Origin of the sequence: Streptomyces sp. NBC_00012 (assembly GCF_045040875.1) — a bacterium.
In the GTDB taxonomy this organism is placed as follows: Bacteria; Actinomycetota; Actinomycetes; order Streptomycetales; family Streptomycetaceae; genus Streptomyces.
The window spans coordinates 1,769,792-1,827,462 of record NZ_CP108309.1 but is presented as its reverse complement, the minus strand read 5'-3'; the positions used below and the strand labels follow the sequence as shown (position 1 = coordinate 1,827,462).

Here is a 57,671-nt window from a genome sequence, read left to right as displayed (position 1 = left end):
CCCGCCGGGAGGGTGCCCCGGGCGCGCCGATGGGCGCGCATGGCCGCCGCGGTGTGGCGTCGCAGTGCCTCGGCCTCCACCGGGCCGAGACGGGCCGGCCCGTCCGGTCCGGTCAGCTCCCAGGGCGCCGGTTGTCCATGGGCGCCGGACCCGCAGTCGTGCGGGGGCGGCCCCGGCGGCAGACGGGGGAGATACGCCTCGAAGAGCTGTCCGGTCGGCAGGCCGAAGAGCCGCGGCTCCATCCGCCCGGCGGGCAGGGGCAGGCCGTCGGCGATGAGGTCGTCGTTGATCTCGCAGTCCTGGGCGACATTGACGCGGTGCGGGTCGCGCTGGTCGGCGGCGGGCAGCCGTGCGGCCCGCCCGTGATGGTCGCGCAGCAGGTGCGCCACCTCGTGCAGCCACACCGCCGCGAGTTCCGTCACCGGTGTCGCGTCGACGAAGGCGGGTGACACGTAGCAGCGCCAGTGCCGGTCCACGCCCATCGTCGGTACCCCGGTGCTCGCCACCACCGAGAGCGCGTACAGCGCCGAGGCCAGATAGGGCCGGTCGGTCGCCGCCCGGTAGCGGGCGGCGAGCAGCTTCGTCAGGTCCAACTGGGGCCGCCCCGGGGCGGTTTCCGGTTCCGGCACCGGCGTACCCGCCTCAGCCGCTCTGCGGGAGGGCGCCGGACAGTTGCAGCAGTTCCACGAAGGCGTCGATGCCTTCCGGAACCGGCCAGTCGGTGTCCCGCATCGTTGCCAGATCCACCGCAGCCCTGGCCGCCACATCGGGCACACCCGCGTCGACGGCCTTCGCCAGCACCGCCCAGCCCGCTTCCCATCGACGCCGGGTGAGATCGCCCTGGACGGCCGCCACGACCGCGATGAGGAAGGCCAGCTGCCGGTCGCCGCGCTCGGGCAGCGCGAAGGCGTCCGGGTTCGCCAGTACGCGGTCGGGGTCGGGCAGGTCGAGGTTCTCCAGATAGGACAGCAGCTCGATGCCCGCACCGTCCCCGACGGCCCCGGTCAGCGCGGCGGCCACCGCCTCCCGTCCGGCGCCCGTCGCGTACCCGGTGGCGAGCAGCCGCAGCGCCATGTCCCAGGTCCGCGGGGACGGCCAGGCCCGGCCCCGGCTCTCCGCCTCGGCCGGAATGTGGTGGACGAGGCCCGGCCGTGCGGTCAGGAAGCCGGAGATCGCGCCGCGGGCCCGCGCCGCCGCCCCCGGAACCCTGGCGGCGTCGACGACCGGCACGGCCACCTCGGGCCATGTACCGGCCATGCCCCGCGCGACAGTGCGCGGATCGTGCGTCCACTGGAGGTGCACGAAACGGTTGGCGAGCGGTGGGCTGAGGTGCCAGCCGTCCGCAGCGCTCGACGGCGGGTTCGCCGCCGCCACGATGCGTACGGACTCCGGCAACGTCAGGCTGCCCACCCGTCGTTCGAGCACCACGCGCAGCAGCGCCGCCTGCACGGCCGGGGGAGCGGAGGACAACTCGTCGAAGAACAGCAGTCCCTGGCCCGTGCGCGCGAGCCGGACCGCCCAGTCCGGTGGGGCCATCGGGACCCCCGTCACGGCCGGATCGTCACCGACGACCGGCAGCCCGGCGAAGTCGGACGGTTCGTGCACACTGGCGATGACCGTCTCCAGCGCGAGGCCGAGCCCGGCGGCGAGCTGCTCCATGCCGGCCGACTTGCCGATGCCCGGCTCGCCCCAGAGCAGCACCGGCTGATTGGCCGTCACCGCCAGTGCCAGCGCCTCCAGTTGTGGGCTGTCGGCGGCTTCGGTCCGCGAGGTCCGCAGTCTGCGGTTCAGCTCGTCGGCGGCGTCCAGCGGTCCCGGCGCGGCGGCCGGGCGCGGTGGTGCGGGGGGCTGTCCCGGTCTGCCGGGGGCGATGGTGTTCACCCGTCCTCGTCCTCTTCGTCCTCGTCGTCCTTCTCTTCTTCCCACTCCTCCCACCAGTCGGCCCCGAGGTCCGGATGCTCGTTCTCCACCCGTTCCCTGAGGAAGGCCAGGTCCGTCCGCCGGTACTTGCGGATCAGCTGGTCCAGCGAGAGTTCCGTCTGATCGACGACGTCGATCCGTGCCCCGGCCTCGATCAGCGCCGTCACGAGCTCCGCCGAACCGCCGTCGGCGACCGCCACGCAGAGCGGGGTGCGCTCCCGGTGGTCCTGGGCCTCCAGATCGAGACCGGCCGCCAGGAGCCGGGGCAGCAGGGGCTCGTGGTCGAGGAGGTGCAGCACATGGAGCAGGCTCCGCTGTCCGCCGTCCCGCACGCGCGGGTCCACCCCGGCGTCCAGGAGCTCCAGGACCCCCGGGGTGTCCCCGTGCTGGGCGCGCAGAAAGAGATCCCGGCGTTGCGCCCGCAGGCCCTTGGGCAGCCGGCCGATGCCGGAGGTGCAGGAGTGCTCCACGGCGAAGCAGCCGGTGACCGCGCCGCCGAAGGCCCGCAGCGCGTTCTCGCGCTGTCGCTCCTGGGGGCTGTGCGGGGAGTCGAGCCGCCCGTCGCGGAAGACGACCTCGTGCCACTCGCCGCGGCACCTGACCCGTACCGGCGCGGGCGGCGTCGGTCCCGGCGGCCCCACCGCCGTGTCGAGGCCCGGAAACAGCGATCCGGCGACCAGCGGGTGCAACTGCCCGGGAGTCACATCACCGGCCCGCAGCAGGTCGAGGTCCGGCAGCCGCTGCCGGAGCGACCGGGGAAAGACGGGAGCGCCCGCGGCCGCCTCCCGCTCGACGAGCCCGATCCGCAGCTTGTTGCCGTTGCCGTTGCCGTTGCCCGTGAACTCCAGCAGGACGCAGGCCCGCCAGTCCTCGCCGATCTGAAGGCGCGACGTCGCGTAGAGCTCCGCGAACCGTCCGGCCTCCGACTCCAGCCGGGGAACATCGAGCGCCAGCCGGGCCAGGATCGTCTCCGGCGTCGCCCGGTACCACGACGGCGTTTCCGGCGAGTTCGCATCGAGGCCGATGCCGACCGCCGCCAGGGACTCCGCCACCTGACCCCGCTCGTACAGCAGGGTCACCCACTCGGCACGGGCCACCGGGTCACCGGCGCCCGGGTCCGCGTCCGGCAGTTCGTCCGCCCCGAGCGGTGTGCCGTCGGTGTGGAGGAACGGCAACCGGTCGGCGCCGCCGAAGCGTTCGCGCAGTTCGTCGGTACAGCGCGCGTCCCACAGGTACCGGCAGGCCCGCCAGTCCGTCACGCCCGGGGGGAAGGTACCGGGTGCCGCGCGGCGTCGCACCGCCCCGAACCGGAGCGAGATCCGCTGCGGCCCCTCGACCATCGAGGGCGTGCTCAGATACAGATACGGAGCCGTCGCCCCGGGCACGTCCGCCGTGACGCCGTAGCCCGCCAGGACCACGGTCAGGTCGGTGGCGAGCGTCGAGCGCCCGCTCAGTATCCGCGGCAGGTGCCAGCGCACCAGGTCCGGCACCAGATGGAGGAGATCGGCGCGGAGCGCCACGGCCACATCCGGACCGTAGCGCGCGGAGACCTGTGACAGGTCGAATGTCACATCGAACCGGGCCGCCGTGCAGGCTCCCTGCCAGTCCCCGGCCGCACGCCGTTCGGCGGACGCCTCGATCATCCACCGGGGCACCGCGTACCGGTGGACCTGTCGTCGGCTCGCCCTTTCCTCCGGGTCGAGGAAGGCCGCCACCTTGTCCTGGCTCACCGGTAGACGCTCCTGACCGCACGCAGGTCCGCGTGCGCGCCGCGGTCCGGGCGCAGCCGCGCGGCGAAGGACCGCTTCACCTTGCGGGGCAGGCCGGGGCCCAACCCCACGTATTCCAGACGGGAGTCGGCGTCGACGGCGGCCAGCAGGGTCTTCGCCCCACGCCCGGTGAGCCCGGTGTGGCGCAGTTCCAGCCGCCGCAGGGGGCTGCCGCGCAGCGCACCGGCCAGCGCGTCGGCTCCCGTGTCACCGGTGACATTCGACGGGGCCCCGAGGGTGCGTCCGGAGGGCGGCCGGCCCAGGTCGAGCCCTTCGATCCCGTCGAGCGCGTCGGCCAGCGCGCACGCTCCGGCGGGCCCGATCCCGTTGGCGCCGAGACCGAGCCGGACCGGACGGGCGGGGTCGGCGGCGGCCGCGAGCAGGGCGGCCCCAGCGTCCCCGAGGTGGTTGGCCGGCAGGTACAGCTCCCGCACACCCGCGTCCCGGATCAGCGCGGCCAGCAGGGGCGCGGCCTCGGCGCCGAGGCCATTGCCACCGAGGAACAGCCGCTCGACGGGCCGGGACCGCTGACTCAGTACGGCCAGCAGCGCCGCGAGGCCGTCCGCGGTGAGCCCGCTGTTCACCAGGTCGAGGGTGCGCAGCACGGTGTTGCGGCGAAGCATCGGGACGAGTGCCCGGACGCCCGCGTCACCCACGGGATTGCGCTTCAGCCACAGCGCCCTGACGGTGTCGTCCTCGCTCAGCGCCCCGGCGAGCGCCGTGACACCGTCGACTCCGATGCGATTGCAGCCGAGATAGACCGTCCGCAGCCCGTGGCCGCCCCGGCCCAGTGAGTCGGCGACGGCGCGCGCCCCCTCGTCCCCCAGCGAGTTGGTGCCGAGCAGCACATGCGTGGCGTGCGGGGAGCGCGCCGCGACGGGCATCACCCGGACCGCACCCGCCGCCCCCAGCCCTTGCTTACAGAGGTCGACCCGTCCGTCCGCGCACAGCGCCCCGAGCGCGAAGGTCTCGTCGACCTCGACGGGGCGCTCCGCCGCCAGCCGCTCCAGCAGCGGATCCAGCAGGGCCGCGTCGGCAAGCGGAATGTCCGGGTGCTCGATCGCGGGACAGCGCACAGGCATCGGCTGCAACATCACCACTCCACAGGTCCCCCGCCGGCACCCGGCCAGGAGAGGGCGACCGTGTCCTCCGCCCGCCCGGGACGAACCGACGCCATCGACTCTCCTCCACGAAAAGGTGGCAAGACCGGCCGGATTCGAACCGGCGTCCTCCAGCCTGCTGCTAGGGCGCGACGACCTCTGCGCTACAGCCTTGCCGTGAGTGATCCTAGCCGCGGCGACCCCAAAATCGCACACCAGTGCCGCAGTCGAAGAATGGTCTGAACCTCTTGACGAGTTGGTCCAGACCATTTAGTTTCCCCTGTGCTCCATGGCACCAAGGAATCCGCTCCCCATCAGGACCGCCTCACCGGTCCCTGCCTCAAGGGAGAACCCCATGTTCGAGCACCTGACACTCAGACGGAGAACGGCGACCGCCCTCGTCGCCGTTCTCGGACTGCCTGGACGGCCGCGACGGACAACCAGCGCGTCGCCGCGTACGACATCTACCGGGGCGGGGAGCCGGCCGCCACGGTCTCGGGCACCACCACCACCACCACCGCCACCATCGGCGGCCTGTCGCCCTCGACCTCGTACACCTTCACCGTCAAGGCGCGTGACGCGGCGGACAACGCCTCCCCGGCCGGCAACGCGCTCACGGCGAAGACCGACGACATCGTCGGCGCGGGCAACTACGCCAAGGTCGGCTACTTCGTCCAGTGGGGCATCTACGGCCGCCAGTACTTCGTCAAGAACCTCCATGACTCGGGGGCCGCCGACAAGCTGGACATCGTCAACTACGCCTTCGCCAATATCGATCCCGACAACCTCACCTGCCTGAACGGTGTCACCAAGGGCACCACCGCCGACCCCCAGGACCCCGAGCAGGGCACCGGCGCGGGTGACGCCGACGCCGACTACGGACGGCCGTTCAGCGCCGCCCAGTCCGTCGACGGCGTCGCGGACGACGGCTGGGGCAAACTGCGCGGAAACTTCAACCAGTTGAAGAAGCTGAAGAAGCTCCACCCCGACCTGAAGATCGTGGTCTCGCTCGGCGGCTGGACGTACTCGAAGTACTTCTCCGACGTGGCGGCGACCGGTGCCTCCCGCAAGAAGTTCGTCTCCTCCTGCATCGACATGTACATCAAGGGCAACCTGCCCGAGTACAACGGCGCGGGCGGCCCCGGTACCGCCGCCGGAATCTTCGACGGCTTCGACGTCGACTGGGAATGGCCGGGTACCGGCACCGGGCACCCCGGCAACCACTACTCACCCGACGACAAGGACAACCTGACCCTGCTGCTCGCCGAGTTCCGCAAGCAGATGGATGCGCTCGGCGGCGGACACCGTCTGCTCACCGCCTTCACCCCCGCCGACCCGCAGAAGGTCGGCGAGGGCTGGGACCTGGGCAAGGTCTTCGACTCCCTCGACGTGGCGAACGTCCAGGGCTACGACTTCCACGGCTCGGGCAGCGACAACTCCTGGGAGCCGAACCGCACCGGCCACCAGGCCAACCTCTACACCGACGACCAGGATCCGTACGGCTTCCACTTCAGCGCCGACGCCGCCGTCAAGGCCTACACCGAAGCGGGCGTCGAGCCCCGCAAGCTGACCCGCGGCATCCCGTTCTACGGCCGGGGCTGGCAGAACGTCGCCGACGGCGGAGCCGCCGGTGAATGGCAGGGCGCGGGCGGCGCCGCACCGGGACAGTTCGCGGAGGAGGCCGGAACCCGCGGTTACTCCAACCTCATCGGCGCCTACCCGACGATGACGGTCCATCACGACGAGCAGTCGGTGTCGACGTTCGGCTACACCGGCAGTCAGTGGTGGTCCTTCGACGACGCGTGGTCCATCGGGAAGAAGACCGACTACGTGAAGTCGAAGGGGCTCCTGGGGGTGATGATCTGGGAAATGTCCGGGGACACGTCACAGGGCACATTGATGAACGCGCTGGACACCGGCCTGAAGTAGCCGGAACGGCAAGCCGGTTCGCGGAGCCCCGGCGGGTTTCGCGGGCCGGATCCGCCGCGACCGGGGTCAGGGGCTCCTCAGCGCGCTCTCGGCAGCGGTCAGACAGCGTTCGGCAAGCGCCGCGGGGCCCTGCGGTCCGGCGGCCGGGGCGTCGCCGGCCGCCCAGGTCTCCACCGCTGCCCGCACCGCCGCGCCGGCGACCCCGGCCGTCAGCCGGACGTCCAGCGAGCCGGTCCGGTCCGGGAGACCGGCGCGGGCCGATAGGACCTCTGCCAGGGTGACGTCGGAGTCGTGGCAGGCGTCGTTCCACACCGACCGGAGCGCCGGGCTGTCCGCCGCCATCCTCAGCAGCGACCGCACCCACTCCAGCGACTCGGCGGCCGCCGTGTCACCGGGGGCCGGAGCCAGCGCGTGCACCGCCGCGTGCCGCAGTGCGTCCGGCACCGACAGGCCGGCCGGGGCGTCCCGGACCGCCTCCACCCACTGGCGGGCCCCGGCGGCGAGCAGCGGTGTGATGGCCTCCTCCTTGGTCGCGAAATAGCGGTAGAAGGTGCGCGGGGCGACACCCGCGGCGCGTGCGATGTCCTCGGCGCGCGTGCTCCGCAGGCCGTGTTCCACGAAGAGCGTCGCGGCGGTGCGGGCGATATCCAGTCGGGTCGCGGCCTTGCGCCGCTCCGTCAGTGAGCCACCTTGCATGCGGATCAGGTTAGACGGCCGGTCCCATGCCCTGGAGGCACTTCGCCTGTCGGACAAGCCAAGGGCAGCAACTGCCCTTGTGGCAGAATCTGCCATAAGTGCATGTGCTGGACTAGCAAGAGGTGGCAAGAGCGGTGCGTCGGCGGCAGTTCCTTCTTCAGACGGCCGGCCTCGCCGGCACCACGGCCGCCCTCGGGCTCACCGGCTGCTCGGCGAGCAATGACGTGAAGCTCCACCTGCTCGTGGCCAGTTACGACAAGAGCATCGGCGCTTCGCTCGGCGACCAGTGGGACGACGTCGTCGCCGCTTTCGAGAAGCAGCACGCCGGGATCAGGATCGAGCTGGAGCGGGTTTCCTACACCAAGATCGACAAGACGCTGGCCAAGCGGGTCGAGGAGGGCAGGGCGCCCGACATCGCGCAGTCGAACGTCTTCGCGCCGTACGCCGAGGACGGCCGTCTCTACAACATGACCCAGCTCTTCGACATCGCCACCCAGGCCGACTTCATCCGGTCCTTCACCGAGGCGGGCACGGTCGACGACGCCACCTACGGCGTTCCGTTCCTGGCCAGCACGCCCCGGCTCTTCTGCAACAAGGAGCTCTTCCGGCGGGCCCGCGTCAGCGGTGTCCCCACGTCGTGGGACGAGTTGCGGGCGGCCGCCCAGGCGCTGAAGGCGATCGGCGTGAAGACGCCGTACGGGCTCCAGCTCGGCCCCGAGGCAGCCGAGGACGAGGCCCTGTCCTGGATGCTCGCGGCCGGCGGCGGCTACACGGGGGAGCTCTCGGAGTACGACTTCGTGAGGCCGGAGAACGCCGAGGCCCTGACCTGGCTGCGGGACGAGCTGGTCACCGAGGGGCTGGCGGGCGCCGACCCCACGAAGCTCAACCGGACCGGCGCGTACGCCCAGTTCCTGCGGGGCGAGATCGGCATGATGATCGCCCACCCCATGCTGATGGGTGCGGCCGACCAGGCCAAACTCCCTTATGCGCACGGCGCGTTCCCGAAGAAGGGCGGCGGGGCCGCCCCGCCGGTGGGGATCAGCGACTGGCTGATGGCGTTCCGGCGCAACGACCACCGCAAGGAATGCGGCGCCTTCCTCTCGTTCCTCTACAGCGGCAAGTCCGCCCTGACCTACGGCGGCAGCCAGTCCGCGCTGCCCGTGACGTACTCCGCCTCCGACGCGGCGACCGGGACCCCCGCCGAACAGCCGCTCTCGCCGTTCATCGAGCAGTTGTCGAACGCCCAGTTCGCACCGGTCAACATGCGCTCCTGGCCCGCCGTCCGGGGCGCGATTCGCACCGATGTGGGCCAGGCGGTGATGAAGGGCGGCGACCCCGAGATCGTTCTCGCGTCGCTGGACCAGTCCGCGGTCAAGGCGGACATGGCGGCGGTGACGGGCTGAAACTGCCGCACGCGCGGACAGACCTCCGCCCCCGGCGCTGTGCGTGCCGGGGGCGGAGCGATACGGAGAAGGGTCAGCCCAGCTGCTCGTACGCGGGCAGCGTCAGGAAGTCCGCGTAGTCCTGGTCCAGGGAGACCTGGAGCAGGAGGTCGTGGGCCTGCTGCCACTTGCCGGCGGCGAACGCCTCGTCGCCGATCTCCGCGCGGATCGCGGCCAGTTCCTCGGCGGCGACCTTGTGGGCCAGCTCCGCCGTGGCGTGCTCGCCGTTCTCGAAGACCACGTCCGCGTTGATCCACTGCCAGATCTGCGAGCGGGAGATCTCCGCGGTGGCGGCGTCCTCCATCAGGTTGAAGATGGCGACTGCGCCCATGCCGCGCAGCCAGGCCTCGATGTAGCGGATGCCGACCGCGACGGCGTTGCGCAGGCCCTCGTAGGTGGGCCTGGCGTCCAGGGTGTCGATGGCGATCAGGTCACCGGCGGCCACCGCGACGTCCTCGCGCAGGCGCTCCTTCTGGTTCGGCTTCTCGCCGAGGACCGCGTCGAAGGAGGCCATGGCGATCGGCACCAGGTCCGGGTGGGCGACCCAGGAGCCGTCGAAGCCGTCGTTCGCCTCGCGGTCCTTGTCGGCCTTGACCTTCTCGAACGCGACCTTGTTGACCTCGGCGTCACGGCGGGACGGGATGAAGGCGGCCATGCCGCCGATGGCGTGCGCGCCGCGCTTGTGGCAGGTGCGGACGAGGAGTTCGGTGTACGCGCGCATGAACGGCGCGGTCATCGTCACCGCGTTGCGGTCCGGCAGGACGAACTTGGAGCCGCCGTCGCGGAAGTTCTTGACGATGGAGAAGAGGTAGTCCCAGCGTCCCGCGTTCAGCCCGGAGGCGTGGTCGCGGAGCTCGTAGAGGATCTCCTCCATCTCGTACGCGGCGGTGATCGTCTCGATCAGGACGGTCGCGCGGACGGTGCCCTGCGGGACGCCGACGTAGTCCTGGGCGAAGACGAAGATGTCGTTCCAGAGGCGGGCCTCCAGGTGCGACTCCGTCTTCGGGAGGTAGAAGTACGGGCCCTTGCCGAGGTCGATGAGGCGCTGGGCGTTGTGGAAGAAGTACAGGCCGAAGTCGACCAGCGCGCCGGGCACCGGGGTGCCGTCGAGCTGGAGGTGGCGCTCGTTCAGGTGCCAGCCGCGGGGGCGCATGACGACCGTGGCGAGCTCGTCGGCGGGCTTGAGGGCGTACGACTTGCCGGACCTCGGGTCCGTGAAGTCGATCTCGCGGCGGTACGCGTCGATCAGGTTGAGCTGGCCGAGGACGACGTTCTCCCACGTGGGGGCGGAGGCGTCCTCGAAGTCGGCGAGCCAGACCTTCGCGCCCGAGTTCAGGGCGTTGATGGTCATCTTGCGGTCGGTCGGACCGGTGATCTCCACCCGGCGGTCGTTCAGTGCGGCCGGGGCCGGGGCGACCTTCCAGGAGTCGTCCGCGCGGACCGCCGCCGTCTCGGGCAGGAAGTCCAGCGTGGAGGTGCGGGCGATCTCGGCGCGGCGCTCGCCGCGGCGGGCGAGCAGCTCGTCACGGCGCGGCGTGAACTGCCGGTGCAGCTCGGCCACGAACGCGAGGGCCGCGTCGGTCAGGACCTCGTCCTGCCGGGGCAGGGGCTCGGCATCGACGATGGCCAGCGGGGACGGCGCTGGTGCGGACATGAGCTGTCACTCCTTCAGCGGGCGGTGCGGGCGGCGTCTCACGGCCGCCGGGTCGCCTGAAATGGCACGGCGTGCCAGGGCTCCGGGATACGGGCGTGGAAGCCGTCCGAGGTACAGAGGGCTTCTGACCAGTGGATAGTAGTTTCCTCATGGTGGAAGTTCAATGGTTTGTTGATGTCGAGATTCTCTGGGTCGACAGAAGTGGCCCGGCGATGGCGCAGCGTGCCAGTCCGGTCACCCGAGGTGTTTCAGGTCCTCCGCCGTGTCGATGTCGTACGCCTGAGCCACATCGGAACACTCGACGAGCGTGATCGCATCGCGGTGCGCCCGCAGGTACGCCCGGGCGCCCTGGTCGCCCACCGCCCCCGCCGCGATCTCCGCCCACAGGTCCGCCCCGAACAGCACCGGATGGCCGCGCTCCCCGCCGTACGCGGCGGCCGCGATCCCCGTCCGCGAGCGGTACGCCGAACGCACCCGGGCCACCGCGTCCGCGCCGATCCCCGGCTGGTCGACCAGGAGGACCAGCGCCGCGTCCGCCCCCGTGGCGGCCAGCGCCCCGAGGCCCGCGCGCAGCGAGGAGCCCATGCCCTCGGCCCACCCGGGGTTGACGGTCACCGCGCAGCCGGTCAGGTCGGCCCGGTCCCGTACCTGCTCGGCCGCCGCGCCCAGGACCACATGGACAGGGCCGCAGCCGCCGTCCCGCAGCACCCGCACCGCGTGTTCGACCAGTGGCCGGCCATGGTGTCCGAGCAGCGCCTTGGGCCGCCCGCCGAGTCGTCGTCCGCCGCCCGCGGCGAGCAGCAGCCCGGCGACCTTCGGGGTTGGTGTTGTCGCAGTCATGCGGTCTGGATACACCTGCGCGCCCCCGACGTGCACCCTTCGCGCAAGCAAGCGCGGGTGGGTGTGGACGGGAGCGGCGTCCACCGGGAGACAGACAGATCACCCTTACGGGACACCCCGAATTGCGTCCGCGGAGTGGCGCTCGATACCTGTCATGGCGTTAACTTGCGCGCACGCCCGGATACTTGACCACGGTGTGGGGACCGGTCGGAACACTGGCACAAGGATGTGCGAGGGGGAGTGCTTTGTTGCGAAGCGTGGGGCAGACGCGGGTGACCGGCAGCGGTGAGGACCCGAGGGTGACGGAGCTGCGTACGGCCGTCTCCCGGCTCCGCCGCGAGCTGGCGGGGCATCCGCGCGAATTCCCGGACCGGGGGATCGCCGAGGAGGAGCTGGCCGCCCTGGACGCGATGGCGACGGGCGGTGTGCCCGAGATTCCGCGCCTGCGCCGTTCGCTGCTGCTGATCGCGGGGGCGATCGGCTCGGTGAGTGCGCTGGCCTCCGCGCTCAGGGACGTACGGGTCGCCGTCGATCTCTTCGGCGAGCCGCCGCGCGGCTGATCCGCGGGATGACGGCGGCGCGGCGGGTCAGCGGCGGATGAGCCTGCGGGCCGTCGCCGCCGCGACCGCCGAGGTGCGGGAGTCGACACCCAGCTTGGCGTAGATGTGCACCAGGTGGGACTTCACCGTCGCCTGGCTGAGGAAGAGCCGCTTGCTGATCTGCAGGTTCGACAGCCCCTCGCCGACCAGCTGGAGAACCTCCAGCTCGCGCTTGGTGAGGGCCTCCGCGGGAGTCCGCATGCGGTCCATCAGGCGGTGGGCGACGGCCGGCGCCAGTGCCGAGCGGCCCGCCGCAGCGGTGCGTACCGCCGCGGCGAGCTCCTCCGGCGGGGCGTCCTTCAGCAGATATCCGGCGGCGCCCGCCTCGACCGCGGCCAGGATGTCGGCGTCCGAGTCGTACGTGGTGAGGATCAGGACGCGGGGCGCGTCCGGCTGCGCGGTGATGGCCGCGGTGGCCTGCGATCCGTGCATGCCCGCCCCGAACTGGAGATCCATGAGTACGACGTCGAACTCGCCGGTCGCGGCGAGCGAGACGGCCCGCTCGGCCGTGGCCGCCTCGGCGACCACCCGGAAGCCGGGTTCGGAGTCGAGCACGGCGCGCAGCCCCGCCCGTACCACCGGGTGGTCGTCGGCGAGCAGCAGCCGGATGGGGGTGGCGGCGGGGGTGGTCATGCGGCGTCCTGTCCTGTCCGGCCGTCGGGGATCGGGAGGGGAAGGGTCAGGGCGACGGCGGCGCCCTGACCGGGGGCCGACTCCACACTGAGCGTGCCGCCCAGCGAACGGGCCCGCGCACGCATCGCGGGCAGCCCGAAACCCCCGGTGTCCTGGTCCGCGCCGACCGGGCCGAGCCCCGGGGTGAACCCCCGGCCGTCGTCGACGACGTCCAGCGACACGGAGGTGTCCATGAAACTGAGGGTGATCTCCGCACGACCGGCCCCGGCGTGCCGCACCGTGTTGGCCAGGGCCGACTGGGCGGTACGCAGCAGCGCGACCTCGTACGGCGTCGGCAGCTCCACCGGCGTGCCGCTCACCGCGAACTGCACCGTGAGTCCGGGGCCCGTGGTGCGGGACGAGAGGCGTTCCAGGGCGGCCGCCAGGGAGCCGTTCTCCAGGTCCGGCGGCGACAGGGCGCGCACGAAGCGGCGGGCCTCGGCGAGGTTGTCCTGGGCGGCCTCCCGGGCCCGGCGGACGTGCGGGGTGGCGGGGGCGTCGGCGGCCAGGGTGCGTTCGGCGGCGCGCAGCAGCAGCTGGATGCTGGACAGGCCCTGGGCGAGGGTGTCGTGGATCTCGCGGGCCAGCCGCTCGCGTTCGGCCAGTGTGCCCGCGGTGCGTTCCGCCTCGGCCAGCTCCGCCCGGGTCGACATCAGCTCCTCGATGAGCTGCCGGCGCCGTTCGCTCTCCCGGAACAGTGCCTCGTACCCGAGGACCGTGGCGACCGCGACGGCCGCTCCGAGCAGCGGTCCGATGAAGGTGCCCGGTGTGACGGCCTCGCCGTGCAGCACGAAGCCGGCGATCCCGGCCGCCGCGGTGACCGCGACGGCGGGCAGGGCCCAGCGGGTCGGCAGCAGATGCAGTTCCAGGAAGTAGAGCGGGAAGGCCACCCACAGGGCCTCCGGCGACAGGACGAGCAGCGCCAGCCACACGGCGCCCAGCGCCGCCAGCCACAGCGCGGCCGCGCGGGTGTGCGGTTGCACGGCGGGGGCTAGTGCGCCGGCCGCGTACAGGGCGGCCATCACGCAGGCGACCACGACGACGGCGGTGGCATGCGGTGAGTCGTCGCTGAGGGCCCGTAGCGCCGCGAGTGCGAGCAGCCCCAGCAGCAGAGCGTGCAGACACAGCCGCAGCGCGGCGGCGACCGGGGGATGGGCGCGGGAATCCATGATTCGTCCAGCGTAGACGCGGGGTGCCGGGGGCCGGTCAATCGAAAGGTTGATGTCGGGCCCCTCCGCCGAGCGATGTTTCCGGGCGCCCGGCGGCCGAGGCTGGGAGCATGTTCGTCGCATGGAGAGATCTCCGGTTCGCCAAGGGCCGGTTCGCGCTCATGGGCACGGTCGTGGTGCTGATCACGCTGCTCGTGGGTCTGTTGTCCGGCCTCACCGCCGGTCTGGCCCGGGAGAACACCTCGGCCGTCACCGGGCTGAACGCCGACCACCTCGCGTTCGCCGCCCCGCCCGACGGCCGGTCCGTGTCCTTCACCGACTCGGTCGTGAAGGAGAGCGCCTGGCGCAGCTGGGCGGAGCGCCCCGGGGTGAGCGGCGCGGAGCCGCTCGGCATCCGCACGCTCAACGCCGTCGCCGGCAAGGGGGAGCGCACGGCCGCAGTGTCGGCGTTCGGCGTCGAGCCGGACGGGGGCCTGGCGCCCATCGGCGGTGCCCGGGTCGGCCCGGGGAAGGTGGTCCTGTCCGGGCAGGCCGCTGAGGACCTGGACGCCGGGGCCGGTGACCGGCTGCGGCTCGGCTCCACCGAGGTCACTGTCGAGGCCGTGGCGGGGGACGCCTCGTACAGCCACACCCCGGTCGTGTGGACCTCGATCGACGACTGGCAGCGGTTCGGCGCGGACGGTGCGGGCCCGGACCGGCACGCCACGGTGATCGCCCTGACCACCACCGACGGGGCCGACCTCGCCGCGGGCGACCGGGCGGCCGGCACCAGCACGTTCTCCCTCGGCGACTCCCTCACCGCCATCGGCTCCTACCAGGCCGAGAACAGCTCGCTCCAGCTGATGCGCGGCTTCCTCTTCGCCATCTCCGCCCTGGTCATCGGCGCCTTCTTCACCGTCTGGACGATCCAGCGCAGCGGCGACGTCGCCGTGCTCAAGGCGCTCGGCGCCTCCACCCGGTACCTGCTGCGCGACGCGCTCGGGCAGGCCGTCGTGATGCTCGCCATCGGTACGGGAGTGGGCACCGCACTCGCCTCCGGCATCGGCGCGCTGATCAGCGGCGGGGCCGTGCCGTTCGTCCTCGACGCGGCGACCGTCCTGGTCCCGGCGGCCGTCATGATCGTCCTCGGTGCCCTCGGGGCGGCCCTGTCCATCCGGCGGATCACCGCCGTCGATCCGCTCACCGCACTCGGGAGTGCCCGATGACCCTCACCCTCGCCGACGTCACCCTCACCTACCCCGACGGCGACGGCCGGCTCACCGCCCTCGACCGGATCTCGCTGGACGTGCCCGCGGGTTCGCTCACCGCGGTCGTGGGACCGTCCGGCTCCGGCAAGTCCAGCCTGCTCGCGGTGGCCGCGACCCTGGTCACCCCGGACAGCGGCCGGGTGGTCGTCGCCGGAACGGACACCGTCGGTCTCGGCCGTGCGGATCAGGCGCGGCTGCGCCGCGAGCACATCGGCATCGTCTTCCAGCAGCCCAATCTGCTGCCGTCGCTCACGGCGGTCGAACAGCTCCAGGCGATGACCCATCTCTCGGGCGGTTCGGTGCGCTCGGCGCGTGGCCGGGCACTGGAGCTGCTGGACGCGGTCGGCCTGGCCGACCGGGCCGGACGCAGGCCCCACCAGCTCTCGGGCGGACAGCGGCAGCGGATCAACATCGCACGGGCCCTGATGAACGACCCGGCGGTGCTGCTGGTCGACGAACCGACCAGCGCGCTCGATCACGAGCGGGGCGCGGCGGTGCTGGACCTGCTGGTCGCGCTGACCCGGGAACGGTCGACGGCGACGGTGCTGGTCACGCACGACCTGGCCCATCTGGACAGGACGGACCGCACGGTCCGGATGGACGACGGCCGTCTGACGGTGCCGGATCCGGCCTGAGAGGCGGCGGACGTACGGGAAGGGGGTGGCCGTCGGCCACCCCCTTCCCCTTCGTCGGTCTCAGCCGGTGGAACCGCTGCTGGCCAGCGCGTCGGAGAGTTCCTTGGCGGCCTGCTGGAGGATCGGCACGATCCGCTCCGTCGCCGTGTCCGTCACCCGGCCCGCAGGACCGGAGATCGAGATCGCGGCCGATGTGGGCGAGTTCGGTACGGAGACCGCCAGGCAGCGCACCCCGATCTCCTGCTCGTTGTCGTCGACCGCGTAGCCGACCCGGCGGACCTGCTCCAGCGCGTCGAGGAAGCCGTCGGGGGTGGTGATCGTCTTCTCGGTGGCGGCCGGCATCCCGGTACGGGCGAGCAGGGCCCGCACCTCCTCCGGCGGCGTGTGCGCCAGCAGCGCCTTGCCGACCCCGGTGGAGTGGGGGAGCACCCGGCGGCCCACCTCGGTGAACATGCGCATCGAGTGCTTGGACGGCACCTGTGCCACGTACACGATCTCGTCGCCGTCGAGCAGGGCCATGTTCGCGGTCTCGCCGGTCTCCTCGACCAGGCGCGCGAGATACGGGCGGGCCCAGGTGCCCAGGAGCCGGGACGCGGACTCGCCGAGCCGGATCAGCCGGGGGCCCAGCGCGTAGCGACGGTTGGGCTGCTGGCGGACGTATCCGCAGAGCACCAGCGTGCGCATCAGGCGGTGAATGGTGGGCAGCGGGAGCCCGCTGCTCGCGGAGAGTTCGCTCAGCCCGACCTCACCCCCCGCGTCCGCCATCCGCTCCAGCAGATCGAAGGCGCGCTCAAGGGACTGCACACCACCGCTGGGGGCGGCGGGCTTGGAGTCGGATGTGCTGGCGTGGGACGGCGGCACGTCAACGTTCCTTTCGAGGCGGAAGGGCGGGTGCCCCGCCCTGCGAGGCACCCAGCAGCCTACCGGGCGGTTCCCGATCGGCCCACTGCTCCGGGTACGGCGTCCTGGCCGGTCAGAGCCCGTTTGTCCCGGTGTCGGCAGTCGGCGGGGCAGCTCTTCGGGCCAGTACTGGTCCCATGTTACGTTCCGCTCTCCGAAATTGGTCTTTTACTTTGTGGAAACCTCCAGTGGTGGGTGCGGAGTGGCCCGAAGGTCGCCCGGCGAGGAGTGTGGGGTCTTGACGGGCCCGAATCCCGAGTGAAGACTCCTTCAACAGTTCGTTGAATTCATCAGCGTTCGAAAGTCCGAAATAAGGAGCACGGGTGTCCGGTGCGGACGTGAAACTGGTACTGCGCTCGACGCGTGTGGTCACCCCGGACGGGACGCGCCCCGCAGCGGTCGCCGTCGCCGACGGGAGAATCGACGCCGTCCTGCCCTGCGACGCCGAGGTGCCGGCCGGTGCCCGGCTGGAGGACTTCGGCGACGATGTCCTGCTGCCCGGAATCGTGGACACGCATGTCCATGTGAACGACCCGGGCCGCACGGAGTGGGAGGGCTTCTGGACCGCCACCCGCGCGGCGGCGGCCGGCGGCATCACCACCCTGCTCGACATGCCGCTCAACTCCCTCCCGCCGACCACCACCGTCGACCACCTGCGCACCAAGCAGCAGGTGGCCGCCCCCAAGGCGCACATCGACACCGGTTTCTGGGGCGGCGCGATCCCGTCCAACGTCAAGGACCTGCGCCCGCTGTACGAGGCCGGGGTGTTCGGCTTCAAGTGCTTCCTCTCGCCCTCCGGCGTCGAGGAGTTCCCCGAGCTCGACCAGGAGCAGCTGGCCCGGTCCATGGCGGAGATCGCCGGGTTCGGCGGGCTGCTGATCGTGCACGCCGAGGACCCGCACCACCTGGCCGACGCCCCGCAGCGCGGCGGGCCCGCGTACGCCGACTTCCTCGCCTCCCGGCCCCGCGACGCCGAGAACACCGCGATCGAGGGGCTGATCGCGCACGCCAGGCGGCTCGACGCCCGCGTCCACGTCCTGCATCTTTCCTCCAGCGACGCGCTGCCGATGATCGCCGCCGCCAAGCGTGAGGGCGTACGCGTCAGCGTGGAGTCCTGCCCGCACTTCCTCACCCTCACCGCCGAGGAGGTCCCGGACGGGGCGACGGAGTTCAAGTGCTGCCCGCCGATCCGCGAGGCGGCCAACCAGGACGCGCTGTGGGAGGGGCTGGCCGACGGGACGATCGACTGCATCGTCTCCGACCACTCGCCGTGCACCACCGACCTCAAGACGCCGGACTTCGCCTCCGCCTGGGGCGGGATCTCCTCCCTTCAGCTGGGACTGCCCGCCATCTGGACCGAGGCCCGCAGGCGCGGCCACTCGCTCGACGACGTCGTCCGCTGGATGTCGGCCGCCCCCGCCGAGCTGGCCGGACTGACCCGGAAGGGCGCCATCGAGGCCGGCCGGGACGCGGACTTCGCGGTGCTCGCCCCGGACGAGACGTTCACCGTCGACCCCGCCGAGCTCTTCCACCGCAACCAGGTCACCGCCTACGCGGGCAAGACCCTGCACGGCGTCGTGAAGTCGACCTGGCTGCGCGGCGAACGGATCGCGGCCGCAGGCACCGTGGGCGAGCCCACCGGCCGCCTCCTGGAAAGGAACCAGTGACCATGACGGCGACAGACCGCTTCACCGGTGACGCGAACCCGTACGGCGGCGGCGACCCGTACGCCGACTACCGCACCGCAGGCTTCCCCTTCACCGACCTCGTCGACCTCGCCGACCGGCGGCTCGGCGCGGGCGTGATCGCGGCCAACGACGAGTTCTTCGCCGAGCGCGAGAATCTGCTCCGGCCCGAGCCCGCCGAGTTCGACCCCGAGCGCTTCGGCCACAAGGGCAAGATCATGGACGGCTGGGAGACCCGCCGCCGCCGGGGTGCGAGCGCCGAGGTGCCGCACCCCGCGGACGCGGACCACGACTGGGCGCTGGTACGGCTCGGCGTCCCCGGAGTCGTACGCGGCATCGTCGTCGACACCGCCCACTTCCGCGGCAACTACCCGCAGGCGGTCTCCGTAGAGGCGGCCTGCGTGCCCGGCTCCCCGTCGCCCGAGGAACTGCTCGCGCCCGGAGTGAAGTGGACGACGCTCGTCCCTCGTACGGCCGTCGGCGGGCACGCCGCCAACGGCTTCGTGGTCGACGCCGGGCAGCTCGTCACCCATCTGCGGCTCAACCAGCACCCCGACGGCGGGATAGCGCGCCTGCGGGTGTACGGCGAGGTCACCCCCGACCCCGCCTGGCTTGCCGCCCTCGGCACCTTCGACCTGGTCTCCCTGGAGAACGGCGGCACGGTGGAGGACGCCTCCGACCGCTTCTACTCCCCGGCCACCAACACCGTCCAGCCCGGCCGGTCCCGCAAGATGGACGACGGCTGGGAGACCCGGCGCCGGCGCGACAAGGGCAACGACTGGATCCGCTACCGGCTCGTCGAGCAGGCCGAGATCCGTGCCGTCGAGATCGACACCGCGTATCTGAAGGGCAACTCGGCGGGCTGGGCGAGTCTCTTCGCCCGGGACGGCGGGAGCGGCGACTGGACCGAGGTGCTGCCCCGGACCCGGCTGCAGCCCGACACCAACCACCGCTTCGTCCTTCCGGAGGCGGTCCGGGCCACGCACATCAGGATCGACATCTTCCCTGACGGCGGGATCTCCCGGCTCCGGCTCTTCGGTTCACCGACCGAGGACGGTGCCGCGCGGCTGGCCGCCCGCCACCGCGAGCTGGGCGGCTGAGAGCGGTCGCGTCCGAGTCGGTCCCGAGCCGGGATTCCTCGTCCCGGCCCGGGACCGACGCCGTCCGGGTGTGCCCGATGAGTCCGCGTCCAGGGCTTATGCGACCCTTGACGCATGATCTTCATCGCCGTCAAGTTCACCGTCCGCAGCGAGGAGCGCGACAACTGGCTCCCGGCCGTCGAGCCCTTCACCCTCGCCACCCGGCAGGAGCCGGGCAATGTGTTCTTCGAGTGGTCGTACAGCGTCGAGAACCCCGACCAGTTCGTCCTGCTGGAGGCATTCGCCTCCCCCGAGGCCGGTGCGGCCCATGTGAAGTCCGAGCACTTCGCGGCCGCCATGGACCTGATGGCGGACCTCGTCGCCGAGACCCCGGAGATCATCAACGTGGAGGTGCCGGGCGAGGGCTGGTCCCGGATGGCGGAGGTCACCCCGCGCTCGCGGTGACGCCGCAGGCCTGCGCCCGCCCGCGAGGACGCGGTCAGGCCGCGTGGCCGCCGTCCACCGTCAGCTCGGTGCCGGTGATGAAGGCCGCCTCGTCGCCGGCCAGGTAGGCGACGAGGGACGCCACTTCGTCCGTCGTGCCGAAGCGGTCCAGGGCGGTGGCCGAGCGCTGGCCGTCGGCGAACGGTCCGTCGGCCGGGTTGAGATCCGTGTCGACCGGACCGGGCTGCACCAGGTTGACCGTGATGCCGCGCGGGCCGAGCTCGCGGGCGAGCGGCTTGGTGAGTCCGGCCAATGCCGACTTGCTCATCGCGTAGAGGGTGGAGCCGGGGCCGCCCGCGTGCCTGCTCAGGGCCGTGCCGATGGAGACGATGCGGCCACCGCGCTCCATCAGCCCCGCCGCCGCGCGGCAGGCCAGGAACACCGCTCGCACGTTCACCGCCAGCACCCGGTCCACATCGGCCGGGGTGAGGGTGCCGATGGGGCCGAGGACGCCGATGCCCGCGTTGTTGACCAGGATGTCCAGCCGGCCGAGCGCGTCCGCGGCACCGGTCACGGCCGCCGGGACCGCTTCCGGGTCGGCCGAGTCCACCCGCAGGGCGATGCCCCGCCGGCCGTACGAGCGGATCTTCGCCACGACCTCGTGGGCGGCCGCCTCGTCCTGTACGTAGGTCAGTGCCACGTCGACGCCCTCCCGGGCGAGCCGCAGGGCCGTCGCGGCGCCGATGCCGCGGCTGCCTCCGGTGACCAGGGCGGTGCGGGTCGTGCCGGTGGTGGTGACGGTGCTGGTCATGATGGGTTCCTCGCTGGTCGGTGATGTCTCGGCCGGTGCTTCGACAGGGACCAGGAAAGTCCTTCCGCGCGGCTTTCACCGGCGGGAATCGGACGCCGGCCCGAGGCGCCGAGCGGTATCTCGATCCACACCTGCCGGCCCGCCGGCCGGGCGCGGTTCGGCAGCTTCCCGCTCGATGCCCGAGAGGGCTGTTCCGGGCGGGGCGCCGCCGGTACGTTGATCGTTCCGCGTGTGAGCCGTCGAGGTCTCCACATCGTTCCCGCTGTGGAGAACCAGGAGAAGCAGCCAGGTGTCCTCGATCGCCGTGCCCGCCCTCGCACCGTCCCGCCGTGCCTGGCTCACCGATCTGCCCGTGCTGTCCCTCACCACGGTCCAGCGCGGCAGCGCGGTCGCCGTTTTCGCCCTGCTCGCGGCCGTGCCCGGCACCGGGCAGGCGCCGTGGACGGTGGCCGCGGGCTTCGGCGTACGGGAATGGGGCGGGATGCTGTTCCTCTCCGTCTTCTGCACACTCTTCGCGTTCTTCGTGCAGATGTGGTCGGTGCGCCGCACCTCGCCGTCCCGGGTCAGTCTGCTGCTCGGCACGGAACCGCTGTGGGCCGCCGCCGTGGGGATCGCGATCGGTGGCGAGCGGCTCGGCGTACTCGGCGCGGCGGGCGCGGTGCTCGTCCTGGCCGGTACCGCCTGGGGCCGCCGCGCGGTCACTCCGGCCGCCCCCTGAGCCGGCCGGCGGCCACCACCGTCACCGCCCCCGCTGCCCCACCCGTCCGAAAGTCTCGTCCCGCGCGACTTTGGTCGCCCTTCACGTCCGTACCGCCGGGAACACCCCCCGACCTGGGTATTTTTGTGGCATGACGCGTACGGAGTACCGCTGGCTGCTGCCCTCGGCGATGGCCGACCCCGAGCTGCCCGGCGACCGGCGCGGCCGCGCGCGACGCACCGTGCGGGACTGGGCCGTCGACGTCGCCGCCTTCCTCTGCGCGGCCCTGGTCGGCATGCTCGCGGCCGCCACGATCGAGGCCGACGGCACCACCCCCGACGGCGTCCTGTTCGCCGACATCGTGATCGGCGCCCTGGCCTGCTGTGCCCTGTGGGTGCGGCGGCGGTGGCCGCTCGGCGTCGCGGTGGGCCTGGTCCTGGTCGCCGCGGTCGAGCCGGTCGCGGCGGGGGCCATGCTCGTCGCGCTGTTCGGGATGGCCGTGCACCGCCCGTTCCGGCCCGTGGCGGCCGTCGGGGCACTCACCCTGGCACTCGCCCCCGTACAGCCGTATCTTCGCCCCGAACCGGACACCTCATTCGTCGAGGCCACGGCCATCGGGGTGCTGCTGCCCCTGCTGGTGATCAGCTGGGGCATGGTCGTACGCTCCCGGCGGCAGCTGGTCGTCACCCTGCGCGAGCGGGCCCACCGGGCCGAGACCGAGGCCGAGCTCCGCGCCGAACAGGCTCAGCGGCTCGCCCGCGAGGCCATCGCCCGCGAGATGCACGACGTCCTCGCCCACCGGCTGACCCTGCTCAGCGTCCACGCCGGAGCCCTCGAATTCCGCCCCGACGCACCGACGGCCGAGGTGGCCCGCGCGGCCGGGGTCATCAGGGACAGCGCGCACGAGGCGCTCCAGGACCTCCGCGAGATCATCGGAGTCCTGCGCAGCCCCGGAGAGAGCGACGGCGACCGGCCGCAGCCCACCCTCGCCACGCTGGACTCGCTGGTCGCCGAGTCCCGGCAGGCCGGCATGAAGGTCATCCTCGACAACCGCGTCGACGACCCCGGGGCGGCCCCCGCCGCCACCGGCCGCACCGTCTACCGGATCGCCCAGGAGGGCCTGACCAACGCCCGCAAGCACGCACCCGGCACCGAGGTCACCGTCACGGTCGCCGGATCCCCGGGCGAAGGGCTCAGCATCGAGGTGCGCAATCCGGCACCCACCGAACCCTTTGAGCAGGTCCCCGGCTCCGGCCAGGGGCTCATCGGCCTCACGGAACGCGCCACCCTGGCCGGGGGCAGCCTCGACCACGGGCCGCAGCCGGACGGCGGATTCCGGATCAGCGCATCGCTGCCGTGGCCGGCCTGACCGCCGCGGATACCCCGGTCCCCGGCACGACCGGTGTCCGGGCCTGACTACGGTGGTCCTCATGACCACCCCGACCCCGATGGACCCCGTGGCACAGCCCGTCCGGCTGATCGTCGTCGACGACGACCCGCTCGTACGGGCCGGGCTCGCCCTCATGCTCGGCGGCGCCGACGACATCGACATCGTGGGGGAGGGGACGGACGGCACGGAGGTCGCGGAACTGGTCGGCCGGCTGCGCCCCGACGTGGTGCTGATGGACATCCGGATGCCGGGCATGGACGGGCTGACCGCGACCGAGGCGCTGCGCACCCGCCCCGGTGCCCCGCAGGTCATCGTCCTGACGACGTTCCACGCCGACGAACAGGTGCTGCGGGCCATCCGCGCCGGAGCGGCCGGTTTCGTACTGAAGGACACCCCGCCCGCGCAGATCGTCGACGCGGTACGGCGGGTGGCGGCCGGTGATCCGGTGCTGTCGCCCGCGGTGACGCGCCGGCTCATGGCCCGCGCGGCCGGGACCGGCCGCGACGACCGGGCGGACCGCGCGGACCGGGCACGGGCGCGGATCGCGTCACTCGCCGAGCGGGAACGCGAGGTCGCGATCGCCGTCGCCCACGGCAGTTCCAACGCCGAGATCGCCGCGACGCTCTACCTCAGCGTGGCGACCGTGAAGACACAGGTGTCCCGGATCCTGGCCAGGTTCGGCCTCAACAACCGCGTCCAGATCGCGCTGCTGGTGCACGACGCCGGCCTGCTCGACGATGACGGCACGGAGCCGGCGACATAGGGTGAACCGGCCGGTCCGAAGCGATCGAGCCGAGCGAGTCGTCAGACCGGGAGGGGCGATCCCATGTCCGATGCCAGTGGCCGTGCCGAGGTCGATGTCGATCTGACCGGGATCGCGGACTTCACCGCGAACCCGTACCCGTACTACGAGAAGCTGCGCGCCGCGGGCCCGGTGCACACCGTCCGCACCGACGAGTTCGAGAGCGTCTGGCTGGTGGTGGGATACGACGAGGCCCGCGCCACCCTCGCCGACCCGCGGTTCGCGAAGGACTGGCGGGGGCTGCCGGGCGCTCCCACCGAGAGCGACCCCATCTCCTTCAACATGCTGGAGCTGGACGCGCCCCACCACACCCGGCTGCGCAAGCTCGTCGCCCGGGAGTTCACCGCCCGCCGGGTCGAGGCGCTGCGCCCCCGCGTCCAGCAGATCACCGACGGGCTCCTCGACGCGATGGTGCCCGCCGGACGCGCCGATCTCGTCGACGCGCTCGCCTTCCCACTGCCGATGACCGTTATCTGCGAGCTGATCGGTGTGCCGGACCTGGACCGCGAGGCATTCCGCGGACTCTCCAACGGTGTCATCACCCCCGCCTCGCCGCTCCAGGGGATCGAAGCGGCGCGCGCCATGAACGAGTACCTGTGCGAACTCATCGAGGACAAGCGGTGCTCGCCCGGCGACGACCTGATGAGCGCCCTGGTCCGGGCGCGCGACGAGGAAGGCGACACGCTGTCGCCGGACGAGCTCGTGGGGATGGCCTTCCTGTTGCTCGTCGCGGGCCACGAGACCACGGTCAACCTGATCGCCAACGGGGTACGGGCACTGCTGGGCCACCCGGACCAGCTGGCCGCCCTGCGAGCGGACCCGGAGCTGATCGGCGGCGCGGTCGAGGAGATGCTGCGTTACGACGGGCCGGTGGAGAACGCCACGTTCCGCTTTACCCGTGAGCAGGTCGAGATCGGGCGGCGGACCATCCCGGCGGGCGCCCCGGTCCTGGTGTCCCTGGCCGGCGCCGACCGGGACCGCGGCCGCTACCCGGAACCGGACACCTTCGACATCCGTCGCGACGCCCGGGGCCATCTGGCCTTCGGGCACGGCGCCCACTTCTGCGTGGGTGCGCCACTGGCCCGCATGGAGGGCCGGATCGCGATCCGTACACTGCTGGAGCGCTGCCCCGCCCTCGCGCCGGACGCGGGCGCGGAAGCGGGGGAGTTGGAGTGGATTCCCGGGATGCTGATCCGCGGGGTGCGCGGGCTGCCGGTCCGCTGGTGAGACAAGGAGACCTGAAATGAACGGACTTGACCTGGAGCTGGCGCGGAAGGTGCTCGACAGCCAGCCGTTCAGCGGCCTCGTGGGCGCGCGGGTCACCGCCTTCGGGGACGGCGCCGCCACCCTCGAAGTGGACATCCGCCAGGAACTCCAGCAGCAGAACGGCTTTCTGCACGGCGGGGTCCTGGCCTACGCGGCCGACAACGCGATCACCTTCGCCGCCGGCACCACGCTCGGCCCGGCCGTGCTGACCGGTGGCTTCTCCATCCAGTACATCCGGCCCGCCACCGGCAGCACACTCATCGCCGAGGCCGAAGTGGTGCACACCGGCCGCCGCCAGGCGGTGGTCCGCTGCGAGCTGTTCGCGGCGGGGGAGGACGGGGAGCGGACACTCTGCGCGGTCGCGCAGGGGACCGTGCTGTCGGCCGCCCCGTCCTCCTGAGCCCCGGCCCTCAGGGGGCGGGCCGCGCCGCGCCGTCGGCGACCTCCGCGATCGCCACGGGGCGCCGCTCCCGGCGGGACACCTCGCACGCCTCCGCGATCAGCAGCGCGAACCAGGCCTCCCGGCCGTCGCACGGATTGGGCAGCTCGCCCCGCACCACCCGTACGAACGCCTCCAGTTCGGCCTCGTACGCCGGAGCGAACCGCTCCAGGAATCCGGGCCAGGGGGAGGCAGGGGCCGCCGGGCCCCGGGGTTCGGCCGAGGTGAGCGGTGTGCGGTCGTCCAGGCCGACCGTGATCTGGTCCAGCTCGCCCGCCAGTTCCATCCGTACGTCGTAGCCGGCGCCGTTGCAGCGGGTGGCGGCCGCCGTGGCCAGCGTGCCGTCGTCGAGGGTCAGCAGGACCGCCGCCGTGTCCACGTCGCCCGCCGCCCGGAACATCCCGGGCCCGGCATCCGACCCGGTGGCGTACACCTCCGTCACCTCACGGCCCGTCACCCACCGCAGCATGTCGAAGTCATGGACCAGACAGTCCCGGTACAGCCCCCCGGAGAGCGGTAGATACGCGGCGGGCGGCGGGGCGGGGTCCATCGTCACCGCCCGCACGGTGTGCAGCCGGCCCAGCGCTCCGTCCCGCACCGCGGCGCGGGCCGCCCGGTACCCCGCGTCGAACCTGCGCATGAAGCCCAGTTGGAGCACGCTCCCGGCCCGGTCGACCTCGCGCAGTGCGCCCAGGGTCCCTGGCAGGTCCAGTGCGATCGGCTTCTCGCAGAACGCCGGGAGCCCGGCCCGCGCGGCCCGGCCGATCAGCTCCGCGTGCGCCGAGGTGGCCGAGGCGATCACCACGGCGTCCACCCCGGCGCCGAACACCTCATCGGCGCCCGGGGCCACCGTCGCGCCGGTGCGCCGCGCGACCTCGGCCGCCCGCGCCCCGTCGGTGTCCGTCACCACCAGGGCGTCCACCTCGGGATGGCGGGCCAGCACGCCCGCGTGGAAGGAACCGATCCGGCCAGTGCCGATGAGTCCGATACGCATGGACCCAACGTGCCGTCCACCGGCTGCGCTGTCAACCATATGTCCTGACAAGGTGCCCCTTGTTCGTTGGTCATGCTGTCCGGACAACAGGACGACCGGACTACCGGAGGTTCTGACATGAGGGATACCCTCCACGCGTGCCCAAACCCACCACCGACCCGGCCGCGCTCGAACTCGGCGTGGACCGCTCCAGCCCGATCCCGCTCTACTTCCAGCTCGCCCAGCAGCTGGAGTCCGCCGTCGAGCAGGGCAGGCTCGCCCCCGGCAGCCTCCTCGGCAACGAGATCGAGCTGGCGGCACGGCTCGGCCTGTCCCGGCCCACGGTCCGCCAGGCCATCCAGTCGCTGGTCGACAAGGGGCTGATGGTGCGCCGTCGCGGCGTCGGCACCCAGGTCGTGCACAGCAGGGTCAGGCGCCCGCTCGAACTGAGCAGCCTCTACGACGACCTGGAGGCCGCGGGCGGGCACCCCACGACCCGCGTCCTGCGCAACACCGTCGAACCCGCCGACGCGGTGGTGGCCGAAGCCCTGGCGGTCGCCGAGGGCAGTGACGTACACCTCGTCGAGCGGCTGCGTTACGCGCACGACGAGCCGCTGGCGCTCCTGCGCAACCACCTGCCGACCGGGATCGTCGACCTGGACACCGAGCGGCTGGAGGCCACCGGGCTGTACCGGCTGATGCGCGGCGCCGGAATCACCCTGCACAGCGCCCGCCAGACCGTCGGCGCCCGGCTCGCCACCGCCGACGAGGCGGCCGGGCTCGCCGAGGAGGAGGGGGCCGCCCTGCTGACGATGGAGCGCGTCACCTTCGACGACACCGGGCGGGCGGTCGAGTTCGGCTCCCACATCTACCGGGCCTCCCGCTACACCTTCGACTTCCAGCTGCTCGTACGGTGACGACGGCCGCCCCGCCCCGTTGACGTGTCGTACGACCACCGCTAGAACTCCTCCAGCCGCACTCGGGCGGCCGGGAGAGAAGGCGGACCCACCATGCGTACCTCTCGCAAGGCAGCAACCCTGATCACCGTCGCGGCCCTCGGCATCGGGCCCACCGTCACGGGCTGCAGCGGCTCCGGCGGCCGGAGCGCCGAGGAGAAGCCCGCGGCAGGGAGCGGCGGCGCGGGCACGGCCGCCGGAACGCCCCGGATGAAGATCGCGATGGTCACGCACTCGGGAGAGGGCGACACCTTCTGGGACATCGTGCAGAGCGGCGCGAAGCAGGCGGCGGCCAAGGACAACGCCGAGTTCCTCTACTCGGCGAACAAGGAGGGCAAGGAACAGGCCCAGCTCGTCCAGGCCGCCATCGACCAGAAGGTCGACGGGCTGATCGTCACCCTCGCCAAGCCGGAAGCCGTCAAGGACGTCGTGGCCAAGGCCGTGAAGGCCGGCATACCCGTCGTGACCATCAACTCGGGCGCGCAGTTCTCGACGGAGATCGGCGCGCTCGGGCACATCGGGCAGGACGAGAAGGTCGCGGGCGAGGCCGTCGGCGACGAGCTCGACGCACGGGGCCGCAAGAAGGCCCTCTGCGTCATCCACGAGCAGGGCAACGTGTCGCTGGAGGAGCGCTGCGCCGGGGTGCGCAAGACCTTCGGCGGCCAGGTCGAGAACCTCGATGTCGAGGGCACCAACATGCCCGCCGCCACCTCCTCGATCGAGGCGAAGCTCCAGGCCGACAAGGACATCGACGCGATCGTCACCCTCGGAGCCCCCTTCGCCGCCGCCTCCGTCAAGGCCAAGGACGGCTCGGGCAGCACGGCCGAGGTCGACACCTTCGATCTGAACGCCGAGGTCGTCAAACGGCTGAAGGCCGACGAGGTCGGCTTCGCCGTCGACCAGCAGCCCTACCTCCAGGGCTACCTCGCCGTCGACGAACTCTGGCTCAACCGGACCAACGGCAACGTCGTCGGCGGCGGAAAGCCGGTGCTCACCGGCCCGGCGATCGTCACCGCGAAGGACGTGCCGCAGCTGGAGAAGTACACCGCGCGCGGCACCCGGTGAACCTCCCACGCACCGCGGCGGGCGTGCGTGCCGGACCCCGCGGGCCCGGCATGATCCGGACGAGAGGCCCCGGGCGCCGACACACGCGCCCCGCCCCTGCCGGGCGGTGCCGTCGGCCGCTCGGGGATACTTGGCCAGCCGGGCCGGGAGTACGTCATCCCCGGCCCCTCCAAGCAGCACAGCGAGCAGCACAAGAAGGGCACGGCGTCGTGGCAAGGGTTCGGACAGGGGTACGTGCGATGGGCGCCGTGCTTGCGGCGGTGCTGGGGGCCTCCCTCGTGGGATGCAGCAGCACCGGTGGCAAGCGGGCGGAGGAGCGCGCGGCCCGGGCCGCCGCCGAGGGCCGGGCCGCGGTGGACACACCCCGCTGGACCTTCGCGATGGTCACCCACTCGGGCGACGGCGACACCTTCTGGGACATCGTCCAGCGCGGTGCCGAGCAGGCGGCCGTCAAGGACAACATCAAGTTCCTGTACTCGCACAACGACGAGGCCCAGCAGCAGGCCCAGCTCGTGCAGGCCGCCATCGACCAGAAGGTCGACGGGCTGATCGTCACCCTCGCCAAGCCCGACGCGATGAAGGACGTGGTGACCAAGGCCACCAAGGCCGGAATCCCGGTGATCACGGTGAACTCGGGCTCCGCGGAGTCCAAGCGGTTCGGCGCGCTCACCCACATCGGCCAGGACGAGTCCATCGCGGGCGAGGCGGTCGGCGACGAGCTCAACGCGCGGGGCCGCAAGAAGGCGCTGTGCATCCTGCACGAACAGGGCAACGTCGGCCATGAGCAGCGCTGCGCCGGAGCGAAGAAGACCTTCGACGGCCAGATGCAGAACCTCTACGTCGAGGGCACCAACATGCCCGACGTCCAGGCGTCCATCGAGGCCAAGCTCCAGGCCGACAAGAGCATCGACGCGGTCGTCACCCTCGGCGCGCCGTTCGCGGACGCCGCCGTCAAAGCGAAGAAGACCGCGGGCAGCAACGCCGAGATCGACACCTTCGACCTGAACGCCAAGGTCGCCACCGCCCTGACGGACAAGACCCTCGGCTTCGCGGTCGACCAGCAGCCCTACCTCCAGGGGTACGAGGCGGTCGACCTGCTCTGGCTCTACCGCTACAACGGCAATGTCCTCGGCGGCGGCCGCCCGGTCCTCACCGGACCGCAGATCATCACCGCCGAGGACGCCGCCGAACTCGCCCAGTACACGAAGCGGGGGACCCGATGAGCACGATCGCCGGACCGTCCGCCCCGGCCGGGGCCGACGAGCGGCTGATGCGCACCTCACCGCTGCGCAGACTGCTCGGCCGCCCCGAGCTCGGCTCGGTGGTCGGTGCCGCGGCCGTCTTCATCTTCTTCTCGATCGTCGCCGACAGCTTCCTGCGCGCCTCCAGCCTCGGCACGGTGCTGTACGCGGCCTCGACGATCGGGATCATGGCCGCGCCGGTGGCGCTGCTGATGATCGGCGGCGAGTTCGACCTCTCCGCCGGTGTGCTGGTCACCAGCTCCGCGCTGATCTCGTCGATGTTCAGCTATCAGATGACGGCCAACGTCTGGGTCGGCGTCTTCGTGTCGTTGCTGGTCACCCTGGCCATCGGGGCGTTCAACGGCTTTATGCTCACCCGCACCAAACTGCCGAGCTTCATCATCACGCTCGGTACGTTCCTGATGCTGACCGGCCTCAATCTGGGCTTCACCAAGCTGATCAGCGGGACCGTTTCCACCAAGTCCATCGGGGACATGGAGGGCTTCGACTCGGCTCGCAAGGTCTTCGCCTCGCAGTGGACCATCGGCGGCGTCGAGTTCAAGGTGACCATCCTGTGGTGGGCGGTCCTCGTGGCGATCGCCACCTGGATCCTGCTCCGCACCCGCTTCGGCAACTGGATCTTCGCGGTCGGCGGCGAGGCCGACGCGGCCCGCGCGGTCGGCGTCCCGGTGATCCGTACCAAGATCGGCCTCTACCTCGGGGTCGCCTTCGCCGCCTGGGTCTCCGGCCAGCACCTGCTGTTCTCCTTCGACGTGGTGCAGTCCGGCGAGGGCGTCGGCAACGAACTGATCTACATCATCGCGGCCGTCATCGGCGGCTGTCTGATCACCGGCGGCTACGGCTCCGCGATCGGCTCCGCGGTCGGTGCCTTCATCTTCGGCATGACCAGTAAGGGCATCGTGTACGCGGAGTGGAACCCGGACTGGTTCAAGTTCTTCCTCGGAGCCATGCTGCTCCTGGCCACCCTGCTCAACGCATGGGTACGCAAGCGCGCGGAGGCGACGAAATGACGGCCCCCAAGGCACCGGCCGACCGGGAGGCGCCCCACCGGGCGCTCGTCGAGCTGGACCACGTCAGCAAGTTCTACGGCAACATCAAGGCCCTGACGGACGTCTCGCTGGAGGTCCACGCGGGCGAGATCTCGTGTGTGCTCGGCGACAACGGCGCCGGCAAGTCCACCCTGATCAAGATCATCGCGGGGCTGCACCGGCACGATGCGGGGACCTTCCTCATCGAGGGCGAGGAAACCACCCTCGCCAACCCGCGCGACGCCCTGGACCGCGGCATCGCCACGGTCTACCAGGACCTGGCCGTCGTGCCCCTGATGCCGGTCTGGCGCAACTTCTTCCTCGGCTCCGAGCCGACCACCGGCGCGGGCCCCTTCAAACGGCTCGACGTGCGGCTGATGCGCGAGACCACCCGCTCCGAGCTGCTGCGCATGGGGATCGACCTGCGCGACGTCGACCAGCCGATCGGCACCCTCTCCGGCGGTGAGCGCCAGTGCGTCGCCATCGCACGGGCCGTCTACTTCGGTGCCAAGGTCCTCGTCCTGGACGAACCCACCGCCGCGCTCGGCGTCAAGCAGTCCGGGGTCGTGCTCAAGTACGTCGCGGCCGCCCGCGACGCGGGTCTCGGCGTGGTCCTCATCACGCACAACCCGCACCACGCGTATCTCGTCGGGGACCGTTTCGTCCTGCTGAAGCGGGGCGCCATGTCCGGCAGCCACACCAAGGAGTCCATCACCCTGGACGAGCTGACCCGCCAGATGGCGGGCGGCAGCGAGCTGGAGGAGCTCAGCCACGAGCTGGAGCGGGCCCCCGCGCCGACCCACCTCGGCGGCCACCCGGTCCCCGGCAAGTCCGAGTAGCCACCGGCCGGTACCGGCCCCGTGCTCACCGGTCCGCCAGCCCCGGTGCTCCGGCAGTGGCAGAATCGAGCCCGACGGGCGCAGTCCGCCGCCGGGAGCACCGCCCCCGGCTCCCCCAGACCCCGCAGGGACGATGAGCACGTACCGCGACTTCACACACCGCGGCTCCGCCCGCGCCACCGTTCTGCGGACCGTGGGCACCCGGGAGCGGCGCTCGCACCTCACGGCACCGCGGGTACCCACCGTCGGCATCGACATCGGCGGTACGAAGGTGATGGCGGGCGTCGTCGACGCCGACGGCAACATCCTGGAGCAGCTGCGTACCGAGACGCCGGACAAGTCCAAGAGCCCCAAGGTCGTCGAGGACACCATCGTCGAGCTGGTCCTGGACCTCTCCGACCGGCACGATGTGCACGCCGTCGGCATCGGCGCGGCCGGCTGGGTCGACGCGGACCGTTCCAAGGTGCTCTTCGCGCCGCACCTCGCCTGGCGCGACGAGCCGCTGCGCGACGCCCTCGCCTCCCGCCTCGTCGTCCCCGTCATGGTCGACAACGACGCCAACACCGCCGCCTGGGCGGAGTGGCGTTTCGGCGCGGGGCGCGGCGAGGACCACCTCGTCATGATCACGCTCGGCACCGGCATCGGGGGCGCGATCCTGGAGGACGGTCAGGTCAAGCGCGGCAAGTTCGGCGTCGCCGGTGAGTTCGGCCACATGCAGGTGGTGCCCGGCGGGCACCGCTGCCCCTGCGGGAACCGCGGCTGCTGGGAGCAGTACAGCTCCGGCAACGCCCTGGTGCGCGAGGCCAAGGAGCTGGCCGCCGCGGACTCCCCGGTGGCGCACGGGATCATCGAGCGGGTCAAGGGCAACATCCCCGACATCACCGGGCCCCTCATCACCGAACTGGCCCGCGAGGGCGACGCGATGTGCGTCGAGCTCCTCCAGGACATCGGCCAGTGGCTCGGCGTCGGCATCGCCAACCTGGCCGCCGCGCTCGACCCCTCCTGCTTCGTCATCGGGGGCGGCGTCAGCGCCGCCGACGACCTGCTCATCGGGCCCGCCAGGGACGCCTTCAAACGTCATCTCACCGGCCGCGGCTACCGGCCCGAGGCCCGGATCGCCAAGGCCCAGCTCGGCCCGGAGGCGGGTATGGTCGGCGCCGCGGACCTGGCCCGGCTGGTGGCCCGCAGATTTCGCCGTACCAACCGCCGCCGGGTCGAGCGGTACGAGCGGTACGCCCAGATCTACGACCAGGCCGCGAGCACCATCCGTAATACGCGCAACACCCGCACCTCCTAGGGATCCCCAGACACATGACCGCAGCCGAGCACCCCGTCCTGCCGCGTCAGTCCACGCCGCCCGACGACGGCCGGCCGCCGCAGGACCGGCGCCGGCTGATCCGCCGCCGGCTGATCACGGCGACCATCATCGTGCTGCTCATCGGCATCCCGGCCGGCTATCTGCTGATCTCGGCCGGGCAGAGCCGCCGCGCAGGCCAGAACAAGGAGGCCGAGGCCTCCGCGCAGGGGCTCCGGGAGGGCTGGCCGTCCCGGTTGCAGCGCCGGATCTTCGAACTGCCGATGCCCGGGAACTCCCTGGACGTGCAGTACTACGAGACCAACAACTGGAAGGCCAGCCGGCTGTACGTGGAGTTCCGCACCACGTCCGCCGGGCTCGACCGCTTCCTCGGCCGGATGGGCAGCGGCCGCTCCGACCTGGAGACCGGCAAGGTGACCATCGGCGACCGCGACCAGAAGATCTCGGGCTGGACGTTCGGCCCCGGGGTCGAGTGGGCGGGCACCACGCACACCAACAAGGACCCGCGGCCCACCCAGGACATCATGGTGAACATGACCGACCCGATGAACCCCGTCGTGTACGTCATCTCGGCGGCAACCCCCTGAGCGTAGGAACATCCCCGGTGCGCCTCGCGAACCCCGCAGCGCGCCACTGAACCGTGCCACCGAATCGGACTGCCGAACCGGATCACCGGATCCCGCCACCGGACCGGACTGCCGAACCGGATCACCGGATCCCGCCGGATCAATCCTGGGGCCACAGCGGGCCTCGGCCGGTCGACCCGGCGGCTCGTCGTTGACTTCTGCCTGGTTGACACCGGGGTCAACCGATCGGTCGACCCCGCCCGGCGTGGGCGGCAGGGGCGACACGGAAGCGTAAGGCGCGCGGCACCGCGCGGTCGCCATAGGTGTCATCGATAGGGGTCATCGATATTGAGTCTTGGACTCTATAGGGGCAGGTCGTGCATGGTGGACCACGTCAGTCCATCGGGGCCGGCAGCCACCGAAGGGAGTGACCATGTACGACCTCGCCGAAGGTGTCGGAACTTTTCAGCGCGACGTCTTCCCGGCCAAGGCGGAGCTCTTCGCCCACCTGGCCGACACCCACGGGCCGTCGACACTGTTCATCAGCTGCTCGGACGCCCGTGTGGTCCCGGAGCTGATCACCAGCAGTGAGCCGGGCGAGCTCTTCGTCGTCCGCACCGCCGGAAACCTCGTACCCGCCTACACCCCCGCGCCGGACGGCATCGCGGCCAGCATCGAGTACGCGGTCGCCGTCCTCGGCGTGCAGGACATCGTGGTGTGCGGTCATTCCGCCTGCGGCGCGATGACCGCCCTGGCCGCACACCACGACCTTTCCGGCGCACCCGCGATCGCCGACTGGCTGCGCCACGCCGACGCCTCGGTCGCCCGCACCGCCGCCGACGAGCGGGACGTGGCCGCGCTGGTGCGCGAGAACGTGCTCGCCCAACTGGCGAACCTGGCCACCCACCCCTCGGTGGCCCGCGCGAGGGCCGCGGACGCGGTCACTCTGCGCGGCTGGGTCTACGACATCCCCACCGGCACCGTCGTGGAACTCGACGCCACCGGCCGGCCCGCCGCCCTCGCGGCCTGACCACCGGGCCCGCAAGCCCGATCCCCGCCGCCCCTCGGGCGTCCGGGATCACTTCTCGACCCCTTACCCGCCGCTCCCGCCTTCCGTCTTTTCGGCGAGCGGCACGCATGAAAGGAAACACCCCATGGTGCACGCCCAGTTCGACCCCACCGCCCGTCAGCTGCTCGCCGCGGCCGCCGTCGAGGCCAAGGTCCGCAAGGACCTGTCGTGGCAGCAGATCGCGGACGCCGCCGGACTGTCGGTCGCGTTCGTCACCGCCGCCGTCCTCGGCCAGCACGCCCTCCCGGCGGCCTCCGCCGAGGCCGTCGCCGAACTCCTCGGCCTGGACGAGGACGCGGCGATGCTGCTCCGCACCATCCCGACCCGCGGATCGATCCCCGGCGGCATCCCCACCGACCCGACCATCTACCGCTTCTACGAGATGCTCCAGGTCTACGGAACCACCCTCAAGGCCCTCGTCCACGAGCAGTTCGGCGACGGAATCATCTCCGCGATCAACTTCAAGCTGGACGTGAAGAAGGTCGCCGACCCCGAGGGCGGCGAGCGTGCGGTCATCACTCTGGACGGTAAGTACCTCCCGACCAAGCCTTTCTGACGACACATCAACACCTGATCGAGCGGGCCGGCGGAATCTCTTCCGCCGGCCCGTCCGGCGTTCTGCGGGCGGACCCGATGGAGTTGCGGCCGCGTGCGTCAGGGACGGCTGGTCAGATAGCCGCCCATGGAGGTGAAGTACTCCGTCGCGGGCAGCTCCCGGCCGTCCTCGGTCCGTACGCGAGTGATGGCCAGGCCGTGGTCGCGGCCGGTGCGGGCGTCGGCTCCGGCGACGATCACCACGCCCTCGCCCTCGCGGTAGAAGATGCGGCCGGGAGTGCCGCCGTAGCGGCCCCGGGACACCACCGAGGCGAGGACTTCGAGCCGCTTGCCCCGGTGGAAGGTGAAGGCGCTGGGGTACGGCTCCGACTGGGCGCGGACCAGGCGTTCGAGGTCCTCGGCCGGCCAGGTCCAGTCGATGCGGATGTCCTCGGCGGACCGCTTGTGGAAGAAGCTCGCCCGGGAGCGGTCCTGCCGGGTGAACTCCGTCTGTCCGGCGGCGATGAGGCCGAGCGCGCCGATGGTGACCGGGGCGATGAGGCCGACGGTCTTGTGGAAGAGGTCGGTGGCGGTGTCCGTCGGTCCGACCGCAACCGCCTCCTGCCGGACGATGTCACCGGCGTCGAGCTCGTCGTCCATCATGTGCGCGGTGACGCCCACCTCGGACTCGCCGTTTATCAGGGCCCAGATCAGCGGGGAGAAGCCGGCGTACTTCGGCAGCAGCGAGTCGTGGACGTTCAGCGTGCCGTGGCGCGGCAGGCCGAAGATGCGCGGCGGGATCCAGGTGCGCCAGTTGTTGGCGACGATGATGTCCGGATCGGCCTGCTCGAGGCGCTCGAACAGCTCGTCGTCGTCGGGACGGTTGCGGATCAGCACCGGGACGCCGTGCTCCTCGGCGAGACCGGCGACCGAGTCGCTCCAGATCTTCTCGTACGCGTGCTCGCTCTTGGGGTGCGTCACGACCAGTTCCACACTGTGCTCGGAGTCCAGGAGGGCTTGCAGGGTGCGGTGCCCCCAGGTCTGGTAACCGAACATGACGACCCGCATGGGGGTTCCTCCTCAGGGCAGGGCTGGACCGGTGGCAAGTAAAGCAAGGCTTACCTTAGTTTGCAACAGGGGGATTCCGTGCGCCGATTGACGGTTCGTCGGATCGGTCGGCGGCATCGGATGCCGGTTCGCCCTATCGACAGCGCCGTGTGATTAGCTTAGGCTCACCTAAGTTCGGTTGGGCGGCCTGCTCGGCGTGCCCGCCTCTCGTATCTTCCCTACGCCTGACAGGCGGCTTTCCCGCACGATGGGAGTGACATGTCACAGGTTCTTCCTGGCGACGCACCACTGGTCCACGACCTGATCGGCATCGGCTTCGGCCCCTCCAACGTGGCGATGGCGATCGCGCTGAGTGAGCACAACACCCGCGTCGGCAGGCAGGAGCCGGTCACGGCCCACTTCTTCGAGCAGCAGCGGAGCTTCGGCTGGCACCGCGGCATGCTGATCGACGACGCCACCATGCAGGTGTCCTTCCTCAAGGACCTGGTGACGCTCCGGAACCCGGCCAGCGAGTACAGCTTCCTCTGCTACCTGCAGAGCAGGGGCCGGCTGATCGACTTCATCAACCACAAGAACCTCTTCCCGCTGCGGGTGGAGTTCCACGACTACTTCGAGTGGGCCGCGGCCAAGGTCGACGACCTGGTCTCCTACGGTCACGAGGTCGTCGCCGTCACGCCCTTCGTCCACGGCGGCGTCGTGGAGTACCTGGACGTGACCGTCCGTTCGGCGGAGGGCCTCTCGGTCCACCGGGCCCGCAACCTCGTCGTCGGAACCGGGCTGCGCCCCCTCATGCCGGAGGGTGTGGAGCGCGGCGACCGGGTCTGGCACAACTCCGATCTGCTGCGCAAGGTCGACCGGCTGGATGCCGCCTCGCCCTCGCGGTTCGTCGTCGTGGGCGCCGGCCAGAGCGCCGCCGAGAACGTCGCCTATCTGCACCGCCGCTTCCCCGAGGCCGAGGTCTGCGCTGTTTTCTCCCGCTACGGCTACAGCCCCGCCGACGACAGCAGCTTCGCCAACCGGATCTTCGATCCCGGGGCGGTCGACGACTACTTCGCCGCACCCGAGAGCGTCAAGACCCGGCTGATGGCCTATCACGGCAACACCAACTACTCCGTGGTGGACATCGACCTGATCGACGACCTGTACCGGCAGATGTACCAGGAGAAGGTCCTCGGCACCGAACGGCTGCGCTTCCTCAACGTCTCCCGGGTCACCGGGGTCCAGGAGACGCCCGACGGCGTCCGCACCACCGTGAACTCCCTCGTCACGGGCGAGGAGACGATCCTGGACGCGGATGTCGTGGTGTTCGCCACCGGCTACAGCCCCGCCGATCCGCTCGGCCTCCTCGGCGAGGTCGCCGGCCACTGCCTGCGCGACGACGAGGGCCGGGTCCGCGTCGAGCGCGACTACCGGGTCTCGACCAGCCCCGAACTGCGCTGCGGAATCTACCTCCAGGGCGGCACGGAGCACACTCACGGCATCACGACGTCCCTGCTGTCGAACACCGCGATACGGGTCGGGGAGATCCTGGACTCGCTCCTGGACCGGGGAGCCGGGTCCGCCTCCGCCGAGGCCCGCCCGGTCACCGACGGCACCGGTACGCACGCGTGAGGCGCGAGGCGGGCCGAACCGCCCCGGCGGATCACGAGGGATGACGGACAGCGACATGAGCACGATCACGGTTGAGCGCCCCGCACCCAGGGGCACGACTCAGGCCCGTCGGCGGCGGGTCGTGGGTCTGGGCGCGCTCGTGATCGTCCTGGTGGTCGCCGCGGCGGCGTCGCTGGCCGTCGGCACGCGCGCGCTGAGCCCAGCCGAGGTCTGGCACGGGCTGTTCACAGCGCCCGAGGCCGACCGGCGGCTCACCGAGATCAGGCTCATCGTGCGGACCGTGCGGGTGCCCCGGACGGTGCTCGCGATCGTGGCGGGCCTCGCCCTGGGTGTCGGCGGCGCGCTGATCCAGGGGTACACCCGCAACCCCATAGCCGACACCGGGTTGTTGGGGGTGAACGCCGGCGCCTCGTTCACCGTGGTGACGGCGGTCGCGGTCTTCGGCCTCGCGAACCCGTTCCAGTACGTCTGGTTCGCCTTTCTCGGGGCGGCGGTCGCCGGTGTCGTCGTCTTCGGCCTCGCCAGCATCGGCCGGGGAGCGGGCAATCCGCTGACACTCGCCCTGGCCGGGCAGGGGCTCACGGTCTTCCTCGCGGCGATGACCACCGCGGTCGCGCTCTCGGACCAGAAGTCGCTGAACGCGCTGCGGTTCTGGAATGCGGGCTCCGTGGCCGGAGTCGGATTCGACGTCATCCGGCCGGTCGCCGCGTTCATCGCGGTCGGACTGGTGCTGGCCCTGATCACCCTGCCCGCACTCAACCTGCTCAACCTGGGCGACGACGTGGCGCGGGGGCTGGGCGTGAACATCGCGCTGAGCCGGACCGTCGGCATCGTCGCCATCACCCTGCTGGCCGGCGCGGCCACGGCGGCGTGCGGCCCCATCGCCTTCCTCGGGCTGATGGTGGCCCATGTGGCCCGGTACCTGACCGGGCCGGACTACCGCTGGCTGGTGCCGTACGCGGGTCTGCTCGGCTCCGTCGTCCTGCTGGTCTGCGACATCGCGGGGCGCCTGGTGGTGCGGCCGGGCGAGTTGGACGCGGGTGTCGTGGTCGCCCTCCTCGGCGCCCCGTTCTTCGCGGTTCTGGTGTGGCGAGGAAAGTTCAGGAGCGCATGAACGGGACGGACTTGAACCCATCGGTGGCGCCGGGCGTGCGGCTCGGCCAGGTGTCGTTCGTATGGCGGCCCTGGCTCGTCCTGGTCACACTGCTGCTGGCGGCGGCGGCCTTCCTGGTGTTCTGCCTCTCCATCGGTGTCGGGGACTTCCCCATCGGGCTGCCCCGGGTGATCGCCACGATCCTCGGCCGGGGCGAGCAGGTCGACGAATTCGTGATCATGGACCTGCGGATGCCGCGCGCCCTGGCCGGTCTGGTCGTGGGGTTCGCCCTGGGGATGTCCGGGGCGATCACGCAGTCCGTCGCCCGCAACCCGCTCGCCAGCCCGGACATTCTGGGCATCACCGGGGGAGCCGGTGCGGTCGCGGTGTTCCTGGTGACCGTGTCGGGCGGGACGGCCGCGGCGGTCGTCGGCTCGGTGGGCCTGCCCGCGGCGGCGCTCGCGGGCGGTCTCGGCACGGGACTGCTGGTGTACTTCCTGGCCTGGCGGCGCGGGATCGACGGCTTCCGGCTCATCCTCATCGGCATCTCGGTGAGCGCCGTGATGGAGGCGGTCACCACCTGGCTGCTGGTCTCCGCCGACATCAGGGACGTGGCCAGGGCCCAGTCGTGGCTGGTCGGTTCGCTGGACGGCCGGTCGTGGGACGAGGTCCGGGTGGCGTTCTGGTGCACGCTCGTCCTCGTGGTCGTCGTGGCCGCTGCCGCGTTCCAGTTCAGACCGATGCATCTGGGCGACGAGGTGGCCGCCGGCCTGGGCGTGCGTTATTCGGGAGTGCGGGCCGTCCTGTTGCTGTGCGCGGTACTGCTGGCCGCCTTCGCGGTGAGCGCGGCGGGCCCGGTCCCGTTCGTCGCGCTGGTGGCGCCGCAGGTGGCGATGCGTCTGGCGAGGTTCCCCACGCCCCCGTTGGTGGCCTCCGGCCTGGTGGGCGCGTTGCTGCTGATCGGTTCGGACCTGGTCGCACGCACGGCGCTGCCGGTCACCCTCCCGGTCGGTGTGGTCACCGCCGCGATCGGCGGCCCGTTCCTCATCTACCTGCTGGTGCGGGCGAATCTCAGATAGGCGGCAAGAATGCACAACGGATCTGGACAAGGGGGGCTCATGGCCGCTCGGTTCACCACCGGGGCCGAGGCCGGGACCGAGGAGGTCTCACGGCTGGCGGCCAGGGGCGTCACGGTCGGGTACGGCGGCCGGACGGTCATCGACGCTCTCGACGTGGCGATTCCCCCGGGGGTGATCACCACGATCATCGGCCCCAACGGCTGTGGGAAGTCGACCCTGTTGCGCACCCTGACCCGGCTGCTGAAGCCGTCCGCGGGGACGGTCGTGCTGGATGGCGAGGACATCGGCAGGCTCCGGACCAGGGAGGTGGCCAAGAAGCTCGGTCTGCTGCCGCAGGCGCCGGTCGCGCCGGAGGGGCTGACCGTGGCCGACCTCGTCGCCAGGGGGCGCCATCCGCACCAGAGCTGGCTGCGGCAGTGGTCCTCGGACGACGCCGGCGTCGTGGAACGCGCGCTGGCCATGACCGGGGTGTCCGAGCTGGCCGACCGTCCGGTCGACTCGCTCTCCGGCGGACAGCGCCAGCGCGTCTGGATCTCGATGACCCTGGCCCAGGGGACCGACCTGCTGCTGCTGGACGAGCCGACCACCTATCTGGACCTGGCGCACGCGATCGACGTGCTCGACCTGGTGGACGACCTGCACGAGTCGGGGTGCACCGTGGTCATGGTGCTGCACGACCTCAATCTGGCGACGCGTTACAGCGACAACCTGATCGTGATGCGGGAGGGCTCCATCCTGGCGCAGGGACACCCGCGCGATGTGATCACCGCCGAGCTGCTGCGCGAGGCGTTCGGGCTGCACGCCACGGTCATCGACGACCCGGTGGGCGACCGGCCGCTCATCGTGCCGATCGGCCGTACGCACGTCCGGCTCGACCCGTAGCTCCCCGTGGGTCCCCGGTGCCGGAGGGCGTGCGCCCAAGTCGGGCCCGACGGAGGAAAGTTCAAAAGTTAGGCTAGGCTGGCCTCACTTGTGCGAGGTAAGGTTTGGCTGCCCTTGCAACGAGGTGCAGTGGACAGTGTGAAAGCAAGGGATTCCGGATGCTTCTCCATCGAACGACGCGTGTGAGGCCCTGGCGGCGGGCGGCGGCGATACTGTCCGCCGCGACCCTCGGCGTCGGCCTCCTCGCGGGGTGCGGTTCCGACTCGGCGGACAAGAAGGGCGAGGACGCCCCGGTCGCCGCCTCCGGCGCGTTCCCGGTCACCGTGGTGCACGCGTTCGGATCCACGGAGATCGCCAAGGCCCCCGAGCGCGTCGTCTCCGTGGGCTACACGGACGACCAGGCCGTCCTGGCGCTCGGCATCAAACCGGTCGGCATGGTCGACCAGTACCCGAACCCGGCGGGCAAGTCCCCCGACATCAACACCCAGTGGCCCTGGGTCAAGGACAAGTGGGGCGACACCCGCCCCGAGGTCGTGATGAACAACGGTGACTCGGGCCCCAATTACGAGAAGATCGCCTCGCTGCGGCCGGACCTGATCATCGCGGTCTACTCCGAGATCGACAAGGCCGCCTACGAGAAGCTCTCCCGGATCGCTCCGACGGTGGGCCGCACCAAGGGTGAGAAGGAGCCCTTCAGTGCGCCGTGGCAGGACAACGCGGTGCACATCGCCAAGGCGCTCGGCAAGGAGGCCGAGGGCGCCCGGCTGGTGAAGGGCATCCAGGGCAAGCTCGACACGGCCGCGAAGGCCCACCCGGAGTTCGCGAAGCAGACCGCCGTGGCGCTGTCCTGGTACAAGGACTCCGTCGCGCCGTTCACCTCCACCGACGTACGCGGCCGGCTGGTGACGGGCATCGGCTTCACGTACCGGACCGAGATCGACGAGGTCGCGGACGGCAAGTTCTTCACCGTGCTGTCGCCCGAGCGCGTCGACCTGGTGGACGCCGACCGCATCTTCGTCATCAACGACAAGGCGGACACGGACGCGCTGAAGAAGTTCGAGCTGTTCACCAACCTGCCCGCCGTCAAGAACGGCAAGGTCTCGTACCTGCTGGACAGCGAGGGCCCGGCGGTCGGTGCCGCCATGTCCCAGGGAACCCTGCTTTCCTTGCCGTACGCGATCGACGAGCTCGTCAAGTCGGTCGAGTAGCAATGCCGATCGGACCACCCCGTCCCCGGAGAGATTCGGTCTTCGTGTGAGTGCCACCGACACCCGCTCCGCCCCCGCGACCCTGTGCACGGCGACCGGGGGCGAGGCCGCCGGGTGGGTCGTCGCGCACTGCCGCCGGGCCCCGTGGCTGACGGCCTCCACCGTGCTCACCACGGTGGCCGGGGCGGCGCTCCAGGTGCTTCCCGTGCTCCTGCTGGGCCAGGTGGTCGACGCGGTGACCGAGGGCGGATCGCGCTCGGTGCTGGTCACGGTCGGGGTGCTGATGGGGGCCGCCGCGCTGCTCGGCGCGGTGGCCACCGCGCTGTCGACGTATCTGATCGGGCGGCTGGGCGCGGATCTGCTCGCCCGGCTGCGGGAAGCGGCCGTCCGCGCGGTGCTCGGGATGCCGAGCGCACGCGTCGAACAGGTCGGCCGGGGCGATGTGCTCTCCCGGGTCGGTGACGATGTGGCCGTACTGTCCAGGGGAATCCGGTCGGCCGTTCCCACGGTGTTCTCGGCCGGTGTGCTGGTCGTCATCGCCACCGTCGGCATGTTCGGACTGGACTGGCGGCTCGGCCTGGCCGGCGCCGGCGCGCTGCCCGCGTACGCGCTGGCCCTGCGGTGGTACCTGCCCCGCTCCGCACCGCTCTACCGCAAGCAGCGGGCGGCCCAGGCCGACCGCGCGCAGGCGTTGATCAGCGGTCTCGACGGGATCGACACGGTACGGGCGTACCGCCTGGAGGGCGCCGTCCGGGAGAAGGTCACCGAGGAGTCGTGGCGGGTGCGCGATCTCGGCGTCGAGGTGTTCCGCTTCTTCGGGCGGTTCGTCGGCCGGGAGAACCGCGCCGAGTTCATCGGGCTGGTCCTCATTATCGTGGTGGGGTACGCCCTGCTGGAGGCCGACGCCGCCACTCTGGGCGAGGTGTCGGCGGCCCCGCTGATGTTCCACCGGCTGTTCACCCCGCTGGGCGCCATCATGTTCACCTTCGACGAGGCGCAGAAGTCGGGCGCGAGCCTCACCCGCCTGGTCGGGGTGGTGGGGGAGCCCGCGGAGGACCGCCTGGTGGGCGACGTGTCCGTCGCTCAGGCGGACGCCGGACCGTATCCGGTGACGGTGCAGGGGCTGACCTTCAGCTATCCCGGCACCGAGGAGCCGGTCCTGCGGGATGTGGATCTGTCCATTCCGGCGGGGGGTTCGCTCGCTCTGGTGGGTGCGACGGGCGCGGGCAAGTCGACCCTGGCCGCGCTGGTCGCCGGTACCGGGACCCCGCAGGCCGGGTCGGTGCGCATCGGATCGCAGGACCTCGCCGGTCTGGACGAGGCCGGGGCGCGGGCCCTGGTGAGCATCCTGACGCAGGAGACGCACGTGTTCTCGGGCCCGCTCGCCGACGACCTGCGGCTGGCCGCGCCCGGGGCGAGCGACGACCGGCTGCTGGACGCCTTGCGCACGGTCGGCGCCGACGGGTGGGTGGAGCTGCTGCCCGACGGGCTGAACACCATGGTCGGGGAGGGCGGCGAGCGCCTCGATGCCACCAAGGTCGCCCAGATCGCCCTGGCCCGGCTGGTGTTGGGCCGCGCCCCGGTGGTGGTGCTCGACGAGTCGACCGCGGAGGCGGGCAGCGAGGGCGCCGCCGAGCTGGAACGGGCCGTGCTGGCGGCCTGCTCGGGCCGGACCACGCTGTTCGTGGCCCATCGGCTGACCCAGGCGATGGCCGCGGACCGGATCGCCGTGCTGTCCGAGGGGCGCGTGGTGGAGGAGGGGACGCACGGGGAGCTGGTGGCTCTGGGCGGGCAGTACGCGCGCCTGTGGCGCGCCTGGCGCGAGGGTAGTTAGGTGACCCTGAGTTAGGTTAGGCTAACCTGCATGCCTTGGAAGGATGCTGAGTCTTCGATGACGGAACCGAGCGCTCCTCACGTGCTGCTTTCTCCCGCCCGCCTGGTCGGCGTACGCCGGCGGACCGGCGACTACGGTGACCGGACCATCACCGGAGCGTGCGCCATCGGGCTGGCGTACTGGGCGACCGGCCTCGGTCCCGACGGCCTGGACCTCACCCCGGGCACGCGGTTCACCGACGTACTCGGCTGGGTCGACAACGGCGGTGCCGGGAGCGCGGGTTGGGAGGTCGGCCCGGACGGCCGGAGCGTCACCGTCCCCGCCGGCGTCGTGCCGGCCGACGCGCAGCTCGCACTGGACGACCTGGCCGACTTCCCGGACCGGCCCATCGGCACCATCGGCCCGTCCGGCCCTGCGGCGAGGATCGCGGCTCTGGCCGAGTGGAACGACACCAGGGCCGACCGGGCCCGCCCGACCGTCATCGAGATGTTCCAGGAGCAGGCGCGCAGCAGGCCCGACGCCGTCGCGGTCATCGATGAGCGCCGCGTGCTGACGTATCGTCAAGTCAACGAGTACTCCAGTCAGTTGGCCCACCACCTGATCGAACGCGGACTCACCACTGAACAGGTCGTCGGTATCTCGCTGGGCCGCTCGGCCGAGATGGTCGTCGGGCTTCTCGCCGTACTGCGGGCGAAGGGCGCGTTCGTGCCGCTCGATCCGCAGTGGCCCGCCGCGCGCCGGGCGGTCGTCGTCGAGGACGCCCGCGCCGTGCTCCAGCTCAACGGCTCCGGCGAGCACGGTGCGGGTGAGCCGGACGCCGTGGCCGTCGACCTCGACGACTGGCGGTTCGGCGACCTCCCCGTCGAGGGGCCGGAGGCGACCGTCCACGGCACGGCCCTGGCATACGTGATCTTCACGTCCGGTTCGACCGGACGGCCCAAGGGCGCCATGATCCGGCACGAAGCGATCAGCGAGCGCCTGCTGTGGCAGGTCGACGAGATCCTGCGCTTCGGCCACGACGACGCCTCGCTGTTCAAGGCGCCGCTGTCCTTCGACATCTCCATCAACGAGATCTTCCTGCCGCTGGTCTCCGGCGGCAGGTTGGTGATCCTGCGGCCCGGTGGCGAACGCGACCCGCACCACCTGCTGAGCGTGATCGCCGAGCACCGGGTCACCTTCACCTATCTGGTGTCGTCGATGCTGGACATGCTGCTGGAGATCGCGGGCGACTCCGGCCGCCTGGACAGCCTGCGGCACGTGTGGTGCGGCGGCGAGGTGCTGACCCCCGAGCTGTACGAGCGGTTCCGCACCCGGCTCGACATCCCGCTGTACCACGGCTACGGCCCGGCCGAGACGACCATCGGTGTCTCCCACGTCATCTACCGGGGAGAGGCCGAACGCCTGTCGACATCGATCGGGAAGGCCAACCCCAACACCCAGCTGTACGTCCTGGACGACGAGCTGCGCCCGGTCCCGGTCGGGGTCGGCGGCGAGCTGTACGCGGGCGGTTTCCTCCTGGGGCGCGGCTACGTCAACGCGCCCGGCCTGACCGCGTCCCGGTTCGTGGCGAACCCCTTCGCCGACGACGGGTCCCGGCTGTACCGGACCGGTGACCTGGCCCGGTTCGCCCCGGACGGGTCGCTGGACTTCCTCGGCCGGGCCGACAACCAGATCAAGATCCGCGGCATGCGGCTGGAGACCGAGGACGTCGAGGCCGGCCTCGCGGAGCATCCCGGGGTACGGCACAGCTGCGTCGTCGCGAAGAAGAACGCGGCGGGCGGCACCTACCTGGTGGGGTACGTGATCCCGGCCGCCGGCCACGAGGACCTGCGGGCGGACGACGTCAGGGCGTGGGCCGCCGGGCACATGGTGGAGTACATGGTGCCCGCCCACCTCGTCGTCATGAAGGAGTTCCCGCTCACCGCGAACGGCAAGCTCGACCGGGGCGCCCTGCCGGAGCCCGTGATCGGCACCGGCTCCGCCGTGGCGCCCGCCACCGAGAACGAACGGGTGGTGTGCGCGGCCGTCGCGGCGGTGCTGCGGCTGGAGCGGGTCGGCGTCGACCAGGATTTCTTCCGGCTCGGCGGCGACAGCATCCTGGCGATCTCCCTGCTCGGCGCGTTGCGGGACGCCGGCCTCTACGTCACCGCGCGGCAGATCTTCACCCACAGCGTTCTCGGGGCACTGGCAGCGGTGGCGAGCCGTGAGGACGTGACCGCCGCGGACCACGGCGATGTCGCGACCGGTTCCGTAGTGGGATCGCCCATCGTGCAGTGGCTCGGCCGGACCACCGACGCCATCGACGGCTTCGTGCAGTCCGTCGTGCTCAACACACCGGCAGAGCTGCCCGCCGAAGCGCTCGACGAGATCCTCGCCGCGGTGCTGGAGCGGCACGACATGCTCCGTGCCAGGCTGGTGCGGGGCGAGCGGTGGAGCTTCGACATCCCCGAGGCCGGACGGGCCGCCGTGGGGTGGCAGGAGAGCGACCGCCCGCTTCAGGAGTGCGTCGCGCTCGCCACCGAGGGGCTCGACCCGGACCGCGGTGTGATGCTGCGCGCCGTGTGGCGCCGCGAGGCGCGCCAACTCGTCCTGGTCGCCCACCACGTCGTGATCGACGGGGTGTCCTGGCGGATCCTGATGGACGACCTGGCCACGGCATGGCGGCAGTACGCCTCCGGGACCCCGGTCCGACTCCCGCCCGTGGGAACGTCGTTCAGGCGCTGGACCCAGCTGCTGGAACGTACGCCCTTCGAGGCGGACCGCGCCCACTACGAGCGGCCGCTGCCGGGAACGGACGCACCGCTCGGCAGGCGCGCGCCGACCGAGGCCGACACCGTCGCCCGGGAGCGGACGCGTACCTTCGGCATCGGACCGAAGGAGACGGCCGCGCTGCTGGGCGCCGTCCCCGCGAGGTTCCACGCGGGCGTCAACGACGTACTGCTGACCGCGCTCGCCGTCACCCTCGCCCGGTGGCGCCGCGACCGCGGCCAGGACCAGACCTTCGCCCACATCGAACTGGAGGGACACGGCCGCGAGGGAGGCTCCGTGGCGGAGGCCGCCGGCTTCGAACCGGAACTGTCGCGGACCGTGGGCTGGTTCACCACGCTGTTCCCGGTGACCGTGGACCCCGGCACGGCAGACGATCTCACCGCGCCCGCGTACCTGGCCGCCGCCCTCAAGGCGGTCAAGGAGGACCTCGCCCGGGTGCCCGGCAACGGCGTCCCCTACGGCGCACTGCGCCACCTCACCGAATCCGGGCTGACCACGCCCGCACCCCAGGTGCTCCTCAACTACCTGGGCCGATTCGACGCGGGGGCCGGTGGCGACTGGCAACTCGCGGGAACCACGGGACAGTTGGGCGAAAAGCGTGACCCGAGGATGCGCCTGCCGCGCGCCCTGGAGTTCAACGCGATCGCGGAACCCGACGCGAGTGGCGAGTACCGGCTGGTCACCATCGTCTCCTGGCCCGAGGGGATGTTCACCGACGAGGACATCACCACCATCGGCCGGTACTTCCGATCCGCCCTGGCCGCCCTGGCCGCGCTGGAAGAGGGCGGCCACACCCCCAGCGACTTCCCCCTGGTGAGGCTCACCCAGGCCGACATCGACGACCTGGACAGCCCGGCGCTGGTCGACATCCTGCCGCTGACGCCGCTGCAGGAGGGCCTGTACTTCCACTCGGTCTTCGACGACGAGGCGAGCGGCAGCTACGTCGAACAGCAGCTGCTGACCCTGGACGGCGACGTGGACGCCGGCCGGCTCGCGGCCGCGGCCACCCGGCTGCTCGCGCTGTACCCCAACCTGGCGGCCCGGTTCACCGCCCTCGCGGACGGCCGGGTCGTCTCCGTACTCGAAAGCGGCACGGCGGCGCCCTTCACCACGCTGGACCGCCCCCACCTCACCGACGAGGAGATCCGCGAGTACGCCGAACGGGACCGCCGCGCCGGATTCGACCTGGCCACCGGGCCGTTGATGCGGTACACGCTCATCCGGGCCGGCTCCGGGCGCGACATCCTGGTGCAGACCGTGCACCACATCATCGCCGACGGCTGGTCCGTGCCGCCGATGCTCCGCACGCTGCTGGCCGAGTACCACCGTCCGGGGACCGTGTACCCGCCCGGCGGCCACCGCGACTACGTGAGCTGGCTCGCCGGACGCGACCAGGGCGAGAGCGAGAGGGTGTGGCGCGGCGAACTCGCCGGTCTGCCCGGCCCGTCGCTGGTCGCCGAAGGACACATCCCCTCCGACCGGTTCGCCGACATCGCCGTCGAGCCCGCCGGCGACCTGGACGCCGACGTCCGGTCGGCCGGGGTACCCCTGGGCGTGGCCGTGCACGGCGCGTGGGCGGTGACGCTGGGCGGCATCCTGCACCGCGACGACGTGGTGTTCGGATCCACCGTCTCGGGCCGTGACGCCGAGGTGCCCGGCATCGAGGACATGGTGGGCCTGTTCATCAACACGATCCCCGTGCGCGCCCGGTGGTCCGAAGACACCACGGCACGCGAGCTGCTCGCCGCGGTGAAGGAGCACCGAAGCACGGTGCTGGCGCACCAGCATGTCTCGCTGGCCGGGATCGGCCGCCGGGCGGGCACCGGCTCCCTGTTCGACACACTGGTGGTCTTCGACGTCGCGACCGATCTCGGCGCGCTGCGCGGGCACGACGACACCCTGGCCATCACCGGAATCGTCAACGAGGGCGCCCCGCACTACCCGTTGACGCTGGTGGTGGAGCGCACCCCCGACGGCCGGCCGCGCTTCAACCTGATCCACGACAAGGAGCTGCTGCGCGAGGCCGGCGCCGAGGCGATCCTGCGCACCTTCACCGAGACCCTCACCGGCCTGCTGGAGCACCCGGACGCCCTCGTCGGCGAACCGGCCCCGCCCGCCGCCCGCCGCCCGGCGCCGGTCTCCCCGGCGACCCTGGGCGAGCTGTTCGACGCCGCCGCGCACCGCGACCCGGCAGCCACCGCCGTCACCCAGTGCGCTCTCGACGGTGCCACCCGGTCCCTGACCTACGGCGAACTCGCCGAGGCCAAGGACGAGTTGGCATCGGTCCTGCGTGCCGCCGGGGTCGGGCCCGGCAAACGGGTCGCCGTCGCCGTGCCGCGCTCCGTGGAGCAGGTCGTCGCCCTGGTCGCGGTCGTCACCGCGGGCGGCGCGTACGTTCCGCTGGACCTGGCGTACCCGGACGAGCGGCTGGCGTACATCCTCGCCGACGCGGCCCCGCAGGTCGTGCTCGTGGACCGGGACCAGCGGGACCGCTTCACCCGGCTGCTGGTCCGGGCCGGCGTGGAGGCCCGCGTCCTCGTCCAGGGGGACGAGCTGCCGCGCGACACCACCGACCCCGGCGTCGGCCGGCACGACCCCGCGTACGTGATCTACACCTCCGGCTCGACCGGACGGCCCAAGGGCGTCGTCGTCCCGCACTCCGCCGTGGTGACGCTCCTTGCCGGCACCGCCCCCGACATGGGCTTCGGCCCGCACGACGTATGGGTCCAGTTCCACTCCTTCTCCTTCGACTTCGCGGTCTGGGAGCTGTGGGGCGCCCTGGCACACGGCGCCGAGCTGCTCGTGCCGGATTACGCGCTGACCCGCTCCCCGGCCGACTTCCACCGGCTGGTCCTCGATCGCGGGGTGACCGTGCTCAACCAGACCCCGTCGGCGTTCCACCGGTTCATCGAGGCCGACCGGCACGCCGGCGGACCGGTCAGCGCGCTGCGCCGGATCGTCTTCGGGGGCGAGGCGCTGGACCTCGGGCGGCTGCGCGGCTGGGTCGAGCGGCACGGCACCCGGGCGCCCGAACTGGTCAACATGTACGGGATCAGCGAGACCACCGTCCATGTCACCCACCGGGTGCTGACCGACGAGGACTTCGGCCACGGTGGCGACGTCAGCCCGATCGGCGGTCCGATCCCCGGCCTGGCCGTCCATCTGCTCGACGACCGGCTGCGGCCGGTGCCGCCGGGCCGGGTGGGGTCCATCTACGTCGCCGGGGACCAGGTGTCGCTCGGCTACCTCGGCCGGCCGGGGCTCACCGCGGGCCGGTTCGTGGCGAACCCGTTCGCGTCCGACGGCTCCCGCATGTACCACACGGGCGACCTCGCCCTCCGCACGCTCGACGGGGAGCTGGAGTTCACCGGCCGCGCCGACGACCAGGTGCAGCTCAAGGGCTTCCGGATCGAGCTCGGCGAGGTGGAGTCCGCGGTCCGGGAGCTCGACGGTGTCGTCGATGCGGCCGTCACCGTGGCGGACAGCGGTGACCACCTCGTCGCACACGTCGTGGGCCGGGTGCCCGCCGACCTCACCGGCCTGCTGGCCACCAGGCTGCCCGTGCACATGGTGCCGGGCCGGGTACTGCCCGTCGACGCCCTGCCGCTGACGGTCAACGGCAAGCTGGACCGCAAGGCCCTGGCCGAGCGCGCCGCCGAGGCGCAGGCGGCTGCGGCCGCACCGGACAGCACCCCGGTGGCCGCGGGCGATTCCGCGCTCGCCGCGCTGGTCGGCATCTTCGCCGGGGCGCTGCCCGGCGTCGCCGTCGACGCCGACACCGACTTCTTCGGCGCCGGGGGCGACAGCATCGTCGCCATCACCGTGATCAACCGGGCCAGGGCGCTCGGCCTGCCGATCGCACCCCGGGACGTGTTCCTGCTGAAGACCCCGCGCGCGCTCGCCGGCCACCTGGGCACGCGCCCCCCGCAGTCGGTGGCGTCCGTGCCGTCCCGCCGCGAGGACGGCCCGCTGCCGGCCACCCCGATCATCCTGCGCCGTCGCGAACTGGGCGGGTCGCTCGCCCGGTTCGCCCAGGCCAGGGCCGTGGCGGTGGCCCAGGGCATCACCCTCGCCGACGTCCGGCGCGCCGCGAACGCCGTCGTCGTCGCGCACCCGGCGCTCCGGCTGCGGCTGAGCACCGAGCAGGGCGTCTGGGCACTGCGCACCGAAGCCGCCCGCGAGGTCACCGTCGTACCGTCGGACGCCGCCGGCGCGACCGCCGCGGCGGACGAGGCCGCCGGCCGGCTCGACCCCGAGGCCGGGGAGATCATCGCGTTCTCCTGGCTGGCGGCGAGCCGGACCCTGGTCGTCACCGTGCACCACCTCGCCGTCGACGCGGTGTCCTGGCTGATCCTCCTCGACGACCTGACCGCCGCGATGGGCGGCACACCCCCGGCACCGCCGACCACGTCGTACGCCGAGTACGCCGAGGCGCTGGCGGTGCGCTCGGCCCGGGAGACCGACGGCCTCGGACACTGGATCACCACGCTCCGGGCGCCCGCGCTGCTGCCCTTGGTCCGGGACCTGCGCGGGACCACCGTCGTACTCGACCCCGGGACGAGCGACCGGGTGACCCGCACCGCCCCCGCCGCACTCGGCGTGGGCCTCACCGAGCTGCTCTGCGGCGCACTGCGCGCCGCGCTGACCCGTGTACAGCCCACACCCACCGATCTCGCGGTCGACCTTGAGCGGCACGGCCGGGTCCCGGCCCTGGAACACCATGACTACACCCGTACCGTCGGCTGGTTCACCGCCGTCGCACCGGTGCGGCTCACCGCGCACACCGACCCCGTCGCGGCGGCGCACGAGGTCGCCGCACGCCAGCCGGACGAGTCCGGGCACGTCGCCTACGGCCGGCTCAGGTACCTCAACCCGCAGACGGCCCCGCTGCTGACCGCCCGCCCGCAGGTGCTGTTCAACTACCTCGGCCGGGGCGGCGAGTCCCGGGCCCTGCGCCTCACCGGCGGCGACCGGAACAGCCCGTACGCAGTCGAGGTCAACGCCTGGACCGACGACACCACCGGAAGCCTGCACGCGGAGTTCACCCTCGCCGAGGGAATGCCCGACGAGATCGCCGGGTACTGGCGCGGCGCACTGGAGCACATCGCGGACGTCTCCGCGACGGCCGAGCGCACGGCACCGGTCACCCCGCTCCAGCGGGGGCTGTTCTTCCAGGCCCAGATGGCGGGCGCGGCCGGACACTACGTCGCGCAGAGCTGGTTCGCCTTCGACCGGCGCCTGGACGCCGACGCGCTGGCCGAGGCGATGGCGTACGTGATCGCACGGCACCCGGTCGTGGGCGCCGGCTTCACCACCGACGAGCACGGAGACCCGGTCCAGGTCCTCAGGGCGGGCCGGCGGGTCGACGTCCGTACCGTCGCCGCGACGAGCGACGCGGAGGCCGAGGAACTGCGCACCCGGGACCGCGAGTCGGGCTTCGACCCGGGCGAGCCGCCGCTGATCCGGCTGACCGTGGTGCGGCTGCCCGACGGCCGGGACGGCCTGCTGCTCAGCTACCACCTGCTGCTCTGGGACGGCTGGTCCCGCGAGATCGTGCTGCGGGACCTGTTCGAGGCGTACGAGGCCGTCCTGGCGGGCGAACCGCCGGTCGCGGCCCCGGCGGTGCCGAGCTTCGAGGAGTATGCCCGGACGCTCGACGCCAGGGACCCCGAGGTGTCGAACCGCTTCTGGGCGGAGCACCTGGCGGGCCTGCCCGGTCCGACGCTGCTCGCCGGACCGGCTCCGGACCTCTCCGACGAGCTGCCGCGCGCCCTCACCCGGACGATCTCCGCCGAACTATCCGACCTGCTGCGGGAAGCGGCCAGGGCGCACGGCGTCACGCTGAACACGGTGCTGACCGGCGCGTTCGGCCTCCTGCTCGGCGCCCACACCGGTCGCGGTGACGCGGTGTTCGGCGTGACCGTCTCGGGCCGGGAGGGCGAGGGCCACGACGGCATCGTCGGAGTGCTGCTCAACACGGTGCCCATGTGGACACGGGCCCGGCCCGACGACACGGTCGGCACGTACCTGTCGGCCGTGCAGGCGGCCCGGGTGGAGGCGATGGACCACGAGCACCTGGGGCTCGGCGAGATCCAGCGGGCGGCCGGCCACGACGCCCTGTTCGACAACCTGTTCGTGCTCCAGAACTTCCTGGACCTGGACGCGTTCGCCGAGATGAACGCCCGGCACGGCATCACCTCGGTGCGGGCCGAGGACTCCACGCACTACCCGTTCACCTGGGTGGTCACACCCGGCGAACTGCTCACGGTCAAGCTGGAGCACCGCGACGGCGACCCCGAGGGCGCCCGCCGTCTCCTCGACGACTACCTCCGCGTACTGGAGGACCTCGCCCGGTCGACCGGGCGGGTGGGCGCGCTGCCGGGGCTCGCCCCGGCCCCCGGGCCCGCCCGGCGCACCGGCATCGGCACGGACACCGTCGTCGACCGCTTCGACCGGGCGGCGGACCGTGACCCCGGACGGGTGGCGCTCGTCGCCCGTGGATCGGCCATGACCTTCGCCGAACTCCGGGACCGCAGCCGGGCGTTGGCGGGCGTGCTCGCCGGGCGCGGCATCGGCCCCGAGACGAACGTGGGCCTCGCGATCCCGCGCTCCCTCGACTCGATCGTGGCGCTGTTCGCCGTGCTGCGGGTCGGCGCCGCCTACGTACCGCTGGAACTGGACCACCCGGACGAGCGGATCGCGGCGATCGTCGCGGACGCCCGGCCCGAGGTGATCCTCACCGTGAGCGCGGTGTCGCCCCGGCTGAGCGGCGACCTGATCGAGCTGGACCGCCCCCTGCCCGCGGCCGCCCCGTACGTGACGTTCGCGCCGGACGACCCGGACCGTCTGCGGCACCCCGCGTACACGATCTACACCTCCGGCTCGACCGGGAAGCCCAAGGGCGTGGTGACCGAGTACGCCGGGCTCACAAACATGCTGATCAACCACCAGCGGCGGATCTTCGAACCGGTCCTCGCCGACCACGGCCACCGGGTCTTCCGCATCGCGCACACCGTGTCGTTCGCGTTCGACATGTCGTGGGAGGAACTGCTGTGGCTCGCAGACGGCCACGAGGTCCACATCTGCGACGAGGAACTGCGCCGCGACGCCCCCCGGCTGGTCGAGTACTGCGGTGAGCACGCCATCGACGTCATCAACGTGACCCCGACCTACGCCCAGCAGCTGGTGACCGAGGGCCTCCTCGACGACCCGGCACGGCGGCCGGCACTGGTGCTGCTGGGCGGCGAGGCCGTCACCCCGACACTGTGGCAGCGGCTCGCCGGAACCGAGGGGACGGTTGGCTACAACCTGTACGGTCCCACCGAGTACACCATCAACACCCTCGGCGTCGGCACCTTCGAATGCCAGGACCCGGTGGTGGGCGTGGCGATCGACAACACCGAGGTGTACGTACTGGACCAGTGGCTGCGACCGCTGCCGGACGGTACTCCCGGCGAGCTGTACGTGTCGGGTATCGGCATCGCCCGCGGCTACCTCGGGCAGGGCGCCCAGACCGCCCACCGCTTCGTCGCCTGCCCGTTCGGCGCACCCGGCGAACGGATGTACCGCACCGGGGACCTGGTGAACCGCCGGCCCGACGGGAACCTGGCGTACCTGGGCCGCACCGACCAGCAGGTCAAGATCCGCGGGCACCGCGTCGAACTCGGCGAGGTCGAGGCGGTGTTCGCGGCGCACCCGGCGGTGCGCCTCGCCGCCGCGGTGGCCCAGCCCGACCCGCAGGTGGACGGCGCGTACCGGCTGGCCGCCTATCTCGTACTGGACGGCGCCGATCTGGCGCAGGTCGCCGGTGAAGTGGGCGCCGGGCTGCCGGACTTCCTGCGCCCGACGCACTACGCCCGGGTCGACGGCATCCCGCTGACCGTGAACGGGAAGGCCGACACCAAGGCGCTGCCGGAGGCGAAGCCCCTCGGCGCGCTGACCACGGCGGGCGAACGCGGCCCGGAGACCGGAACCGAGACCGTGGTGTGCGAGTACTTCGCCGAGGCACTTGACCTGGACGACGACGAGGTGAGCGCGGTGAGCGACTTCGTGTCCCTCGGCGGGCACTCCATGCTGGCGGTGCGGCTGACCGGGCTGCTCCGCCGCGAGTACGGTCCTGTGATCACGATCCGTGATCTGTTCACCCTGCGAACCCCGGAAGCGATTGCCCGACATCTCGATGAAAACTCCTGACACGCAGCGCCCCCGGCCGGGGGCGGAGATCCTGCGCACCGCGCTGCGCCGCAACGTCGGCGCCATGGTCCGGGGCACCGTCCTCATGGGCCTGTACCAGGCGGGGGAGACGGCCTTCCCCATCGCACTCGGCCTGATCGTCGAGCACACGATGCAGGACCGCAGCGCGGGCGTGCTCGGCCTCTCGATCGGCGCGCTGGCCGTGATCATCACGACGGTCTCGCTGTCGTGGCGGTTCGGGATGCGTGTCCTGCAGAAGGCCAACACGACCGAGGCGCACCGCTGGCGGGTGCGGGTGGCCGCCTGCGGGCTCCAGCCGGTGGCCAGGGACATCGGCCTGAAGTCCGGCGAGGTGCTGACCATCGCCACCGAGGACGCCGACCAGACCGCCGACATCATCGAGGTGGTGCCGCTGCTGATCAGCTCTCTGGTCGCGGTGGTGGTCGCGGCGGTCGCGCTGGGGCTGGCCGACATCCGGCTCGGGCTGCTGGTGATCGTGGGGACCGTCGCGATCCTGTCGGTCCTCGCCGTGATGTCCAAGCGGATCGGCGCCAGTACCCGCGAACAGCAGGCCCGGGTGGCGCGGGCGGGCGCGAAGGTCGCCGACCTGATCACCGGCCTGCGGCCGCTGCACGGCTTCGGCGGCAACCACGCGGCGTTCGGCTCCTACCGGAAGGTCAGCACGGACGCGAGGCGCCAGGCGATCACCGTCGCCCGGGTGAACGGCACGTACGCGGGCACCGCACTGGCCCTCAACGCGGTGCTCGCCGCCGCCGTGTCCCTGACGGCGGGCTGGCTGGCCTTCGCCGGGCGGATCACCATCGGGGAACTCGTCATGGCCGTGGGCCTCGCGCAGTTCATCATCGAGCCGCTCAAGATGTTCTCGGAGATGCCCAAGTACGTGATGATGGCGCGCGCTTCGGCCGAGCGGATGGCGCTGGTGCTCTCCGCGCCGCCGGTGACGACTTTGGGGCCGCGGCGCCCGGCGGCGGACGGCGGCCTGGCGGTCGACGGCGTCCGGTACGGGACCCTGCGCGGGCTGAAGTTCGAGGTGGCCGCCGGGGAGTTCGTGGCCATCGCCGCCTACCGGCCGCGCGCGGCGGCCGATCTCGCGTCCGTCCTCGCGGTGAACGTCGCGCCCGGCGCGTACGGGGGAGTGGTGCGGGTCGGCGGGCTGGCGCTGGCGGACCTTTCGGTCGAGACGGTCCGCGAACACATGCTGGTGAACCCCTACGACGGGGAGATCTTCGCGGGCACGCTCCGTACGAACATCGACCCGGCGGGAACGAGCCGGACGATCGCCGAGGCCGTCGAGGCGTCCATGCTGACCGATGTCGTCGCCCTCCACCGCGAGGGGCTCGACCACGCGGTCCGCGACCGCGGGACGAACCTCTCCGGGGGACAGCGGCAACGGCTCTCCCTGGCCCGCGCCCTGGCCGCCGATGCCGACGTACTGGTCCTGCACAACCCGACGACGGCCGTCGACGCGGTCACCGAACAGCTCGTCGCCCGCAACGTCGCGAAGCTGCGCCGAGGCCGCACCACGGTCGTGATCACCAGCAGCCCGGCCCTCCTGGACGCCGCCGACCGGGTGCTCGTCCTGGACGACGGCGTCATCACCGCCGAGGACACCCACCGCAACCTCCTGGCCGGCGACGAGAACTACTGCCTGGCGGTGGCCCGTTGAGTAGCGGGTGCCGGGGACGTGCCTCGGGCACCTCCCCGGCACCCGCTCAGCCCAGAGCCCAGGCGACGTCCCTGAGCAGGGCGTGGCGCCAGCCCGCCCGGTCGTGATCCGAAGCCGACCTCGACACCCGTACCGTCGCGCCGGCCTGTTCGGTCAGCGCCTCGGTCAGCTCGCAGTGCGGCAGCATCCGCGTCTCGTGCTCCCCGACGTCGAACGCGCAGCGCAGACCGGACAGGTCGGGGCCGAGCCGCAGCCGCGCGGCGACGGCGCCGCCGGCCGGCCCGCCCAACGGGTCCGGCCGGTCCCCGGCGCCCGGTGCCCACCAGAAGGACGGCGACTGGCAGGCGACCCGCGAGACCAGGTCCGGGAACTCCAGCGCCGCGTACAGCGCGCTCAGTCCGCCCAGGCTCTGCCCGGCGACCACCAGCCGGCCGGGGTCGGCGGGCTCGCCGGACTCCGCGACCAGCGGCAGCAGTTCGTCCCGGACCGCCTCCCACAGCTCGGGCCTGCACCCGAACTCGGCCTGCCGGTCCTTGGCCGGAAGGAAGACCAGGGTGACGGGCGGCATGTCGCCGCAGGCGACGGCCGAGTCGAACGCGGTCATCGCCGGGTGCAGATACAGCCAGTCGTCCCCGTCGAGCAGCAGGACCACCGGCCCGCCGCCCCCCACCGGGTGAACGCGCACGGTGCGCCGCCCGCCGAGCCGCTCGCTCGCCCAGCGGAGCCGGGTGCGGGGGAGCGGAGTCACGTCGTCGGCGCCGACGACGGGCCAGTGCGGCTGGGCCGGGGCGTCCGGGGTCGCGGCGATGGACCGGTCGCCGCCGGCGCCTGCCGGGTTGAACGGATCGGCACAAGCGGCGCCGCTCACGATGAACCGGTAGGTCACCCGCAGCCGCGCGGGCATGCGCACTTCGGCGTACCAGCAGTCGGTGGCGGCCCACCGGTGCAGGGGGATCGGCTGGGACCAGCTCTCGAAGTCGATGAGGGCCTCGGACCCGCGCCGGAGGAACAGCGTCCGCCAGCCGCCGTCGTCGGAGGGAACCGATACGGGCGTCCGCACCGCCGCCCAGAACTCGTCGCTGCCGGGCCGGCCGGGCAGCGCGAACCCGGCGAAGGCGTGCTCTCCGTCGGCTGTGCGGCCGGAGCGGGGCTCGGTCATGACCGGCCGGCGACGCGGCCGCCGGTGATCCGGAGCAGCGTGCCCGGGGCCGTGTCGGTGCCGTCCTCGGTGCGGACCCGTGCGATCACCAGGTGCATCGGCATCTCCTTGTGAGAGGGAGGGAAGAGAGGTTAGGCTCAGCTCGTATTAGGTGAGCCTAACCTAATGTTTTCGCTCCCTTCGTTTCGTCCTGCCGATCCGACACGCACTCACGACGCCGCCGTCACCGGCCCGTCGGCCCCGAGGAGGCCCCGCCCCATGAGCACCAACCCTTTCGACGACCCCGAGGGTCGCTT

43 protein-coding genes, 1 tRNA gene and 2 pseudogenes (2 of these 46 running past the window's edge) are annotated in these 57,671 nt (G+C 72.0%); 31 read left to right on the top strand and 15 right to left on the bottom strand.

Annotated elements, in window-relative coordinates; all coding sequences use genetic code 11:
* The 5 genes from OHA19_RS08525 to OHA19_RS08505 all read right to left on the bottom strand — a co-directional run.
* Positions 1 to 629, bottom strand: the 5' portion of a protein-coding gene (locus OHA19_RS08525; protein ID WP_405749816.1) for a DUF2201 family putative metallopeptidase. Its footprint begins 583 nt before the window's first position; the window shows 629 of its 1,212 coding nt (coding positions 1-629); the start codon lies at positions 627 to 629; its stop codon lies off the left edge, out of view.
* A gap of 13 nt (positions 630 to 642) precedes the next feature.
* Positions 643 to 1,881 (bottom strand): AAA family ATPase, encoded by a 1,239-nt coding sequence (locus OHA19_RS08520; protein ID WP_405717942.1) that lies wholly within the window; start codon positions 1,879 to 1,881, stop codon positions 643 to 645.
* Positions 1,878 to 3,650, bottom strand: a complete 1,773-nt coding sequence (locus tag OHA19_RS08515) for an ankyrin repeat domain-containing protein (RefSeq protein ID WP_405749814.1) — start codon at positions 3,648 to 3,650, stop codon at positions 1,878 to 1,880. The genes OHA19_RS08520 and OHA19_RS08515 overlap by 4 nt, the downstream gene beginning before the upstream one ends.
* A complete protein-coding gene (locus tag OHA19_RS08510; RefSeq protein ID WP_405717946.1) occupies positions 3,647 to 4,783 on the bottom strand; it encodes a gala protein in 1,137 nt (378 codons plus the stop codon). Before OHA19_RS08510 ends, OHA19_RS08515 begins: the two co-directional genes overlap by 4 nt.
* Positions 4,784 to 4,887: 104 nt before the next feature.
* A tRNA-Cys gene (locus OHA19_RS08505) sits at positions 4,888 to 4,963 on the bottom strand.
* A gap of 234 nt (positions 4,964 to 5,197) precedes the next feature.
* Between OHA19_RS08505 and OHA19_RS08500 the strand changes: the two are divergent.
* A pseudogene (locus OHA19_RS08500) lies at positions 5,198 to 6,718 on the top strand (glycoside hydrolase family 18 protein); the annotation flags it as partial.
* Between the two features lie 66 nt (positions 6,719 to 6,784).
* Here OHA19_RS08500 and OHA19_RS08495 read toward each other — a convergent pair.
* Positions 6,785 to 7,414, bottom strand: a complete 630-nt coding sequence (locus tag OHA19_RS08495) for a TetR/AcrR family transcriptional regulator (protein WP_405717948.1) — start codon at positions 7,412 to 7,414, stop codon at positions 6,785 to 6,787.
* A gap of 134 nt (positions 7,415 to 7,548) precedes the next feature.
* On the opposite strand from OHA19_RS08495, the gene OHA19_RS08490 reads away from it, so the two are divergent.
* Entirely contained in the window at positions 7,549 to 8,817 is a 1,269-nt protein-coding gene (locus OHA19_RS08490) for an ABC transporter substrate-binding protein (RefSeq protein WP_405717951.1), read from the top strand.
* A 73-nt stretch (positions 8,818 to 8,890) separates the two neighbouring features.
* On the opposite strand, the gene aceB is transcribed toward OHA19_RS08490, so the two are convergent.
* Both aceB and OHA19_RS08480 read right to left on the bottom strand, forming a co-directional pair.
* Positions 8,891 to 10,510, bottom strand: a complete 1,620-nt coding sequence (aceB, locus tag OHA19_RS08485; RefSeq protein WP_405749812.1) for a malate synthase A — start codon at positions 10,508 to 10,510, stop codon at positions 8,891 to 8,893.
* Positions 10,511 to 10,744: 234 nt separating this feature from the next.
* Positions 10,745 to 11,350: an NTP transferase domain-containing protein gene (locus OHA19_RS08480; RefSeq protein ID WP_405749811.1), complete on the bottom strand. Its 606-nt coding sequence runs from the start codon at positions 11,348 to 11,350 to the stop codon at positions 10,745 to 10,747.
* A gap of 257 nt (positions 11,351 to 11,607) precedes the next feature.
* Between OHA19_RS08480 and OHA19_RS08475 the strand changes: the two genes are divergently transcribed.
* Entirely contained in the window at positions 11,608 to 11,910 is a 303-nt protein-coding gene (locus OHA19_RS08475; RefSeq protein ID WP_356078955.1) for a DUF5955 family protein, read from the top strand.
* Between the two features lie 27 nt (positions 11,911 to 11,937).
* On the opposite strand, the gene OHA19_RS08470 is transcribed toward OHA19_RS08475, so the two are convergent.
* Positions 11,938 to 12,582 (bottom strand): response regulator, encoded by a 645-nt coding sequence (locus OHA19_RS08470; protein WP_405717959.1) that lies wholly within the window; start codon positions 12,580 to 12,582, stop codon positions 11,938 to 11,940.
* Complete coding sequence (locus tag OHA19_RS08465) at positions 12,579 to 13,790, bottom strand: sensor histidine kinase (RefSeq protein WP_405717961.1); 1,212 nt, start codon at positions 13,788 to 13,790, stop codon at positions 12,579 to 12,581. Before OHA19_RS08465 ends, OHA19_RS08470 begins: the two co-directional genes overlap by 4 nt.
* A 110-nt stretch (positions 13,791 to 13,900) precedes the next feature.
* On the opposite strand from OHA19_RS08465, the gene OHA19_RS08460 reads away from it, so the two are divergent.
* Positions 13,901 to 14,995: an ABC transporter permease gene (locus OHA19_RS08460; RefSeq protein ID WP_405749809.1), complete on the top strand. Its 1,095-nt coding sequence runs from the start codon at positions 13,901 to 13,903 to the stop codon at positions 14,993 to 14,995.
* Entirely contained in the window at positions 14,992 to 15,672 is a 681-nt protein-coding gene (locus tag OHA19_RS08455) for an ABC transporter ATP-binding protein (protein WP_405717965.1), read from the top strand. Before OHA19_RS08460 ends, OHA19_RS08455 begins: the two co-directional genes overlap by 4 nt.
* A gap of 60 nt (positions 15,673 to 15,732) precedes the next feature.
* Here OHA19_RS08455 and OHA19_RS08450 read toward each other — a convergent pair whose 3' ends face one another.
* The gene (locus tag OHA19_RS08450) at positions 15,733 to 16,533 is read right to left on the bottom strand and encodes an IclR family transcriptional regulator (protein ID WP_405717968.1); all 801 of its coding nucleotides are present in this window, start codon (positions 16,531 to 16,533) and stop codon (positions 15,733 to 15,735) included.
* Positions 16,534 to 16,895: 362 nt separating this feature from the next.
* Between OHA19_RS08450 and allB the strand changes: the two genes are divergently transcribed.
* From allB to OHA19_RS08435, 3 genes are all read left to right on the top strand, one after another.
* Positions 16,896 to 18,239: an allantoinase AllB gene (gene allB, locus OHA19_RS08445; RefSeq protein WP_405717971.1), complete on the top strand. Its 1,344-nt coding sequence runs from the start codon at positions 16,896 to 16,898 to the stop codon at positions 18,237 to 18,239.
* 2 nt (positions 18,240 to 18,241) lie between these two features.
* Complete coding sequence (gene alc / locus OHA19_RS08440; RefSeq protein ID WP_405717973.1) at positions 18,242 to 19,357, top strand: allantoicase; 1,116 nt, start codon at positions 18,242 to 18,244, stop codon at positions 19,355 to 19,357.
* A gap of 114 nt (positions 19,358 to 19,471) precedes the next feature.
* The gene (locus tag OHA19_RS08435; protein WP_266728648.1) at positions 19,472 to 19,801 is read left to right on the top strand and encodes a putative quinol monooxygenase; all 330 of its coding nucleotides are present in this window, start codon (positions 19,472 to 19,474) and stop codon (positions 19,799 to 19,801) included.
* A gap of 34 nt (positions 19,802 to 19,835) precedes the next feature.
* Here the strand turns inward: OHA19_RS08435 and OHA19_RS08430 are convergent, their stop codons facing one another.
* Positions 19,836 to 20,591: an SDR family NAD(P)-dependent oxidoreductase gene (locus OHA19_RS08430; RefSeq protein ID WP_405717976.1), complete on the bottom strand. Its 756-nt coding sequence runs from the start codon at positions 20,589 to 20,591 to the stop codon at positions 19,836 to 19,838.
* A gap of 304 nt (positions 20,592 to 20,895) precedes the next feature.
* Between OHA19_RS08430 and OHA19_RS08425 the strand changes: the two are divergent.
* The 5 genes and pseudogenes from OHA19_RS08425 to OHA19_RS08405 form a co-directional block, all read left to right on the top strand.
* Positions 20,896 to 21,309, top strand: a pseudogene (locus OHA19_RS08425) (EamA family transporter); the annotation flags it as partial.
* A gap of 130 nt (positions 21,310 to 21,439) precedes the next feature.
* The gene (locus OHA19_RS08420; protein WP_405749808.1) at positions 21,440 to 22,657 is read left to right on the top strand and encodes a sensor histidine kinase; all 1,218 of its coding nucleotides are present in this window, start codon (positions 21,440 to 21,442) and stop codon (positions 22,655 to 22,657) included.
* Between the two features lie 61 nt (positions 22,658 to 22,718).
* Positions 22,719 to 23,441, top strand: coding sequence for a response regulator (locus OHA19_RS08415; RefSeq protein WP_405749807.1), 723 nt, complete (start codon positions 22,719 to 22,721; stop codon positions 23,439 to 23,441).
* A 63-nt stretch (positions 23,442 to 23,504) separates the two neighbouring features.
* Complete coding sequence (locus tag OHA19_RS08410; RefSeq protein WP_405717983.1) at positions 23,505 to 24,707, top strand: cytochrome P450; 1,203 nt, start codon at positions 23,505 to 23,507, stop codon at positions 24,705 to 24,707.
* Positions 24,708 to 24,723: 16 nt separating this feature from the next.
* A complete protein-coding gene (locus OHA19_RS08405; RefSeq protein ID WP_405717985.1) occupies positions 24,724 to 25,146 on the top strand; it encodes a PaaI family thioesterase in 423 nt (140 codons plus the stop codon).
* A 10-nt stretch (positions 25,147 to 25,156) separates the two neighbouring features.
* Here the strand turns inward: OHA19_RS08405 and OHA19_RS08400 are convergent, their stop codons facing one another.
* Positions 25,157 to 26,179, bottom strand: coding sequence for a Gfo/Idh/MocA family oxidoreductase (locus OHA19_RS08400; protein ID WP_405717987.1), 1,023 nt, complete (start codon positions 26,177 to 26,179; stop codon positions 25,157 to 25,159).
* 137 nt (positions 26,180 to 26,316) lie between these two features.
* Between OHA19_RS08400 and OHA19_RS08395 the strand changes: the two genes are divergently transcribed.
* From OHA19_RS08395 to cynS, 9 genes are all read left to right on the top strand, one after another.
* Positions 26,317 to 27,075, top strand: coding sequence for a GntR family transcriptional regulator (locus OHA19_RS08395; RefSeq protein WP_405717989.1), 759 nt, complete (start codon positions 26,317 to 26,319; stop codon positions 27,073 to 27,075).
* 93 nt (positions 27,076 to 27,168) lie between these two features.
* Positions 27,169 to 28,179 (top strand): sugar ABC transporter substrate-binding protein, encoded by a 1,011-nt coding sequence (locus OHA19_RS08390; RefSeq protein WP_405717992.1) that lies wholly within the window; start codon positions 27,169 to 27,171, stop codon positions 28,177 to 28,179.
* 239 nt (positions 28,180 to 28,418) lie between these two features.
* Complete coding sequence (locus tag OHA19_RS08385) at positions 28,419 to 29,402, top strand: sugar ABC transporter substrate-binding protein (protein WP_405717994.1); 984 nt, start codon at positions 28,419 to 28,421, stop codon at positions 29,400 to 29,402.
* Positions 29,399 to 30,451 (top strand): ABC transporter permease, encoded by a 1,053-nt coding sequence (locus tag OHA19_RS08380; RefSeq protein WP_405717996.1) that lies wholly within the window; start codon positions 29,399 to 29,401, stop codon positions 30,449 to 30,451. Before OHA19_RS08385 ends, OHA19_RS08380 begins: the two co-directional genes overlap by 4 nt.
* Positions 30,448 to 31,308: an ATP-binding cassette domain-containing protein gene (locus OHA19_RS08375; RefSeq protein ID WP_405717998.1), complete on the top strand. Its 861-nt coding sequence runs from the start codon at positions 30,448 to 30,450 to the stop codon at positions 31,306 to 31,308. Before OHA19_RS08380 ends, OHA19_RS08375 begins: the two co-directional genes overlap by 4 nt.
* A gap of 133 nt (positions 31,309 to 31,441) precedes the next feature.
* A complete protein-coding gene (locus OHA19_RS08370; protein ID WP_405718000.1) occupies positions 31,442 to 32,605 on the top strand; it encodes an ROK family glucokinase in 1,164 nt (387 codons plus the stop codon).
* Positions 32,606 to 32,619: 14 nt separating this feature from the next.
* Entirely contained in the window at positions 32,620 to 33,210 is a 591-nt protein-coding gene (locus tag OHA19_RS08365; RefSeq protein ID WP_405718003.1) for a hypothetical protein, read from the top strand.
* Between the two features lie 412 nt (positions 33,211 to 33,622).
* Complete coding sequence (locus OHA19_RS08360; protein ID WP_405749806.1) at positions 33,623 to 34,219, top strand: carbonic anhydrase; 597 nt, start codon at positions 33,623 to 33,625, stop codon at positions 34,217 to 34,219.
* Positions 34,220 to 34,343: 124 nt separating this feature from the next.
* Positions 34,344 to 34,814: a cyanase gene (gene cynS, locus OHA19_RS08355; protein ID WP_376627742.1), complete on the top strand. Its 471-nt coding sequence runs from the start codon at positions 34,344 to 34,346 to the stop codon at positions 34,812 to 34,814.
* Between the two features lie 98 nt (positions 34,815 to 34,912).
* Here the strand turns inward: cynS and OHA19_RS08350 are convergent, their stop codons facing one another.
* Positions 34,913 to 35,860 (bottom strand): methionyl-tRNA formyltransferase, encoded by a 948-nt coding sequence (locus OHA19_RS08350; protein WP_405749804.1) that lies wholly within the window; start codon positions 35,858 to 35,860, stop codon positions 34,913 to 34,915.
* Positions 35,861 to 36,118: 258 nt separating this feature from the next.
* On the opposite strand from OHA19_RS08350, the gene OHA19_RS08345 reads away from it, so the two are divergent.
* From OHA19_RS08345 to OHA19_RS08310, 8 genes are all read left to right on the top strand, one after another.
* The gene (locus OHA19_RS08345; RefSeq protein WP_405718011.1) at positions 36,119 to 37,471 is read left to right on the top strand and encodes a lysine N(6)-hydroxylase/L-ornithine N(5)-oxygenase family protein; all 1,353 of its coding nucleotides are present in this window, start codon (positions 36,119 to 36,121) and stop codon (positions 37,469 to 37,471) included.
* A 55-nt stretch (positions 37,472 to 37,526) separates the two neighbouring features.
* Entirely contained in the window at positions 37,527 to 38,585 is a 1,059-nt protein-coding gene (locus tag OHA19_RS08340) for a FecCD family ABC transporter permease (RefSeq protein WP_405749803.1), read from the top strand.
* Complete coding sequence (locus tag OHA19_RS08335; protein WP_405718017.1) at positions 38,582 to 39,643, top strand: FecCD family ABC transporter permease; 1,062 nt, start codon at positions 38,582 to 38,584, stop codon at positions 39,641 to 39,643. The genes OHA19_RS08340 and OHA19_RS08335 overlap by 4 nt, the downstream gene beginning before the upstream one ends.
* Positions 39,644 to 39,682: 39 nt before the next feature.
* A complete protein-coding gene (locus tag OHA19_RS08330) occupies positions 39,683 to 40,525 on the top strand; it encodes an ABC transporter ATP-binding protein (protein WP_405749802.1) in 843 nt (280 codons plus the stop codon).
* Positions 40,526 to 40,683: 158 nt separating this feature from the next.
* Complete coding sequence (locus OHA19_RS08325) at positions 40,684 to 41,733, top strand: iron-siderophore ABC transporter substrate-binding protein (protein ID WP_405749801.1); 1,050 nt, start codon at positions 40,684 to 40,686, stop codon at positions 41,731 to 41,733.
* A 46-nt stretch (positions 41,734 to 41,779) separates the two neighbouring features.
* On the top strand, positions 41,780 to 43,567 hold the full coding sequence (locus OHA19_RS08320) for an ABC transporter ATP-binding protein (protein ID WP_405749800.1): 1,788 nt from the start codon (positions 41,780 to 41,782) through the stop codon (positions 43,565 to 43,567).
* Between the two features lie 57 nt (positions 43,568 to 43,624).
* Complete coding sequence (locus OHA19_RS08315) at positions 43,625 to 54,529, top strand: amino acid adenylation domain-containing protein (protein WP_405749798.1); 10,905 nt, start codon at positions 43,625 to 43,627, stop codon at positions 54,527 to 54,529.
* On the top strand, positions 54,516 to 56,216 hold the full coding sequence (locus OHA19_RS08310) for an ABC transporter transmembrane domain-containing protein (RefSeq protein ID WP_405749797.1): 1,701 nt from the start codon (positions 54,516 to 54,518) through the stop codon (positions 56,214 to 56,216). Before OHA19_RS08315 ends, OHA19_RS08310 begins: the two co-directional genes overlap by 14 nt.
* Positions 56,217 to 56,262: 46 nt before the next feature.
* Here the strand turns inward: OHA19_RS08310 and OHA19_RS08305 are convergent, their stop codons facing one another.
* Positions 56,263 to 57,375 (bottom strand): alpha/beta hydrolase-fold protein, encoded by a 1,113-nt coding sequence (locus tag OHA19_RS08305; protein WP_405749795.1) that lies wholly within the window; start codon positions 57,373 to 57,375, stop codon positions 56,263 to 56,265.
* A gap of 258 nt (positions 57,376 to 57,633) precedes the next feature.
* Here OHA19_RS08305 and OHA19_RS08300 point away from each other — a divergent pair, with 258 nt between their 5' ends.
* Positions 57,634 to 57,671: the beginning of an MbtH family protein gene (locus tag OHA19_RS08300; RefSeq protein ID WP_405718035.1), read on the top strand. 172 nt of this gene lie beyond the right edge of the window; only the first 38 of its 210 coding nucleotides appear in the window; the start codon lies at positions 57,634 to 57,636; the stop codon falls past the right edge of the window.

What these genes read in the sequence shown, in the direction of transcription:
- OHA19_RS08350 (WP_405749804.1), bottom strand. Translation starts at nt 35,860, where the DNA reads ATGCGGGTCGTCATGTTCGGTTACCAGACCTGGGGGCACCGCACCCTG.
- OHA19_RS08340 (WP_405749803.1), top strand. Translation starts at nt 37,527, where the DNA reads ATGAGCACGATCACGGTTGAGCGCCCCGCACCCAGGGGCACGACTCAG.
- OHA19_RS08365 (WP_405718003.1), top strand. Translation starts at nt 32,620, where the DNA reads ATGACCGCAGCCGAGCACCCCGTCCTGCCGCGTCAGTCCACGCCGCCC.
- OHA19_RS08370 (WP_405718000.1), top strand. Translation starts at nt 31,442, where the DNA reads ATGAGCACGTACCGCGACTTCACACACCGCGGCTCCGCCCGCGCCACC.
- OHA19_RS08470 (WP_405717959.1), bottom strand. Translation starts at nt 12,582, where the DNA reads ATGACCACCCCCGCCGCCACCCCCATCCGGCTGCTGCTCGCCGACGAC.
- OHA19_RS08315 (WP_405749798.1), top strand. Translation starts at nt 43,625, where the DNA reads ATGACGGAACCGAGCGCTCCTCACGTGCTGCTTTCTCCCGCCCGCCTG.
- cynS (WP_376627742.1), top strand. Translation starts at nt 34,344, where the DNA reads ATGGTGCACGCCCAGTTCGACCCCACCGCCCGTCAGCTGCTCGCCGCG.
- OHA19_RS08460 (WP_405749809.1), top strand. Translation starts at nt 13,901, where the DNA reads ATGTTCGTCGCATGGAGAGATCTCCGGTTCGCCAAGGGCCGGTTCGCG.
- OHA19_RS08310 (WP_405749797.1), top strand. Translation starts at nt 54,516, where the DNA reads ATGAAAACTCCTGACACGCAGCGCCCCCGGCCGGGGGCGGAGATCCTG.
- OHA19_RS08410 (WP_405717983.1), top strand. Translation starts at nt 23,505, where the DNA reads ATGTCCGATGCCAGTGGCCGTGCCGAGGTCGATGTCGATCTGACCGGG.
- OHA19_RS08360 (WP_405749806.1), top strand. Translation starts at nt 33,623, where the DNA reads ATGTACGACCTCGCCGAAGGTGTCGGAACTTTTCAGCGCGACGTCTTC.
- OHA19_RS08375 (WP_405717998.1), top strand. Translation starts at nt 30,448, where the DNA reads ATGACGGCCCCCAAGGCACCGGCCGACCGGGAGGCGCCCCACCGGGCG.
- OHA19_RS08405 (WP_405717985.1), top strand. Translation starts at nt 24,724, where the DNA reads ATGAACGGACTTGACCTGGAGCTGGCGCGGAAGGTGCTCGACAGCCAG.
- OHA19_RS08430 (WP_405717976.1), bottom strand. Translation starts at nt 20,591, where the DNA reads ATGACCAGCACCGTCACCACCACCGGCACGACCCGCACCGCCCTGGTC.
- OHA19_RS08480 (WP_405749811.1), bottom strand. Translation starts at nt 11,350, where the DNA reads ATGACTGCGACAACACCAACCCCGAAGGTCGCCGGGCTGCTGCTCGCC.
- OHA19_RS08330 (WP_405749802.1), top strand. Translation starts at nt 39,683, where the DNA reads ATGGCCGCTCGGTTCACCACCGGGGCCGAGGCCGGGACCGAGGAGGTC.
- OHA19_RS08495 (WP_405717948.1), bottom strand. Translation starts at nt 7,414, where the DNA reads ATGCAAGGTGGCTCACTGACGGAGCGGCGCAAGGCCGCGACCCGACTG.
- OHA19_RS08420 (WP_405749808.1), top strand. Translation starts at nt 21,440, where the DNA reads ATGACGCGTACGGAGTACCGCTGGCTGCTGCCCTCGGCGATGGCCGAC.
- OHA19_RS08455 (WP_405717965.1), top strand. Translation starts at nt 14,992, where the DNA reads ATGACCCTCACCCTCGCCGACGTCACCCTCACCTACCCCGACGGCGAC.
- OHA19_RS08390 (WP_405717992.1), top strand. Translation starts at nt 27,169, where the DNA reads ATGCGTACCTCTCGCAAGGCAGCAACCCTGATCACCGTCGCGGCCCTC.
- OHA19_RS08325 (WP_405749801.1), top strand. Translation starts at nt 40,684, where the DNA reads ATGCTTCTCCATCGAACGACGCGTGTGAGGCCCTGGCGGCGGGCGGCG.
- OHA19_RS08305 (WP_405749795.1), bottom strand. Translation starts at nt 57,375, where the DNA reads ATGACCGAGCCCCGCTCCGGCCGCACAGCCGACGGAGAGCACGCCTTC.
- OHA19_RS08465 (WP_405717961.1), bottom strand. Translation starts at nt 13,790, where the DNA reads ATGGATTCCCGCGCCCATCCCCCGGTCGCCGCCGCGCTGCGGCTGTGT.
- alc (WP_405717973.1), top strand. Translation starts at nt 18,242, where the DNA reads ATGACGGCGACAGACCGCTTCACCGGTGACGCGAACCCGTACGGCGGC.
- OHA19_RS08400 (WP_405717987.1), bottom strand. Translation starts at nt 26,179, where the DNA reads ATGCGTATCGGACTCATCGGCACTGGCCGGATCGGTTCCTTCCACGCG.
- OHA19_RS08345 (WP_405718011.1), top strand. Translation starts at nt 36,119, where the DNA reads ATGTCACAGGTTCTTCCTGGCGACGCACCACTGGTCCACGACCTGATC.
- aceB (WP_405749812.1), bottom strand. Translation starts at nt 10,510, where the DNA reads ATGTCCGCACCAGCGCCGTCCCCGCTGGCCATCGTCGATGCCGAGCCC.
- OHA19_RS08335 (WP_405718017.1), top strand. Translation starts at nt 38,582, where the DNA reads ATGAACGGGACGGACTTGAACCCATCGGTGGCGCCGGGCGTGCGGCTC.
- OHA19_RS08385 (WP_405717994.1), top strand. Translation starts at nt 28,419, where the DNA reads ATGGGCGCCGTGCTTGCGGCGGTGCTGGGGGCCTCCCTCGTGGGATGC.
- OHA19_RS08510 (WP_405717946.1), bottom strand. Translation starts at nt 4,783, where the DNA reads ATGTTGCAGCCGATGCCTGTGCGCTGTCCCGCGATCGAGCACCCGGAC.
- OHA19_RS08435 (WP_266728648.1), top strand. Translation starts at nt 19,472, where the DNA reads ATGATCTTCATCGCCGTCAAGTTCACCGTCCGCAGCGAGGAGCGCGAC.
- OHA19_RS08415 (WP_405749807.1), top strand. Translation starts at nt 22,719, where the DNA reads ATGACCACCCCGACCCCGATGGACCCCGTGGCACAGCCCGTCCGGCTG.
- OHA19_RS08380 (WP_405717996.1), top strand. Translation starts at nt 29,399, where the DNA reads ATGAGCACGATCGCCGGACCGTCCGCCCCGGCCGGGGCCGACGAGCGG.